The following is a 57,671-nucleotide window of genomic DNA, read 5'->3' as shown; positions in this document are numbered from 1 at the left end:
TGAACCTCAACCTCGTGGCGGAGAGCGCGTTCACCGTGGCCCGGCTCGGCGCGCTCTCCCCGGACGGCCGGTGCTACACCTTCGACTCCCGCGCCAACGGGTACGTACGGGGCGAAGGCGGCGCCATGGCCGTCCTCAAGCCTCTCTCCCGCGCCCTCGCGGACGGCGACCGCGTCTACTGCGTCATCCGTGGCAGCGCCATGAACAACGACGGCCCGAGCACCACCCTGACCACCCCCAGCGCCGAGGCCCAGAGCGCCGTGCTGCGGAGCGCGTACCGGCGCGCCGGGGTGGACCCCCGTGCGGTGCAGTACGTCGAACTGCACGGCACCGGGACCAAGGTCGGGGACCCCGTCGAGGCGTCCGCCGTCGCCGCCGTGCTCGGCGTGGCGCGGACGGAGAGCGACACACCGGTGCTGCTGGGATCCGCGAAGACCAACGTCGGTCACCTGGAGGGCGCCGCGGGCATCGTCGGATTCCTCAAGACGGCCCTGGCGCTCAGCGAGGGCGAGATACCGCCCACGCTCAACTTCGCCGAGCCCTCCCCGCGGATCCCCCTCGCGGAGTGGAAGCTGCGCATGGCCCAGGAGCTCACGCCCTGGCCGGCCGGGGCGGAGGACGGCCAACGGCTCGCGGGCGTCTCGTCGTTCGGCGTCGGCGGCACCAACTGCCATCTCGTACTCGCCTCGGCGCCGACGCCCCAGGAGCGGGAACGTCGGCCGGAGGAGCCCGACGCCGAGTGGGGCGTGCTCCCGTGGGTGGTGTCGGCGCGGTCCGCGGCCGGGGTGGCCGCGCAGGCCGCCCGCCTGGCGGAGTTCGTGAAGGACCCCGCAGCGTCCGGCGCCGGGCCTGATACGGCGTCACGGATCGCGGACATCGGCCTCTCCCTCGCCACCACACGCTCCGCGTTCGAGCACCGCGCGGTGGTCCTCGGGGAGAACCGGCACGACCTGCTGAGCGCGCTGGACGCCCTCGCCCGCGGCGAGACCGAGGGACCGGCGGCCGGCCAGGTGGTGACCGGGCGGGCCGGCGGCGGACGCACGGTGTTCGTCTTCCCCGGCCAGGGCAGCCAGTGGCCCGGGATGGCCGACGAACTGGGGCGCTCCTCAGCCGCGTTCCGCGCCCGGCTGGAAGCCTGCTCGGAGGCGCTCGCCCCGTACACCGGCTGGTCGGTGCTGGACGTACTGCGCGGCGCCGAGGGCTCGCCGCCGCACGACCGGGTCGACGTGGTGCAGCCTGTGCTCTTCGCCATGATGGTGTCTCTGGCCGCGGCCTGGAGCGCGCTGGGCGTGGAGCCGGACGCGGTGGTCGGCCACTCGCAGGGCGAGATCGCCGCCGCGTACGTGTGCGGCGCGCTCTCGCTGGACGACGCCGCGCGCGTCGTGGCACACCGCGCCGGCGCGGTCGGCGCGCTGAGCGGTTCGGGACGGATGGCGACGGTCCCGCTCTCCGCCGAGGAGGTACGCGCCGACCTGGCCGGGTACGGCGACCGCCTCCGCATCGCCGGGATCAACAGCCCGGCCCGGACGACCGTGTCCGGGGAACCGGCGGCGGTCGAGGAGCTGGTGGCGGCCTACCAGACCCGGCAGGTGCGGGCGCGCGTCATCGAGTCCGTCGACTACGCCTCGCACACCCCACGGGTCGAGCCCGTCCGCGAGGAGCTGCTGACACGGCTCGCGCCGATCGCGCCCCGTACCTCGGACATCCCCTTCTACTCGACGCTGACCGGCGGACTCCTCGACACCGCGGGGCTCGACGCCGACTACTGGTACGCCAACCTGTCCCACGCCGTACGGTTCGAGGACGCCACCCGGGCGCTCTCCGCCGACGGATACACGGTGTTCGTCGAGAGCAGCCCCCACCCGCTGCTGACGTTCAGTGTGGAGGAGACCCTGGGCGACGCGGCGCTCGCGGTCGGCTCGCTCCACCGGGAGCAGTCCGGCCCGACCCGGATGCTGATGTCCCTGGCGCGGGCGTACGCGCACGGCACACCGGTGGACTGGACGTCGTACTGGGCCGGTCGCGGCGCGCGCCGCGTCGCCCTGCCCACCTACGCCTTCCAGCGCGAACGCCACTGGCTGGACACCTCCACCACGGCGGTGGACACCCCGGGCGCCCCGGCCCCGGACACACCGGCGGCCACGGAGGCGCCGCGGCCCGCCGTCGACCGTACGCCCACCGCCCTGCCCGGCCTGGTGCAGGGCGCGATCGCCGCCGTCCTGGGCCATCTGCGGCCCGGATCGGTCGAGTTGGACCGTACGTTCAAGGACCTGGGACTCGACTCCGTGAGCGGGGCCGAACTCGGCCGGCGGCTGTCCACCACCACCGGGCTGAACCTGCCCGCCGGTCTCATCTTCGACTGCCCCACCCCGGAACACGTCATCGCCCACCTGCGCGCCGCACTCGACCCGGCCGCGGACCACCAGGACACCCCCACGCCCGCCGGTGACACCGCCGTACCGGACACCGCCGTACCCGACACCGCTGTACCCGGCACCGCCGTACCGGGCACCGACGAGCCCATCGCCATCGTCGCCATGGGCTGCCGCTACCCGGGGGACGTCCGCACCCCGGAACAGCTCTGGGAGCTGATCGCCGCGGGCGGCGAGGGACTGTCGGACTTCCCCGTCGACCGGGAGTGGGATCTCGACGGGCTCTACCACCCGGACCCCGGCCACGCGGGCACCTCGTACACCCGCAGGGGCGGCTTCCTGCACGACGCCACCCGGTTCGACGCCGGTTTCTTCGGTATCTCGCCGCGCGAGGCGGCCTCCCTCGACCCGCAGCAGCGCCTGCTGCTGGAGGTGGCGTGGGAGACCGTCGAACGCGGCGGAATGGACCCCCGTACCCTGCGCGGCGGCCAGGTCGGTGTGTTCGTCGGCGCGATGGCCCAGGACTACGGGCCACGGATGCACGAGACGTCCGAGGGCACGGAGGGTGGCTTCATCCTGACCGGCACCACGTCCAGTGTGCTGTCCGGTCGGATCGCGTACGTCCTCGGCCTCGAAGGCCCGGCCGTGACGGTGGACACCGCGTGCTCGTCCTCACTGGTGGCGCTGCATCTCGCGAGCCGCGCCCTGCGCTCGGGGGAGTGTGCGATGGCGCTGGCCGGCGGTGTCACGGTGATGTCGACGCCCGGGATCTTCGTCGAGTTCAGCCGCCAGCGCGGGCTCTCGGAGGACGGCCGGTGCAAGGCGTTCGCGGAGGGCGCGGACGGCACCGGATGGGCCGAGGGCGTGGGGCTGGTGCTGCTGGAACGGCTGTCGGACGCGCGGCGCCTGGGCCACCGGGTGCTGGGCGTGGTACGCGGCTCCGCCGTCAACCAGGACGGCGCGTCCAACGGGCTGACGGCGCCCAACGGCCCGTCGCAGCGCCGGGTGATCCGGCAGGCGCTGGCCGACGCCCGTGTACCGGCCTCCGGGGTGGACGTCGTCGAGGCGCACGGCACGGGAACCCGGCTGGGGGACCCGATCGAGGCGCAGGCGCTGCTGGCCACGTACGGGCAGGACCGGCCGGTGGACCGGCCGCTGCTGCTCGGCTCGGTGAAGTCGAACATCGGCCACGCGCAGGCGGCGGCCGGGGTGGCGGGCGTGATCAAAATGGTGCTGGCGATGCGCCACGGCGTCGTCCCGCCCACCCTCCATGTGGACGCCCCGTCCTCCCGGGTCGACTGGGCGGCGGGCGCGGTGGCACTGGCGACGGAGGGCACGGCCTGGCCCACGACGGGCCGCCCGCGCCGCGCCGCCGTCTCCTCCTTCGGCATCAGCGGCACCAACGCGCATCTCGTACTGGAGCAGGCGCCGGACGCGGACCCGCCGACGGCGGATCCCGTGGCGTCGGGCGCCGGGTCCCGTTCCGCCGCCGGTTCCGGTTCCGCCGTCGGCGTCTGGTCCGGGGAGGCGGGACCGGCGACGGCCTGGGTGGTCTCCGGGCGCGACCCGGAGGCGCTGGCCGCGCGGAGCGGCCAACTGGTCTCCTGGGTACGGTCCCGTCCGGACCTGGGCCCGGACAGGAGCCCGGACGCGGATACCGGTACGGATACGGGTACCGGTACAGGCACGGATTCAGGTACCGGTACAGGTACGGGTACGGCTTGCGGCGAGGTGGCGCTCGCCCTGGCGACCGGCCGCTCCCATTTCGAGCACCGGGCGGTGGTCCTCGGCCAGGGCACCGCGAGCCTGACGGACGGGCTGGACGCGCTCGCCACCGGGCGGGGCGCCCCCGGGGTGATCACCGGCGTCGCCGCGGGCACCGGCACCGCCAGGACGGTGTTCGTCTTTCCCGGCCAGGGCCCCCAGTGGACCGGCATGGCGGCCGGACTGCTGCGCGACTCACCGCTCTTCGCCGAGCGGATGGACGCCTGCGCGCGGGCCCTGGAGCCCTACACCGACTGGCAGTTGCTCGACGTGCTCCACCAACGGCCCGGCGCGCCAGGGCTGGACCGTGTCGATGTCGTCCAGCCCGCCCTGTTCGCGGTCATGGTCGGCCTGGCCGCCCTCTGGCGCGCCCACGGCGTCGAACCCGACGCGGTGATCGGGCACTCCCAGGGCGAGATAGCCGCCGCGTACGTCTGCGGCGCCCTCACCCTCGACGACGCCGCCCGCATCGTGGCCCTGCGCTCCAAGTCCCTGGTCCGGGTGGCCGGTACGGGCGGGATGGCCTCCCTGCCGGTCTCCGCCGACCGGGCGCGCGACCTGATCGCCGACCGGGCCGGCCTGCACCTGGCGGCGGTCAACGGCCCGGCCACCACCGTCGTCGCCGGTGACACCGACGCCCTGGCCGGCCTCCTCGCCCACTGCGCGGCCGAGGACATCGACGCGAAGGCGATCCCCGTCGACTACGCCTCCCACACCCCCCATATGGCGGTGCTGCGGGACGAGTTGAGCTCCGCACTGGCCGAGGTGCGTCCCACCGCCGCCGAGGTGCCCTTCTACTCCACCGTCACCGGCGGCCTGCTCGACACCACCGCGCTGACCGGCGCGTACTGGTACGAGAACCTCACCAGCCCGGTGCTCTTCCACTCCACCCTGCGTCAACTGGTCGACGACGGGCACGGCTTGTACGTCGAGACCAGCCCGCACCCCGTGCTGATCCCCAGCATCCAGCACATCCTGCACGCCGCCGGCGCCGACGGCGAAGGCGGCCAAGGCGGCGAAGGCGGCACCGAGGGGCCCGCGGCGGTCGCCGTCGCGAGCCTGCGCCGGGACGCGGGCCGGTGGCCGCAGTTCCTGACCGCCCTGGCCACGGCGTACGCGCACGGCGCACCGGTGGCGTGGCGCGGTGCGCTCACCCGGCCGGGCGACGGCCCCGCGTACCCCTCCGTGACCCCGGACCTGCCCACGTACCCCTTCCAGCGGCAGCGCCACTGGCTCACCTCCGCGCCCGTCCTCACCGACGCGTCCGGGCTCGGGCTCCAGAGCACCGGCCATCCGCTGCTGGCCAGCACCAGCCATCTGCCCGACGGAACCTGGCACGCCACCGGCGTCCTGAGCACCGGCGCCAAGCCCTGGCTGGCCGACCACGCGGTCACCCGCACCCCGCTGCTGCCCGCCACCGCCCATCTCGACCTCGCGCTCCACGCGGGCACCGCCACCGGCTGCCCCGCACTGGAGGAACTCACCCTGCACGTCCCGCTGATGCTCGACGGCGACCGGCCCGTCCATCTGCACATCACCGTGGCACCGCCGGATCAGGACACCGGTACCGAGGGTGGCGTACGGCGGCGCGTCGAGATCCACTCCCGGCCGCAGACCACCGACCCCGGACGGCCCTGGACCCATCACGCCACCGGCACGCTCACCGCCACACCCGCCGCGGCGCCCGTCCAGCACGGGACGGAAGCGGCATCCGGGGCGTGGCCGCCCGCCGGGGCCGAGCCCGTAGCGGTCGACGGCCTCTACCCGCGGCTCGCGGAACGCGGCTACGACTACGGCCCCGCCTTCCGCAACCTGCGGACCGCGTGGCGGCAGGACACCACCCTGTACGCCGACATACGCCTCGGGTCCGACCTGCCCACCGGCGGTTTCGGGATCCATCCCGCGCTGCTGGACTCCGCCCTCCACGCGCTCTTCCTCACCCCCGGGCACGCCGGGGACGCAGGGGACGCAGGGGACGCCCCGAGCGGGATCGAGCTGCCGTTCTCCTGGAGCGGCGTCCACCTGCACGCCACCGACGCCGACACCCTCCGCGTCCACCTCACCCCGACCGGCGACCACACCGTCCGGCTCACGGCGACCGACCCGGCCGGCCGGCCCGTCATCACCGTCGACACCCTCACCCTCCGGCCCCTGGACGCGGGCGGGCTGACCCCCGAACACGACACCCGGCGCTCCCTGTTCCAGCTCGACTGGCATCCGCTGCCCCTGGACGGGCCGCCCCCGACCACAGGGGTACGGCGCCTCGCGCTGCTCGGCGCTCCCGGCCCCGGCGCCGACCCCGGCCCGTACGCGTCCCTCCCCGGGACCGCCGGTGTCACCCTCACCCGCCACGAGGACCTGGCCGGTCTCACGGCCGCGCTCGACGCGGGAGACGCGGGCGACGGGGGGAACCCGGGCGACGCCGGAGACCCGGGCGACCCGGGGGCGCCTGTCCCCGACGTCGTGATCGCCGTCCTGCCCGCGCCCGCGCCCGCCCCGGAGGCGGACGAGGACGGGAACCGGGCGGACCAGGAGCTGCCCGCCCGTACCGCGGCCCGGACCGCCACCGTCCTGCGGCTGCTCCAGGACTGGCTCGCCACACCCCACTACGTGACCAGCACCCTGGTCCTCGTCACCACCCACGCCGTCACCCCCTCGGTCGCCGGGGCCCCGCCCGCCAGCCTGGCCGACGCCGCCGTCTGGGGCCTGGTCCGGTGCGCACAGGCGGAGAACTCCGGCCAGTTCCTCCTGCTCGACACCGACCACCACGCCCTCTCCGCCGAGGCGCTGCCCACCGCGATCGCCGCCGCCCTCGCCGCCGGGGAGACCCAACTAGCCCTGCGCGAAGGACAGATCACCGTGGCCCGGCTCACCCCCGCCACCGCGGGCGGCGCCCTCGTCCCGCCCGCCGGCACCGACCACTGGCACCTGGAGGCATCAGGAAGCGGCGGCACACTCGACCAGGTGGTGCTGGCCGCCTCCGAGGAGCGCGAAGGGCCGCTGGGGCCCGAGGAGATACGGATCGCCGTACGCGCCGCCGGTCTCAACTTCCGTGACGTCATGGTGTCGTTGGGCCTCGTCCCGATCAAGGTGCCGATCGGCGGGGAAGAGGCGGGGATCGTCACCGAGGTCGGCGACCGGGTCACCGGACTGGCCCCGGGGGACCGGGTGATGGGCATGTCCACCGTCGGTGGCATCGGCCCGGTCCGCGTCACCGACCACCGCCTGGTCACCCGTATCCCCGACGACTGGACCTTCACGGAGGCCGCCACCGTCCCCGCGGCCTTCCTCACCGCCTACCACGCCCTGGTCGACCTCGCCCGGATCCGGCCCGGCGACAAGATCCTGATCCACACCGCCACCGGCGGCGTCGGCATGGCCGCCGTCCAGCTCGCCCGGCACTTCGGCGCCGAGATCTACGCCACCGCCGGCCCCACGAAGTGGGACACCCTGCGCGCCCTGGGTCTGGACGACGACCACATCGCCTCCTCGCGCACCCTCGACTTCGAGCAGGACTTCCTCGCCCACGCCCCCGAAGGGCTGGACATCGTCCTCAACTCCCTGGCCCACGAGGCCGTCGACGCGTCGCTGCGGCTGCTCGCCCCCCACGGCCGGTTCATCGAGATGGGCAAGACCGACATCCGCGACGCGGAAGAGGTCACCGCCGCCCACCCCGGCCTCTTCTACCGCGCCTTCGACCTGCTGGACCTCGGCCCCGACCGGATCGGCGCGCTCTTCGCCGACCTCTCCCGCCTCTTCGCCGACCGCACACTCCGGCCCCTGCCCGTCACCACCTGGCCGCTCTCCCAAGCACGCCACGCCCTGCGCCACTTCAGCCTGGCCCGGCACATCGGGAAGATCACCCTCACCCTGCCGCCCGCGCTCGACCCGGCCGGCACCGTACTGATCACCGGAGGCACCGGCACCCTCGGCGGACTCGTGGCCCGCCACCTCGTCACCCACCACGGCGTCCGCCACCTCCTGCTGACCAGCCGCAGCGGCCCGGACGCCGCCGGCGCGGCCGGACTCCGTACCGAACTGACCGGCCTCGGCGCCCATGTCACCGTCGCCGCCTGCGACGCCGCCGACGCGGACGCCCTCGCGGCCCTGCTCGACGGGGTCCCCGCGGACCATCCCCTCACCGCCGTCGTCCACGCGGCGGGCACCCTGGACGACAGCACCCTGGAGAACCTCACACCCCGCCAGGTCGGGACCGTCTTCCGGCCCAAGGTCGACGCCGCCTGGAACCTCCACCGCGCCACCGCCGGGCTCGACCTGGCCGCGTTCGTCCTGTTCTCCTCGGCCGCCGCCACCCTGGGCAGCTCAGGACAGGCCAACTACGCCGCCGCCAACGCCTTTCTCGACGCCCTCGCCACCCACCGGCGCGCCGCCGGGCTGCCCGCCACCTCGCTCGGCTGGGGACTGTGGGAGGAGGCCAGCGGCATGACCGGCCATCTCGACACCGGTCAGCGCCGACGGGTCATCAGCCACGCCGGGATCACCCCGCTGACCACCGCACACGCCCTCGCGCTCCTCGACACCGCACTCCGGCTCGACCAGCCCTTCCTGCTGCCGTCGCCCCTCACCCCGCCCGCCGACCCCGCCGCCCTTCCCGCCCTGCTGCGCGCCCTGCCCGGCGCCCCCACCCGGCGTACGGCGGCGACCACCGGCAACGTCACCTCCGCCAACGGGGACAACAACGGCAACGGCAACGGCAACGGACTGACCGACGAACTGGTCAGGCTCTCGTCCGAGGAGCAACACCACTACCTGCTCGGCCTGGTACGCAGCCACGCCGCCACCGTCCTCGGCCATCCGACCCCCGACACCATCACCCCGGCACACGCCTTCAAGGAGATCGGCTTCGACTCCCTCACCGCCGTCGAACTGCGCAACCGGCTCACCGCCGCGACCCGGCTGCGGCTCTCTCCCACCCTGGTCTTCGACCACCCCACACCCACCGCGCTCGCCACCCATCTGCACACCCGGCTCAGCCCGCGCGCCGCCGACGTCGCACAGAACGTACTCCGGGACATCGACCGCCTCGAAAACGCGCTGTCCGCTCTTTCCACGGACACCGCCAGGAGCGGAGCGATCGGAAAACGCCTCGAAGGTCTGCTGTGGAAATGGCGCGAAACAACGGAGAGCGTCTCGCCGGACGGATCCGACGACGATCTCAGCTCCGCGACGGACGACGAGATATTCGACGTCATCGAGAACGAGTTCGGAATCTCCTGACCTTCAACGTGAGGATGGTCGCTTCTGATGTCGGACGAAGAGAAGCTCCGGGATTATCTGCGCCGTGTGACCGCCGACCTGCGCCGGGCCCGTCAGCGGCTGCGCGAGGTCGAGTCCGACCGGTTCGAACCGGTCGCGATCGTCGGCATGGGCTGCCGCTACCCCGGGGGCGTGGAGTCGCCGGACGACCTGTGGCGGCTGGTCAGCGAGGAACAGGACGTGATCTCCGGCTACCCCACCGACCGCGGCTGGGACCTGGAGACGCTGTACGACCCCGACCCGGACGCCCAGGGAAAGAGCTACGGACGCCAGGGCGGATTCCTCTACGACGCCGGTGATTTCGACGCCGCCTTCTTCAACATCAGTCCGCGCGAGGCCATCGCCACCGACCCGCAGCAACGCCTCGTACTGGAAACCGCCTGGGAAACCCTGGAACGGGCCGGAATCGATCCGACCAGCCTGCGCGCCACATCGACCGGCGTCTTCACGGGAAGCTACGAACACGATTACAGCACCCTGCTCACGGCGCATTCCTCCGCCGAGGTCGAGGGCTACATCCCGACCGGGGGATTCTCCTCGGTGATCTCGGGCCGGGTGGCCTATGCGCTGGGCCTGGAGGGGCCCGCGGTGACCGTGGACACGGCGTGCTCGTCCTCCCTGGTGGCGATGCACCTCGCGTGCCAGGCCCTGCGCGCGGGGGACTGCACCCTCGCCCTGGCGGGCGGCGTCACGATCATGGCGACCCCGACCCCCTTCGTCGCCTTCAGCCGGCAGCGCGGTCTGGCGCGCGACGGCCGGTGCAAGGCATTCGCGGCGGCGGCCGACGGGACGAACTTCTCGGAGGGTGTGGGGCTGGTTCTGCTGGAGCGGCTGTCCGACGCGGAGCGCAACGGGCATGAGGTGCTGGCGGTGATCCGGGGCAGTGCGGTGAATCAGGACGGTGCGTCGAACGGGCTGACCGCACCCAACGGCCCTTCCCAGCAACGGGTGATCGAAAGCGCCCTGGCCCATGCCCGGCTCACCCCCGACCAGGTCGACGCCGTCGAGGCGCACGGTACGGGCACCACGCTGGGCGACCCGATCGAGGCACAGGCGCTGCTCGCCACGTACGGCCAGGACCGCCCGGCGGACCGGCCGCTGTGGCTCGGCTCGCTCAAGTCGAACATGGGCCATACGCAGGCGGCGGCCGGGGTGGCGGGCGTCATCAAGATGGTGCTCGCGATGCGCCACGGTGTCCTGCCGAAAACACTGCATGTCGATGAGCCGAGCCCCCATGTCGACTGGTCGGCGGGCGCGGTCTCCCTGCTGACGGAGGAGCGGGAGTGGCCGGTGGTGGACCGGCCGCGGCGTGCGGCGGTGTCGTCGTTCGGAGTGAGCGGCACGAACGCGCATGTGGTGGTCGAGCAGGCACCGGTGACATCCGCGCCGGAGGCCGCCGCCGGGGATACGGGGCCGGTGCCCTGGGTGGTGTCGGGGGCCACGGCCGCTGGCTTGCGGGCGCAGGCGGAGCGGCTGGAGCGGTACGTACGGGAGCGGCCGACCCTGGGGACAGGCGAGGTGGGGTTGTCGTTGGCGGTGGGGCGTGCGCGGCTTGATCACCGTGCGGTGGTGGTGGGCGCCGGCCGCGAGGAGCTGCTGACGGGCCTGGCCGCCGTGGGACGGGGCGAGCCCGCCCCCGGTGTGGTGACCGCCGAGGGATCTCCGGTGGTCGACGGCGGGCGGGTGGTGTTCGTCTTCCCCGGCCAGGGCTCCCAATGGGAGGGCATGGCACTGGAGTTGGTCGAGTCCTCCGAGGTCTTCCGGAACCGGCTGCTGGAGTGCGAGGAAGCGCTCAGGCCCCTGGTGGGCTGGTCGGTGCTCGACGTGTTACGTGGTGTGCCGGGCGCCCCGGACCTCACACGGGACGACGTGGTGCAGCCGGTGCTCTTCGCCGTGATGGTGTCCCTGGCGGCGCTGTGGCGCTCGGCGGGGGTGGAGCCCGAGGCGGTGATCGGGCACTCCCAGGGCGAGATCGCCGCCGCCTGTGTCGCGGGCGTGCTGTCGCTGGAGGACGCGGCGCGGGTCGTCGCCCTGCGGAGCCGGCTGCTGATGCGGCTGGCGGGCCGCGGCGGACTGGTGTCGGTCGCGCTGCCCGTGGCCGAGGCGGAGGAGAACCTCGCGCGCTGGGGCGGCCGGCTGACCGTGGCGGCCGTCAACGGCCCCTCCGCCGTGGTGATCGCGGGTGACGCGGACGCCCTGCCCGAACTGCTCGCCTGGTGCGCGGAGACCTCCGTACGGGCGCGGCAGATCCCCGTCTCCTTCGCCTCCCACTCCGCACACGTCGAGGAGATCGAGAAGGACCTGCTGGACGTTCTCGCGTCGGTGTCACCGCGTTCGGGTGGGGTGCCGTTCTTTTCGACGGTGACGGGTGGGCTGGTCGACGGTGCTGAGCTGGACGCGGGCTACTGGTATCGGAATCTGCGGGAGCCGGTGCGGTTCGAGCCGGTGGTGCGGTCGTTGATGGAGCGGGGTTTCGACGCGTTCGTCGAGGTCAGCCCGCATCCGGTGATCACCGCCGCCGTGGAGGACATCGCCACAGGCGCGGGGAAGCCGGCCGTGACCGGGGGCACACTGCGCCGGGGCGAGGGCGGCCTGGACCGTTTCCTGCTGTCGGCGGGGCATCTGTCGGTGTGCGGGGTGCGGGTCGAGTGGGGTTCGGTGTTCGCGGGGCGTGGTCTGCGGCCGGTCGAGTTGCCGACGTACGCCTTCCAGCGCGAACGGTACTGGCTGGCCGGCGGTGGCGGCACGGGCGATGTGGCGGCGTACGGACTGACCGCGATGGGCGCCCATCCGCTGCTGGGCGCCGTGGTGGAGCTGCCCGAGTCGGGCGGGGTGGTGGTGAGCGGCCGGCTGTCGGTGCGGGATCATCCCTGGCTGGCCGAACACCGGGTGCTGGGCGAGGTGGTGGTGCCGGGGGCGGCGCTGGTGGAGATGGCCATCCGGGCCGGTGACGAGGCGGGGTGCCCGGACCTGGCGGAGCTCGTCATTCAGGTACCGCTCGTCCTGCCGGAGTCCGGCGCGGTGTTCGTACGGATCACCGTGGGCGACGTCGAGGACGGCGGCAGCAGGCCCCTGACCCTGTACGCGCGGGCCCAGCAGGGCGACGGTCCCTGGACCGCCCATGCCACCGGAGTGCTGACCCGGCCCGACATCGCGCAGGACGAGGCGCTGAAGGAGCTGGACGTGTGGCCTCCGGCGGGCGCGGAGGCGGTCCCGGTGGGCGGTGTGTACGAGGACTTCGCGGCCCGCGGTCTGGAGTACGGCACGGTGTTCCGCGGGCTGGAGGCGGTGTGGCGTCGGGGCGACGAGACCTTCGCCGAGGTGGCCCTGCCCGAGGAGGGGCAGTCCGAAGTCGCCGCGTTCGGTGTGCACCCGGCGCTGCTGGACGCCGTACTGCACACGGTGGTGCTGAGCGAGGCGCTGCCCGGTGTCGAAGCGGGTGTGCCCTGGCTGCCGTTCGTGTGGTCGGGGGTACGGCTGCACGCGGTGGGCGCGGCCCGCGTACGGGTCAGGATCACCGCCGCCGAGGCGGGGGTCCTCCGGGTGGAGGTCGCCGACCCGGCCGGCGGACCGGTGCTCACGGTGGCCGGCCTGACGCTACGTCCCCTGCCCTCCGGCGAGTTGACCGCGCGGGCCCGCCCCCGGGACGACCTGTTCCGACTGGACTGGGTGCCGGTGCCGGTGGCGCCTGCCGCCGGTGCGCCCGGATCCGGCCCGACGGCCCCGGACGGAGGCTGGGTCCTGGTGGGGGAGGACCGCCGCGGTCTGGGACTCACGGCCTTCGCGTCACCGGACGAACTGACGGGCCAGGAACCCGAGGTGGTGGTGTGGTGCGCCCAGGGCGGCGCCGACCCGGAGGGGGCGCGGGCGAGCGCGTGTGCGGCACTGGACACGGTGCAGCGCTGGCTCGCCGAGAAGGCGTGCGCCGACTCCCGGCTCGTGGTGGTGACCTCGGGAGGCGTCGGTGTGGACCCCGGCGAGCCGGTGGACGCGGGCGCCGCAGCGGTCTGGGGCCTGGTGCGCTCCGCGCACTCCGAGAACCCCGGCCGGATCACCCTGCTGGACATCGCCCCGGGCGCCGAACCGACCGTACCCCTGCTGGCCGGGGCGCTGGCGACCGGAGAACCCCAACTCGCCCTGCGCGACGACGGCTTACGGGCACCACGCCTCGCCCGGATGGCGGACGCGCCCACGGAGACCGTCACCCTCGACCCGGCGGGGACCGTACTGGTCACCGGCGGAACGGGCGACCTGGGCGCCCTGGTGGCCCGACATCTCGTGGAGCGGTACGGCGTACGGCACCTGGTGCTGGCGAGCCGGCGCGGCGCGAGCGCCGAGGGAGCCGAGGAGCTACGGGCCGCACTGCACGCCCTCGGCGCGGAGACGGACGTACGGGCCTGTGATGTGACCGACCGGCGGGCGGTGGCGGAGCTGCTGGCGGCCATCCCCGCCGACCGCCCGCTCACCGGTGTGGTGCACTGCGCGGGCGCCCTGGACGACGGGGTCATCCCGGCGCTCGACCCCGAGCGGGTACGGCGGGTGTTCGCCCCGAAGACGGACGCCCTGAGCCATCTCGACGCCCTCACCCGCCACGCCGACCTGGGGATGTTCGCGGTGTTCTCCTCGGCGGCCGGAGTCCTCGGCACCCCGGGGCAGGCCAACTACGCGGCGGCCAACGCCGCGGTCGACGCCCTGGTCACCTCGCGCAGGGCGGCCGGGCTGCCGGGGGTGTCGCTGGCCTGGGGCTGGTGGGGCAAGGGCAGCGGACTGACCGGCGATCTGACCGAGACGGACCGCGAACGGTTCGCGCGCGGTGGCGTCGCCGCCATGACGGCCGACGAGGGGCTGTCGCTGTTCGACGCGGCCCTGGCGCACAACCTGCCGGTGATGGTGCCGGTGAAACTGGACCTCGCCAGGCTGACGGAGACGGCCGGCGCCGGCCCCGGCACGGGCGCCCCGGCGTCGGGCGGGCTGCCCCCGCTGCTCAGCGGCCTGGTCACCGGAGGAACGGCGGCCCGCAGGACCGCGCACACCGGCGCGGCGCAGAGCGGCGCCGACGCCCTGCGCCGCCGCCTCGACGCGCTGCCCGAAGGCGAACAGACGCGGGAACTGGTCGAGTTGGTGACCGGACAGGTCGCCACCGTGCTCGGCCACGCGCGCGCGGCCGGCCTGGAGGTGGGCAAGCCGTTCAGCGCACTCGGCTTCGACTCGCTCACCGCGGTGGAGCTGCGCAACCGGCTCGCGCAGGTCACGGGGTTGCGCCTGCCCGCCACCCTGACCTTCGACCATCCCACCCCGCTCGCCCTCGCCCACCATCTGCGCGGCGAGCTCGTACAGACCGAAGCGGAAACGCTCGACAGGGTGCTGGGGGACCTCGACAAGGTGGCGGACATCCTGTCGCGGCTCGATCCGGACGACGCGGCACGCGCGCGGGTCACGGAGCGGATCAGGGCCCTCCTCGCCCCCTCCGGAGAAGCCCCGGCGGAGACACGCGGGGACGAAGTGACGGAGCAACTCCAACTGTCCTCCACCGAAGAGCTGTTCCAGTTCGTCGACAAGCAATTGGGAGCCTGATCCGATGGATGAGAACGCCAAACTCCGCGACTATCTCGCACGGGTGAGTGGGGAGCTCCAGAACGCCCGGCTCCAACTGCGCGACCAGGACGAGAAGAACGCGGAGCCGATCGCGATCGTCGGAATGGCGTGCCGTTTCCCGGACGGCGTGGACTCTCCGGAGGATCTGTGGCGGCTGGTGGCCGAGGGGCGGGACGCCATCGCGCCGTTCCCCGAGAACCGCGGCTGGGACGTCGAGGGGCTGTACGACCCCGACCCCGACGCGGCGGGCAAGACCTACTCGCTCAACGGCGGATTCCTCTACGACGCGGACGAGTTCGACGCCGGACTGTTCGGAATCAACCCCCGCGAGGCCCAGTCGATGGATCCCCAGCAGCGACTGCTGCTCGAATCCGCCTGGGAGACCTTCGAACGGGCCGGAATAGCACCGGAGTCGATCCGCGGAAGCCGCACCGGCGTGTTCGCCGGAGTCATCCAGCACGACTACAGCTCCTGGTCCAACGCGGCGCTGGAAGCCATGGACGGCTACCAGGGCACGGGAAGCGCCGGTGGCGTCGCCTCGGGGCGTATCTCCTATGTCTTCGGCCTTGAGGGCCCCGCCGTGACGATCGACACGGCGTGCTCCTCCTCCCTGGTGGCGATGCACCTCGCGTGCCAGTCGCTGCGCGCGGGGGAGTGCTCGATGGCGCTCGCCGGGGGCGCCTCCGTCATGGCCACCCCGAGCATGTTCGTGGACTTCAGCCGGCAGCGCGGTCTGGCGCGCGACGGCCGGTGCAAGTCGTTCGCCGACGCCGCCGACGGAACGAATTTCTCCGAGGGTGTGGGGCTGGTTCTGCTGGAGCGGCTGTCCGACGCGGAGCGCAACGGGCATGAGGTGCTGGCGCTGGTCCGGGGCAGTGCGGTGAATCAGGACGGTGCGTCGAACGGGCTGACCGCGCCCAACGGCCCGTCCCAGCAACGGGTGATCCGTCAGGCGCTGGCGAACGCGCGGCTGGCGGCGGCCGACATCGATGTGGTGGAGGCACACGGTACGGGCACCACACTGGGCGACCCGATCGAGGCACAGGCGCTGCTCGCGACCTACGGCCTGGACCGGCCCGAGGACCGGCCGCTGTGGCTCGGCTCGGTGAAGTCGAACATCGGTCATACGCAGGCGGCCGCGGGGGTGGCGGGCGTCATCAAGATGGTGCTGGCGCTGCGCCACGGCATCGTCCCGCGCACCCTCCACATCGACTCGCCGTCGACCCATGTGGACTGGTCGGCGGGTGCGGTGGCGCTCGCGACGGAGGAGCGGGAGTGGCCGGTGGTGGACCGGCCGCGGCGTGCGGCGGTGTCGTCGTTCGGTGTGAGCGGCACGAACGCGCATGTGGTGGTCGAGCAGGCACCGGCGGTCCCCGTACCGGAGGCCGCTGCCGGGGACGTGGGCCCGGTGCCGTGGGTGGTGTCGGGCGGGTCGGCGGCGGGGCTGCGGGCGCAGGCGGGGCGGCTGGAGCGGTACGTACGGGAGCGGCCGACTCTGGGGACAGGCGAGGTGGGTCTGTCCTTGGCGGTGGGGCGTGCGCGGCTTGACCACCGTGCGGTGGTGGTGGGCGCCGATCGTGAGGAACTGCTGACGGGCCTGGCCGCCGTGGGACAGGGCGAGCCGGCCGCCGGTGTGGTGACCGCCGAGGGGTCCCCGGTGGTGGCCGACGGCGGCCGGGTGGTGTTCGTCTTCCCCGGTCAGGGCTCCCAGTGGGAGGGCATGGCCCAGGAGCTGATGGAGTCCTCCGAGGTCTTCAGGGACCGGCTGCTGGAGTGCGAAGAGGTCCTGCGCCCCCTGGTGGGCTGGTCCGTACGGGACGCGCTGCGCGGCGGGGAGAACGCCCCCGACCTGGCCGAACTCGATGTCGTACAACCCGTGTTGTTCTCGGTGATGGTCTCGCTGGCGGCCCTGTGGCGCTCGACGGGGGTGGAGCCCGAGGCGGTGGTGGGCCACTCCCAGGGCGAGATCGTCGCGGCCTGCGTCGCCGGGGCGCTCTCCCTGGAGGACGCGGCGACGGTCGTCGCCCTGCGGAGCCGGCTGCTCCTGCGGCTCGTGGGCCGCGGCGCACTGGTGTCGCTCGCGCTGCCTGCCGCGGAGGCCGAGAAACGGCTCGCGCGCTGGGGCGACCGGCTGACCGTGGCGGCCGTCAACGGCCCCTCCGCCGTGGTGATCGCGGGCGACACGGACGCCCTCGACGAACTGCTGGGCCTCTGCGAGGAGGAGTCGGTACGGGCCCGCAGGATCGCGTCGTCCGTGCCCTCCCACTCCGCCCATGTGGAGTTCCTGGAGGACGAGGTACGGGACGTTCTCGCCTCCGTCACACCGCGTTCGGGTGGGGTGCCGTTCTACTCGACGGTGACGGGTGGGCTGGTCGACGGTGGTGAGCTGGACGCGGGGTACTGGTATCGGAATCTGCGGGAGCCGGTGCGGTTCGAGCCGGTGGTGCGGTCGTTGATGGAGCGGGGCTTCGACGCGTTCGTCGAGGTCAGCCCGCATCCAGTGATCACGGCGAGCGTGGAGGACATCGCGACGTCGGTCGGCTCCGGTGCGGTGGCCGGTGGCACACTGCGCCGGGGTGAGGGCGGTCTGGACCGTTTCCTGCTGTCGGCGGGGCATCTGTCGGTGTGCGGTGTACGGGTCGAGTGGGGATCGGTGTTCGCGGGGCGTGGTCTGCGGCCGGTCGAGTTGCCGACGTACGCCTTCCAGCGCGAGCGGTACTGGATGACCGGTGCGGACACCGCCGGTGATGTCGGGACGTACGGGCTGACCTCGATGGGCGGCCACTGCCTGCTGGGCGCCGTGGTGGAACTGCCCGACTCCGGTGGGGTGGTGGTGAGCGGCCGGATGTCGGTGCGGGATCAGCCCTGGCTGACCGGGCACCGGGTGCTGGGCGAGGTGGTGGTGCCAGGGGCGGCGCTGGTGGAGATGGCGATCCGCGCCGGTGACGAGGCCGGGTGCCCGGACCTGGAGGAGTTGGTCATCCAGGTGCCGTTCGTACTGACCGGGACCGGCGCGGCCGTGGTGCGGATCGTGGTCGACGAGGCCGACGGCTCCGGCCGCCGTGCCGTCACGGTCCACGCGCGGGCCGAGGACGGCGACGGCGCCTGGATCTGCCATGCCACCGGGCTGCTGGCGAACGCCGGGGACGGCCCCGGGCCCGCCCCGCAGGAGACCACGGCATGGCCGCCGGCGGGCGCGGAACCCGTACCGGTGGGCGAGGTGTACGAGGGTTTCGCGGCCCGTGGTCTGGAGTACGGCACGGTGTTCCGCGGCCTGGAGGCGGTGTGGCGGCGGGGCGACGAGACCTTCTCGGAGGTCGGGCTCCCCGAGGAGGGCCAGGCGGACGTCGGTGGGTTTGGTGTGCACCCGGCGCTGCTCGATGCCGTACTGCACGCCGTGGTGCTCAGCGGCGCCGTGCCGGGCATCGAGTCCGGGGTGCCGTGGATGCCGTTCGTGTGGTCGGGGGTACGGCTGCACGCGGTGGGCGCTTCCCGGGTACGGGTCAGGATCACCGCCGCCGAGCCGGGCGCGATGCGGCTGGACGTCACCGACGCGGCCGGCGGCCCGGTCCTCACGGTGGACTCGCTGACCCTGCGACCGCTGCCGGAGGGCGGACTGACGCCCCCGGTCCGCACGGACGACCTGTTCCGGCTGGACTGGGCCCCGCTGACCGCCGAACCGGCCGCCCTCGCCCCGGACGAGAACTGGACGGTGGCGGGCGAGGACATCTACGGCCTGGCCCTGCCGCCCTGCCGGTCCCTGACCGGACCTGGCGCACCCACCGGATCCGGTGACACGGCCCCGCCGACCGTCGTGGTGTGGTCGGCCCCCCGCGCGACCCGGGACGATGCCGACGCCGTACCTGACGTCGACGCCGTACCCGATGTCGACTCCGTACCTGACGTCGACTCCGTACGGGCGGTGACCTGCCGGGCCCTGGACACCCTTCAGCGGTGGCTGGCCGACGAGGCGTGCGCCGACTCCCGGCTCGTGGTGGTGACCTCGGGAGCCGTCGGTGGGGCGCCCGGCGGGCCCGTCGACGCCGGGGCCGCCGCGGTGTGGGGTCTGGTGCGCTCCGCGCAGGCGGAGAACCCGGGCCGGATCGTCCTGCTGGACGTGGCGCCGGGCGCCGGGCCGACCGTACCCCTGCTGGCCGGTGCCCTGGCCACCGGTGAACCCCAGCTCTCCCTGACCGCAGACGGGTTACGGGCTCCCCGTCTCGTCCGGATGGCGAGCGGCGGGGCCGGGGTTCCGCTGCCTCTCGCGCCCCAGCGGCTCGCCGTACCGGAACCGGCGGCCGGACACACCGGCACCCCGGACGCGGTACGGATCGGTATGCGGGCCGCAGGCTCGGCCGAGAACATGGAATGGCTCCCCGCCGACGACGCCGTACGGGAACTGGCGCCCGGCCAGATCCGGGTCGCGGTCCGCGCCGCCGGGCTCAACTTCCGTGACGTGGTCGCCGGACTGGGCATGATCGGCGGCGATGTGGGCCTGCTGGGCACCGAGGCCGCCGGTGTGGTGCTCGACGTCGGCGCGGAGGTCACGGACCTGTCGCCCGGCGACCGGGTCACGGGGCTCGCCCTCGGCTCCTTCGCCTCGGTGGTGGTGAGCGACCGGCGCGGCTGGGTGCGGATACCCGACGCCTGGTCCTTCGCGCAGGCCGCGACGGTCCCCGTGGTGTTCCTGACCGCCTACTACGGGCTGAACCGGCTGGCGCGGCTGCGGGCGGGGGAGACCCTGCTGGTGCACGCCGCGTCCGGTGGCGTGGGCATGGCCGCGATCCAGCTCGCCCGCCACATGGGCGCGGAGGTGTTCGCCACCGCGAGCCCGCCCAAGTGGGCCGTCGTGGAAGGGCTGGGGATCTCCCCGGACCGTATGGCCAACTCCCGCACCCTGGAGTTCGAGGAGACCTTCCGTACCGCGACCGGCGGCCGGGGCGTGGACGTGGTGCTCAACTCCCTCGCCGCGGAGTACGTGGACGCCTCACTGCGGCTGCTCGCCCCGGGCGGACGGTTCCTGGAGATGGGCAAGACCGACATCCGCGACCCCGAGCAGGTCGCGGCGGTACGCACCGATGTCGGCTACCAGGCGTACGACGGTCTGGACGCCGGGCTCGACCGGGTCGCCGAGATGCTCGCCGAGGTGATGGAGCTGTTCGAACGCGGGGTGCTGTCCCCGCTGCCGACCACGCTCTTCGACGTACGGCAGGCGCCCGAGGCGTTCCGGCTCATGGCGCAGGCCCGGCACACCGGGAAGATCGTCCTCACCGTGGACCGCGCCCCCGACCCGGCCGGTTCGGTCGTGGTGACCGGCGGCACCGGCGATCTGGGCGGGCTCGTGGCCCGCCACCTCGTGTCGCGCTACGGCGTACGGCGCGTGGTACTCGTCAGCCGGAGCGGCGAACAGGCCGACGGGGCAGCCGAGTTGCGGTCCGGTCTGGAGGAGATCGGCGCCGAGGTCGACGTGGTCGCCTGCGATGTGACGGATCGTCAGGCGGTGGCGGAGCTGCTGGCGGGGATCCCGGCCGACCGTCCGCTGACCGGCGTCGTGCACTGCGCCGCCACCCTGGACGACGGGGTGATCCCGGCGCTCGACCCCGAGCGGATACGGCGGGCCTTCGCCCCGAAGGTGGACGCCGTCCGGCACTTCGACGAGCTGACCCGCGGCGCGGACCTGAGCCTCTTCGTGGTGTTCTCCTCGGCGGCCGGCGTGCTCGGCAGCCCGGGGCAGGGCAACTACGCGGCGGCCAACGCGGCCGTCGACGCCCTGGTGGCCGCGCGCAGGGCCGCCGGACTGCCCGGCGCCTCGCTGGCCTGGGGCTGGTGGGGCCAGGGCAAGGGGCAGACGAGCGGGCTCGGCCAGGCCGACCGGGAACGGTTCGCGCGCGGCGGTGTGGCGCCGATGAGCCAGGACGAGGGGCTGGCGCTGTTCGACGCGGCGCTGGCGCACAGCCTGCCGCTGAGCGTGCCGGTGAAACTCGACCTGACCCGCCTCGCCCGCTCCGGCCCGCTGCCCCCGCTGCTCAGCGCCCTGGCGCCCGCCACGGCCACCGGCCGGCGTACCGCCCTCGGCGGCGCCGAGCGGGACGGCGACGACGGTGCCGACAGCCTGCGCCGCAGCCTCGCCGCCCTGTCCGCCGCCGAACAGGACCGCCATCTGGTGGACCTGGTGGCGCGCCAGGTCTCCACGGTGCTCGGGCACGCGCCCTCCGCCGTGCTGGACGTGAGCAAGGAGTTCACGGCGCTGGGCTTCGACTCCCTGACCGCCGTCGAGCTGCGTAACCGGCTCTCCCGGTCCACCGGACTCCGGCTGCCCGCCACCCTCACCTTCGACCACCCCACCCCGCTCGCCCTCGCCCACCACCTGCAGAACGAACTCGTCGACGGCCTCGCCGAGTTGACGATTCCCGCGGAGCCGGCCGCACACGGGGCGACCGGATCGGCCGGTGTCGTGGCACTGCCCGCCGGGGGCCGGGCGGCGCCCGCCGTCCCGGCCGCGTCCGACGCGCCGATCGCCATCGTCGGCATGGGGTGCCGCTTCCCCGGCGGGGCCGCCGACCCGGAGCTGTTCTGGCAGAACCTGCTCGACGGCGTGGACGCCGCCTCCGAAGTGCCCCCGGACCGCTGGGACATGGACGCCTACTACCACCCCCGCAAGGGCGTACCGGGCAAGGCGTACACCAGGAAGGCGTCCTTCGTCCCCGATCTCGCCGACTGGGACGCCGAGTTCTTCGGCTGCACCCCGCAGGAGGCGTACCGGCTCGACCCCCAGCACCGGCTGCTCCTGGAGATGGTGTGGACCGCCATGGAGGACGCTGGGATACCGGCGGAGCGGCTGCGCGGCAGCAGGACCGGGGTCTTCCTCGGGCTCAGCGACTCCAGCCAGTACTCGCGGCGGCAGGTCGAGACGGAGGGCCTGGCCTGCTTCGACGACCCGAGCTTCTTCCTCGGTCTGTCCTCCAGCGCCGCCGCCGGCCGGATCGCGTACCACCTGGACCTGCGCGGTCCGAGCATGACCGTGGACACCGCGTGCTCCTCGGCGCTCACCGCCACACATCTCGCCGTCCAGAGCCTGCGGCGCGGCGAGTGCGACCTGGCGGTCATCGCCGCGGCCTCCGCGCTCATCGACCCGAGCGCGCTCGTCCAGGCGTGCAAGATGAGCATGCTCGCCGCGGACGGCCGCTGCAAAACCTTCGACGAGGCCGCCGACGGCTTCGTGGCGGGTGAGGGCAGCGCCGCCATCGTTCTGCAACGCGCCGAGGACGCCGAGGCGGAGCGCCGCCCCGCGCACGCCGTGATCCGGGGATCCGCCATGACCCAGGACGGGCGGAGCAACGGACTGACGGCGCCCAGCAGGCCCGCACAGGCGGCCGTGGTGCGCGCGGCGCTCTCCGACGCGGGCCTGCGCCCCGACGACATCGGCTTTGTCGAGGCGCACGGCTCCGGTACGAGCCTGGGCGACGCCATCGAGTTCAGCGCCCTCCAGGAGGTCTTCGGCGACCGCAAGGTGGACCACCCGCTGCTGATCGGCGCGGTCAAGACCCATGTCGGGCATCTGCTGACGACCGCGGGAATGGCGGGCCTGATCAAGTCGGTGCTCGCGCTGCGCGGCGGCGAACTCCCCGCCAACCTGCACCTGGAGCGGCCCAACGCGGACGTGTCCCTCGACGGCCCCGTACGCCCGGCGCAGTTCCGGCAGCCGTTCCCCGCAGCGCCCGGCGCCCCGCGCCGCGCCGGGGTCAGCTCCTTCGGCTGGTCCGGCACCAACATCCACCTGGTGGTCGAGGAGGCACCACCGGCGCCGCGCGAGGAACCGGCCCGGCCACCCGCCGGGACATCCGGGACGGACGAGCGGCACCTCGTCACCCTCTCCGCGACCAACGCCGCGAGTCTGCGCGAGGCCGCCACCGCCCTCGCCGCCCATCTGGAGCGGGAACCCGAACTGGCCCTGGCCGACGTGGCGTTCACCGCCCAGACCGGACGCACGGCCTTCCCGGTCCGCAGGGCGCTGCTCTGCCGGGACCTCCCGGACGCGATCGAGCGGCTGCGCGACCCCGGCGGCGCCGACGGAACCGTATCCCCGGACCGCAAGCACCGCATCGGCCTGCTGCTGCCGGGCGACGAGGCGCCGTCCGGCGCCACCGGCGGGCTCTACGGTACGGAGCCGGCGTTCCGGGCGGCGGTCGACGCGTGCGCCGAGCTGGCCGCCGAGCGGTTCGGCACCGACCTGGCCGGCCTTCGCGACCCACACCGCCGGCCGGTACGGGACGGGGAGGCGACGGCCGTCTCCACCCTGTCCGCGTTCACCGTGCAGTACGCGCTCGTGCGGCTGCTGGAGGCGTACGGAGTGCGGCCCGCCGTCATCCTGGGCCACGGCGTCGGCGCGTACGTGGCGGCCTGCGCGGCCGGGGTGTTCGAGCTGCCGGACGCGATGAGCCTCGCCCTGGACCCGGCGCGCGCCGCGTCGGTGACCGTCCACGAGCCGCGCGTCAGCCTGTTCTCCGCCGAGACCGGCCGGCCGCTCACACCGCGGGAGTGCGCCGACCCCGCCTACTGGGCCACCCGGCCAGGACGCCCGGTCGCGGACGCCGACGGCGCGCACGGCCTCGCGCAGTACGCCAGCGTGCTGGTGGAGGCGGGCTGGGCCGGCACCCTGGACGCGACAGCGTTCCCGGCGGAGCCCGCGCCCGCCGACGGCGCCGCCGAGGCCCCCGCGCCCCCGGCGACCGTACGGCTGCTGCCCGCGCCCGGCGGCGACGCCGACCGTGCGACGTGGCTGGCGGGGATCGGCCGGCTGTGGGAGCTGGGCGTCACCGTCGACTGGGCCGCCGGCCACCCCGTACCGCGCGAACTCCTGCGGCTGCCGGGGTACCGGTTCCAGCGGGCCCGCTACTGGCCGATGCCCGCCGCGCGGCCCGCCGCCACGGCCGGAACCGTACCGGCGAACGGCGGGGCGCCCGCGGCCGACGTCCGGGGCACCCGCTTCCTCGCCTCGGCCTGGCGCCGGCAGGACGCCCTGCCGCCCACGCCCGCGCCGACGGCGCCCGCGACCGTACTGGTCCTCGCCGACCGGGCCGGGCTCGGCCGCCAGGTGGCCGAACAGGCCGCCGCCGACGGGGACGAGGTCGTGTTCGTCGAGGCCGGTGACGGCTCACCGCGGACCGGGGAGGGCACCACGATCGACCCCGGGAGCCCCGAGGAGTACGAGCGGCTGCTGACGGAGCTGAACACCGGCGGATCCACCGCCCCGGCTGGCCCGCTGCGCATCGTGCACGCCTTCGGCCACCATCCCCACGACTCCCACGACTCCCACGACTCCGAGGGGACCGAGGGGCTCGAACGCGCCCTGGACCGCGGCTTCTACAGCGTGCTCTGGCTGATCCAGGCGATCGGCCGGGTCCTGCCGGGCCGGGACGTCGAACTCGTCGTCGCGCTCTCCGGAACCTTCGACGTCCTCGGCGGCGAGCGGGTCCACCCGCTGTCCGCCCCGGTCGTCGGCCTCGCCCGCTCCATCGGCGTGGAGTACCCACGGATCCGCACCCGCTGCGTCGACCTGGACCCGGAGGCGTCCTTGGACCAGGCCGCCGAACAACTACTCCGTGAATTCTCCCTGTTGACCGGAGCCGGAGCCGGAAACGGAAACGGAAACGCAGCCGGATTCGGTACCACCTCCGACACCTCCCCGAGCGCCTGGCGGCGTGGACGGCGCTGGCTCCCGGGCCTCGAAGAGGTGGGGCTGCCCGCCGTCTCCGACGACCAGGTCTGGCGGCCCGACGGTGTGTACGCGATCACCGGCGGCGTCGGCGGCCTCGGCATGGCGCTGGCCCGCAGGCTCGCCCCGATGGGCGCCAGGCTCGCCCTGATCGGCAGGACCGAACTGCCCGAACCCGCCCTGTGGGACTGGTGGATCAGCAGCCACCGCGCCGACGACCGGATCAGCGCCGTACTCCTGGCGATCCGGCAGCTCCGCGCGGCCGGCGCCGAGGTGCTGCCCGTCTCGGCGGACATCAGCGAACCCGATGAGGCCGCCGAGGCGTTCCGTACCGTACGCGAGCACTTCGGCGAGGTGTACGGGGTGATCCACACCGCGGGCGTACCGGGCGAGGGACTGCTCCAGTACAAGACCAGGGAGCAGGCCGCCGCCGTACTGGCCCCTAAGATCGCCGGGACGCTCGCCGTCGCCGAGGCGTTGCGGGAGGCGCCGCCCGAGCTGCTCGTGCTGTACTCCTCCACCGTCACGGCGGTCGGCGGGCACGGCGAGGGCGACTACGGCGCGGCCAACGCCTTCCTCGACGCCTTCGCCGCGGCCGAGGACGGGGCGGGGACGGTGGCGAACCGTGTCGTCTCCGTCGGCTGGGGCGCCTGGCAGCACGACAGTTGGCAGACCAAGGCGTACGCGGCGGCCCCCGCCCTGCGGGACCGCGCGCGCCGGATCCGGGAGGAGTACGGCTTCACCGACGAGGAGGGGACCGCGGCGCTCGGCCGGATCATCGCGGCGGGGCCCTCCCATCTCTACGCGCTCAACCAGCCGCTGGACGACCTGGTCGACGCCATGCGGATGCTCTCCGACCCGGACGCGCTGTCGGGGAACGGCAAGGGATCCGCCACGGGTACGGGCACGGGTTCGGGGGCGACCGCGCCCGAACGCCGCTATCCCCGGCCCGATCTGCGGGTCTCGTACATCGCCCCGCGCACCGGGACGGAACGCGCCGTCGCCGATACCTGGGGCGAACTGCTCGGCATGGAGCGGGTCGGCGTGCACGACCCCTTCTTCGAGCTGGGCGGCACCTCGCTCGTCGGGCTGGCCCTGGTGAACCGGCTGGCCGCCGAGTCCGGGGTCGAGCTGGCCGCGGCGAGCCTGTTCGAACACCCCACCGTCGCCCAGCTCGCGGAGCTGCTCGACAGCCTCGGCGCAAGCAGCTCCGGTACGGCCGGCTCCGGTACGGCCGGCTCCGCAACGGCCGGCCCCGGAGCGGGCAGCGCGGGCAGCGGGGGCGGCTCAGGCGGTGACCCCGACGGCGCCGGGCCCGCATCCCCCGCACCGGGCCGGGAGGACGGCAGTGCGGCACGTGGACAGCGGCGCAGGGCTCAGGCCGGTGCCTCGACCATCAAGCGCAGGAGGACAGGCAAGTGAGCGAGAGCTGGCAGACGAGCGAGGACGACCCGCAGAGCGGCGCCGAGGGCACGGACATCGCCCTGGTCGGCATGGCGGGACGGTTCCCCGGCGCCGACGGCGTCCGGCAACTGTGGCACAACATCCGGGCGGGCAAGGACACCATCACCCGCTTCACCGAGGAGGAGCTGCGGGCCGAGGGCGTGTCCGAGGAACTGCTCGCCGACCCCGCGTACGTACGGGCGGGATCGGTGCTCGACGGCATCGACCTGTTCGACGCGGGCTTCTTCGGCCACACCCCCAAGGAGGCCCAGCTCCTCGACCCCCAGCAGCGGCTGTTCCTGGAGACCGCCTGGCACACCCTGGAGGACGCGGGCACCGACCCCGCGCGCTTCGCCGGATCCATCGGCGTGGTCGCAGGTACCGGCATCAGCTGGTACATGATGAACAACCTGTCCACCCGGCCCGACCTCGCGGAGTCGGTCGGCGAGGTGCAGATCGGCCTCGGCAACGACAAGGACTCCCTGGCCACCAGGGCGGCGTACGCCTTCGACCTCACCGGGCCCTGCTACAGCGTCCAGAGCTACTGCTCCACCTCCCTGGTCGCCGTGTCGCTGGCCTGCTCCGCGCTGGTCAGCGGCGAGGCCGACATGATGCTGGCCGGCGGGGTCTCCGTCCTCGTGCCCCACCGGGTGGGCTACCTCTACCAGGAAGCCGGGATGTCCTCCCCGGACGGCCGGTGCCGGGCCTTCGACGCCGCCGCCCAGGGCACCCCGGTCGGCAGCGGCGTCGGGGTCGTCGCCCTGCGCAGGCTGGAGGACGCGCTCGCCGACGGGGACCGCGTCTACGCGGTCATCCGGGGCTGGGCGGTCACCAACGACGGCGCCAACCGGGCCGGGTTCACCGCCCCCGGCGTACGGGGCCAGTCCGGCGTGATGGCGGAGGCCCTGGCCAGCGCCGGGCTGACCGCGCCCGACATCGACTACGTGGAGGCCCACGGCACCGGCACCGGCCTCGGCGACGCCATCGAGATCGCCGCCCTCCAGCGCGTCTACGACGTCGACGGCGTCACCCGCTGCGCGATCGGCTCGGTGAAGACCAACCTCGGCCACCTCGACCGGGCCGCCGGGGTCACCGGTCTGATGAAGACCGCCCTGGCCCTGCACCACGAGGAGATCCCGCCCACCCTCCATTTCGACCGCCCCAACCCCCAGCTCGAACGCTCCGCGGGCCGCCTGGAGGTCGTGACCGACCTGCGGCCCTGGCCCCGGGGCGAACGGCCCCGCCGCGCCGGGGTCAGCGCCTTCGGGATGGGCGGCACCAACGCCCATGTCGTCCTGGAGGAGACCGCCGCACCCGCGCGGGACCCCCGCCCCGCCCCGCGCGACCACCAGGTACTGGTGTGGTCCGCGCGTACGGCGGACGCGGCCGACGAGACGACGGGACACCTGCGCGACCTCCTCGCCGAGCAGGGCGAGGGCCGCGCCTGGGAGCCGGACGCCACCGGGGAACGGGGCGTCGCCGATGTCGCCTACACCCTCCAGACCGGCCGGGCCGTCTTCGACCACCGCCGCGCGCTGGTCACCTCCGCGACCTCCTCCTCTTCCTCTTCCACCTCTTCGTCCTCGGCGGGCGGTTCCGTCGCCGACGCGCTGCGCGCCCTCGGGGAGGACGCCGACCACCGCGTCCTCGCCCGCCACGACGCGCTCACCCGCAGGCCGGTCGGCTTCCTGCTCGCCGGGGTCGGCGAGCACTACCAGGGCATGGTCGGCGGCCTCTACCGCTCGGAACCCGTCTTCCGTAAGGCGATCGACGCCTGCGCCGACCTCTTCCGCGAGCGGCTCGGCGTCAACCCGGTGGAGACCTTCCTCGCGGAGCGCCGCTCCGGCGCCCCCGACCTGGCGGGGCTCCTCGGCCGTACGGGAACACCGGCGGCCGATTCCGCCGAACCCGTCGCCACCGAGATCATCCAGCCCGCCATGTTCGCCGCCGACTACGCGCTCGGCACGCTCCTGATGTCCTGGGGCATCCGGCCCCGGCTGCTGCTCGGCTACAGCGTCGGGGAGTTCGCCGCCGCCTGCCTGGCCGGCGCCCTGACCCTGCCCGAGGCGACCGCGCTGACGGCCCACCGCGCCCAGCTCATCGCCGAGCTGCCCGCCGGGGCCATGACGGCCGTGCCGCTCTCCGTCGCCGAACTCGCCGACAAGATAGGCCCGTTGGCGGGGACCGGGGTGGATGTCGCGGCCGTCAACGGGCCCGGCTTCACCGTGCTCTCCGGGCCCGCAGACGCCGTGGCCGAGCTGTCCGAACGGCTCGCCGCCGCCGACGTACCCAGCCGTGGCCTCCGTACGACGCACGCGTTCCACTCCGCGATGCTCCGGCCCGCCGCGCCCGCCCTCACCGCGTGGGCCCGCGCCGAACTGAAGCCGCGGGCCCCGCGGATCCCGTACCTCTCCAACGTGACCGGCGCGCCCGTCACCGAGCAGCAGCTCCGCGACCCCGGCTACTGGGCCGAGCACATGTGCCGCACCGTGCGGTTCTCGGACATGCTCACGCACACCTTCGCCCAGGGCGAGGACATCCTGCTGGAGCTGGGCCCGGGGCAGTCCCTCGGCGCGATGGCCCGCAACCACCCCGGCTGCACCCCCGACCGCTGGCCGCTGCTGCTGCCCACGCTGCCCGCCCAGGCCGACCCGTCGAGCGACGAGGAGGTGCTGGCCGGGTCGCTCGCGCGGATGTGGCTGACGGGCGTCGAGGTCGACTGGCAGGCGTACCACGACGGCAGGAGTCCCCGTAAGGTCTCCGTTCCCGACTACCCCTTCCAGCACGAGCGTTACTGGATCGACGCGGCCGCACCCGCCCCCGTGGCCGTCACCGCGGCCCCCGTGGCGGCGGCCCCCGTGACCGCGCCGCCGGACGCGTCGGACCCGCTCACCGCGCAGGGGCTGTTCGTCCCGCGCTGGACCGCGCGTCCGCTGCCCGCCTCCCCGGCGGGCCCCGCCCCGTCCGGCGCCCCCGTCTGGATCTTCGCCGACGGCCGCGGGGTCGCCGACGCGCTCGCCGCCCGGCTCATGGCCGACGGCCGGGAGACCGTGCTCGTACACCCGGACGGCGGACCGGCCCCGGCCGGGGGCCGTACGGTGCGCCCGGCCGAACAGGACGACTACCAGGCCCTGTTGGAGAGCGCCGGGGCGCCGGGCGCGGTCGTCCACCTCTGGGGGCTCGACAGCGGCCCCGCCGAGGACACCACCGGCCCGCGCGCCCGTGAACGGGGCTTCGACAGCCTGCGCGCGCTCACCGCCACGCTCGGCGACGCCGGTCCCGAAGGACCGCTCCCGCTGCTCGTCGCGACCGAGTCCGCGCGCGCCGTCCGCGACGACGACCCGCCGGTGGCCCCCGAACGCGCCACCGTGTTCGGCCCGTGCCTGGTCGCGCCGCAGGAGTACCCCTCGATCGACGTCCGCACCCTGGACGTGACGCTCTCCGCCGAGGCCGACGCCGAAGCCGAAGCGACGGACGAGGCCGACGCGGCCGACTCCCCGGCGGCCGTGGCGGCCGCCCTGTACGGCGAGTTGGCGGGCGCGGGCGAGGGCCGGGTGGCCGCCCTGCGCGCCGGCACCCGGCTGGCGCTCGACTACGTACCCGCCCCGGAGACCGCGCCCGTACCGGCCGGGGACGGAGCCGCCGAGCCCCGTGACACCTCGGTCCTGCCCGGACCCGGCGACGTCTGCCTGATCACCGGCGGACTCGGACCCGTGGGCCTGCTCCTCGCCGAACACCTGGGACGTACGTACGGCGCGAAGCTCGTGCTCACCGGGCGGCGCGGCCTGCCGCCGCGCGCCGAGTGGGACCGTATCGCCGCCGACGACACCGCGGAACCGGCCCTGCGTACCCGCGTCACCGCACTGCTGCGCCTCGCGGACCAGGGGATCTCCGTGGAGGCGGTCGCCGCCGACGCCACCGACGAGGGCGCCCTGCGCGAGGTTGTCTCCTCCGTCGTGGCGCGCCACGGCGCGCTGCACGGCGTGATCCATCTCGCCGCCGTCACCGACGCCGAGAGCCTGAGCCCGATCTCCGGGCTCGCCCCTGAGCAGCGCGACGCGCACTTCCACGCGAAGACCGACGGCGCGCTGGCGCTGGAGCGGGTGCTCCAGGACGTGCCCGCCGCCTTCTGCCTGCTGTTCTCCTCGATGTCCGCCGTGCTCGGCGGGATCGGCTTCGCCAGCTACACGGCGGCCAACTCCTTCCTGGACGCCGTCGTCGACCGCCACCGCGCGGACTCCACCCGCTGGCTCGCCGTCAACTGGGACACCTGGCCGTCCACCGCGGCCGACCTCGGCGGACAGTCGTTCGGCGCCTCCCTCGTGCAGTACTCGCTGACCGAGCGCCAGGCGCTGGACGCCGTCGACCGGGTGCTGGCCGCGCCCCGGCCGCGCACCCTCGTCTGCGCCGGGGACCTGCCCGCGCGCCTCGTGCAGTGGGTGGAGCGGCCCGCCGCCCCCGCTACGCCGGCCCCGGCCAGGTCCTCCGGCGAGCGCTTCCCCCGGCCCGAACTCGCCCAGCAGTACGTGCCCCCGAGCGGCGAGCGCCAGCGCAGGCTGGCCGAACTCTGGGCCGACCTGCTGGGGATCGACCGGGTCGGGGCCCGCGACAACTTCTCCGACCTCGGCGGCACCTCGCTGATGGCGCTCCAGCTCGTCAAGCGCATCCGGCAGGCGTTCGGCGTCGCGGTCTCCCCGATCACCCTGTTCGAGGCGCCCACCGTGCACGCCCTCATCCAGAAGATCGACAGCCTGGGCGGCGACGGGAGCCCCGCCGCCGTACCGGACACGGCACCGAAGCCACGGGCCGCGGTGGTACGGGAGCCCGCGCGCGGCGACGCACCGGAGACGCCGGCCGGCACCGTGCCCATCGCGGTCATCGGGCTGACCGGCCGCTTCCCCGGGGCGTCCGACATCGCGGCCTTCTGGCACAACCTCAGCCACGGCCTGGAGTCCGTCACCCGGTTCTCCGAGGAGGAACTGCTCGCCGCCGGGCTCTCCCTGGACCAGATCCGTGACCCCGACTACGTCCCCGCGCGCCCGGTGCTCGACGACATCCGCACCTTCGACGCCGGATTCTTCGGCTACAGCCCGCGCGACGCCGCCCTCGCCGACCCGCAGCACCGGCTCTTCCTCGAATGCTGCTGGGAGGCGCTGGAGCACGGCGGTTACGGGGCGGCCCGCGGCCGGGGCCGGGTCGGTGTGTTCGCCGGGTCCAACCTCAGTACGTATCTGATGCTCCAGGCCGCGGGCCTGGCCACGGCGGGCGAGGCGGACCTCTACTCCACGGTCATCGGCAACGACAAGGACTCCCTCGCCACCGGGGTCTCCTACAAACTGGGGCTCACCGGCCCCAGCCTCTCCGTGCAGACCTTCTGCTCCACCGCCCTGGTCGCCACCCACCTCGCCTGCCAGAGCCTGCGCGCCGGGGAGTGCGAGATGGCCATGTCGGGCGGCGTCGGCATCCATGTGCCCGACCGGGTCGGCCATCTCTACACCCCCGGCGGCATGGAGTCGCCCGACGGCCGCGTCCGCACCTTCGACGCCCGCGCCAAGGGCACCCTCTTCGGCGACGGCGTCGGGGTGCTGCTGCTCAAGCGGCTCGACGCCGCACTGGCCGACGGCGACACGGTGCACGCGGTCATCAGGGGCTCGGCCATCAACAACGACGGTTCCCTGAAGGTCGGTTACACCGCCCCCAGCGTCGTCGGACAGGCCACCGTGGTCTCCGACGCGATGGCGTCCGCCGGGGTCGGCCCCGAGGACGTCAGCTACGTGGAGGCGCACGGCACCGCCACCGAACTCGGCGACCCGATCGAAGTCACCGCGCTCACCCGGGCGTTCGGCGCCACCGACCGCAAGCAGTACTGCGCGATCGGCTCGGTGAAGACCAACATCGGACACCTCGGCGCGGCGGCCGGGGCCAGCGGACTGATCAAGACGGTCCTCTCGCTGAAGAACCGTCAGATCCCGCCGAGCCTCAACTTCGAGGAGCCCAACCCCGAGATCGACTTCCCGGACAGCCCCTTCTTCGTCAACACCGCGCTCACCCCCTGGCAGGTCGAGGACGGCCGCCGCCGGATCGCCGGCGTCAACTCCCTCGGCATGGGCGGCACCAACGTCCATGTCGTCGTGGAGGAGCCTCCCGAGCAGCCCGACGCACGGCAGACCGCCGCTGGGGAAGGCCCCGACCGGCGGTACGAGATCCTGCCCGTCTCCGCGCGGAGCGAGAAGGCCGCCGACGAGGCCGTCGCCCGGCTCCGCGCCCGGCTGCGCGAGGAGCCCGCCACACCTCCGCTGGACGTGGCGTACACCCTCCAGGCGGGGCGCGAACGGTTCGAGCACCGCAGGATCCTCGTCGCGGACTCGCTGGACGCCCTGCGCGCCGCCCCGGACGACGCGGAGACCCCCGCAGCCGTGGCGGGGATGATGCGGCGCACCGACGCCGTACTCGACCGGCCGGTGGACTTCCTGCTCGCCGGAGTGGGCGAGCAGTACCCCGGGATGATCGGCGAACTCTACCGGCGCGAACCGGAGTTCCGTACCGCCGTCGACGAGTGCGCCGCACTGCTGGGCGACACGCTCGGCGACGGCGTCGACCTCGTCCACCTGCTCACCACCGGCCGCGACCGGCCGGCCGGGGACGGCGACACCCTGTCGGCCATGCTCGGCCGGGGCCCCGCCCCCGACGCGGACGCCGAGGCCGCGGCGGCGGAGCTGGCCCGCACCGAGATCGCCCAGCCCGCCGCGTTCGTCACCGACTACGCCCTCGCCCGGCTGCTGATGAGCTGGGGCGTACGCCCCACGAGGATGCTCGGCTACAGCCTGGGGGAGTACGTCGCCGCCTGCCTGGCCGGAGTCCTCACCCTGGCCGACGCGCTGCGCCTGGTCACCTTCCGGGCCCGGCTCATCGCCCGGCTGCCCGCCGGGGCGATGCTGGCCCTGCCGCTCTCGCCGGAACAGCTCGGCGCCCGGTTCGGCGACCTCGCGGACCAGGGCATCGACATCGCCGTCGTCAACGGCCCCGAACTGACCGTCGTCGGCGGGCCCTGCGACGTCATCGACGCCTTCGCGGCCCGGCTCGCCGCGGCCGGCGTCCCCGGGCGGAAGCTCGCGACCACCCACGCCTTCCACACCCGGATGCTCGAACCGGTACGCGACGAACTCACCGCCTGGGCCGCCGCCCACCTGCGGCCCCGGGCCCCCGAACTGCCCTACCTGTCCAACGTCACCGGCGCACCCGTCACGGCCGACCTGGTCGCCGACCCCGGCTACTGGGCCCGCCACATGTGCTCGACCGTACGGTTCTCCGACGGCCTGGCCCTGCTCCTCGCCGACCCCGACCCGGTCCTCCTGGAGCTCGGCCCCGGCCAGTCCCTGGGCGCCATGGCCCGGGTCCACCCCGACTGCTCGCGCGACCGGTGGCCGCTGATCGTGCCGACCCTGCCGGCCGCCGCCGACCCCCGCCCCGACGACCTGGTGGCCGCCGAGACCGTGGCCCGCCTCTGGCTCGCCGGCGCCGACATCGACTGGACCGCCTACCAGGGGGGCCGGGCGCCGCGCCGGGTCCCGCTGCCCACCTACCCCTTCCAGCGCGCCGAGTACTGGCTGGCCCCGGCCGCGCCCAGGACGGCCGGCGGGCCCGCGCCCGTCCTCGAAGTGACCGACCTGGACGACGTACGGCGCTCCCCGCTGCCGCTGCTCCCCGAGGAGGAGTGGCTGCACGCCCTGGTCTGGCGGCAGACCGCGCCGCGCGGCGGACGGCTGCCGCTGGGCCGCTGGCTGATCCTCACCGACACCGGCGCCGCCGACGAGGTGAGCGGGCCGCTGGTCCGCCGCCTCACCGACGCGGGCGGCAGCGTCGTCCTCGTACGCCCCGCCACCGGAGCCGAGGGCTTCGAAGGACCCGACGAGGACGGCGCGTACCGGGTACGGCCCGGTGACGGCCCGCGGATCCGCGAGCTGATGCGCCGGCTCAGGGACGACGGCGGACTGCCCGAACGGATCGTCCACCTGTGGACGCTCTCCCTGCCCGCCCCCGAAGGCACCACACCGTCCGCCGAGGAGGTCGAGACGGCGATGGTGCGCGGCACCGACACCCTTGTCGCACTCGCCACCGGGGCCGGGGACGTCGGCGCCGAGAAGTGGTCGCTGGACGTGGTCACCTGCGGTACCCGCTCGGTGACCGGCGCCGAACGGATCCGCCCCGAACTGACCACGGTCACCGGGCCCGTACGCGGCATCCCGCTGGAGTACCCGGAGGTCTCCTGCCGGCTCATCGACATCGACCCCGTGCACCCCGCCACCGCGGAGCGGCTGGCCGGGCAGATCGCCGCCGAACTCGGCGACGGCGACGGCGACCCCGTCGTGGCGCTGCGCAACGGCAGGCGCTGGCTGCCCGACTACGAGACCCTGCCCGACCACACCCCGCAGCCCGGCGACGCCGGGGCGGCCCGGCCCGTGCCGGGGCCCCTGCGCGAGGGCGGCGTCTACCTCGTCACCGGCGGGCTCGGCGGCATCGGCCTCGCCATGGCGGAGCGCCTGGCCCGCGACTGCCGCGCCAAACTGGTGCTGTTCGGCCGGACCGGGCTGCCGCCCCGCGACACCTGGGAGGCCGCGCTCGCCGACCCGGCGGTCAGCGACGAGGTACGCCGCCGGCTCACCGGCGTCCGTCAACTGGAGGAGTACGGCGCCGAGGTGGCCGTCGTCACCGGCGACGTCGCCGACCCCGCCGACACCGGACGGGCCGTCACCACCGCCCTGGAACGGTTCGGCGCCCTGCACGGCGTCCTGCACGCCGCCGGACTGCCCGGCATCGGACTCATGCAGTTCAAGACCACCGCCGAGATGCGCAAGGTGATGGCGCCCAAGATCGGCGGCACCCTCGCCCTGGAGCACGCGCTCGACGGCGTACCGCTGGACTTCCTCGTGCTGTTCTCCTCCATCACCTCCGCGACCGGCGGCGGCCCGGGACAGGTCGACTACAGCGCCGCCAACGCCTTCCTCGACGCGTACGGGGAGGCCGCCCACACGGGCGACGGCGGCGACGGCCGCAGGACGCTGACCATCGGCTGGGGCGAGTGGCAGTGGAACGCCTGGGAGGCCGGACTCGCCGGGTACGACGTGGAGATCCAGGAGTTCTTCCGCACCAACCGGCAGAAGTTCGGCATCGGCTTCGACGCCGGCTGGCGCGCCCTGCTCAGGGCGGTCTCCCAGGACCAGCCCTATGTCGTGGTGAACAGCCAGGAGTTCTCCCAGATGGAGCGGATGAGCCGGCACTTCACCATCGAACTGGTCGGCGGCGGCAAGAGCGCCCAACGGCAGGAGGGCACCCGCCATCCGCGCCCCGACCTGGTCACCGAGTTCGTGCCGCCCTCCGGGGAGGTCGAGAGCGCCATCGCCGACGTCTGGTGCGACCTGCTCGGACTCAACGAGATCGGCGCCGACGACAGCTTCTTCGACCTCGGCGGCTCCTCCCTGATCGGCATGGAGGTCATGGCGCGCATCCGGCGCCGCCTCGCCGTCGACGAACTCGCCCCGCACATCCTCTACGAGGCGCCGACCGTCGCCCGGCTGGCGCGGCTGCTCGCCGCGCGCACCGCCGAGACGCCCGGCGACGGCGCCACCGACACCACGGCCGAGGACCAGGCCCGCAGCGACCGGCGCAGGCGCAGCCTGCGCCGTACCAAGAACCGGGAGGCGGAAGGCGCATGAGCGAGGAAAACGAGTCCGCGCTGGCCATCGTCGGGATGGCCGGACGCTTCCCCGGCGCGGCCAGCGCGGACGCGCTGTGGGCCAACCTCACCCGGGGCGCCGGCGGCATCCGCGAGATCACCCAGGAGGAGCTGACCGCCGCCCGGGTGCCGCCCGCCGCACAGGCCGACCCCCGGTACGTACGGCGCGGCGCGCCCGTCGCGGACACCGAACTGTTCGACGCCGCGTTCTTCGGCTACAGCCCGCGCGAGGCGGAGGTCGCCGATCCGCAGCACCGGATGTTCCTGGAGTGCGCCTGGGAGGCGCTGGAGAGCGCCGGGTACCGGCCCAACGCCGTACCGGGCCAGGTCGGTGTCTTCGGCGGCGTCGCCCCGAGCCAGTACGGGATGCGCCATGTGCTGATCCGCCCCGAGGTGATGGCCACCATCACCCTGGAGCAGTACGGCATGGGCACCACCGCCGACTCCCTCTGTGCCCTGGTCGCCTACAAACTCGGCCTGACCGGGCCGGTCGTGGGCGTGCAGACCAACTGCTCCACCTCGCTGGTGGCGGTGCACCTGGCGGCGCAGTCCCTGCTCACGTACGACTGCGACGTCGCCCTGGCCGGCGGCGCCGCGATCCCCGACCCGCTGCCCACCGGCTACCAGTTCGAGGAGGGCTCGATCACCTCGCCCGACGGGGTGGTCCGCAGCCTCGACGCCGACGCGGGCGGCACCGTCATGGGCAACGGTGTCGGCGTCGTGGCGCTGAAACGGCTCGCGGACGCACGCAGGGACGGCGACCACGTCTGGGCCGTCCTGCTGGGCAGCGCCATCAACAACGACGGTGCGGCGCGGGCCGGTTACTCCGCGCCCGGGGTCGACGGCCAGAGCGCCGTGATCAGTTACGGACTGGCCGTTGCGGACATCGACCCCGGGACCATCGGCTACGTCGAGTGCCACGCCACGGGCACCCGGCTCGGCGACTCCATCGAACTCGCCGCCATGGACCGGGCGTTCCCCGACGTGCCCGCGGCGCCCCGGGTCCTGTCGACCCTCAAGCCGGACATCGGGCACCTGGACCGGGCCTCCGGGGTCGCCGGGCTGATGAAGGCGGCGCTGGCGCTGCACCACCGCGTCCTGCCGGCCACCCGGGGGTTCCGTACCCCCAACGCGGCCCTCGCCACGGCGGGGGACCGGTTCACCGTCCTGACCGAGGACCGGCCCTGGCCGCGTACGGCACACCCGCGCCGGGCCGGCGTGAACTCCTTCGGAGCGGGAGGCACCAATGTCCACGTCGTCCTCGAAGAAGCCCCCGAGCGACCCGGGCGACCGGCCGAACAGGCCGCGCCTGGCCCGCAGTTGCTGGTGCTGTCCGCCCGTACCCCGGCCGCTCTGGACGCGGCCGTACGGCGCCTGCGCGACCATCTGCGCGACACCCTGGGGGAGGGGCGCCCCGGGGACGGCGACCGGGCCCTGGACACCGGGGCCCTGGACGGCGGGGTCCTGGAGCACGACCGGGTCCTGGAGCACGACCGGCTCCTGGCAGACGTGGCGTACACCCTCCAGGCCAGCCGCACCGGGTTCGCCCACCGGACGGCCGTCGTCTGCGACGGCGCCGAGGACGCCGTACGGGCCCTCGGCGACCCGGCACGGAGGGTCACCGCGGGACCCGTGACCGCCGCCGGGGTCACCCACCGGACCGCCGACCCGCACGAGGCCGCCGAACGGTGGCTGACCGGCGCCGACATCGACTGGGCGGCGCTGCACCACGGGCCGCGGCGGCGCGTGCCGCTGCCTACCTACCCCTTCGAGCGGCAGCGTTACTTCCTCGACCCGGCGGACCTCCCGGCCGGTTTCCCCGGCCTGGCCGCCGCTCCCGGCGGTACGGCCCCGGCGGCCGAGAGCGCCCCCGCACTGGCCGGGGGCCGGCTGGCCGACATGGCCGACTGGTTCTCCCACCCCGTATGGCGCTCCGTACCCCTGCTGAGCGGCGCGGACGCCGGACGGCTGCGGGAGAAGGGCCCGTGGTGGGTCGTGGCCGGGGACGGACCCGGACTCGCCGCCGCCCACCGGCTCACCGACCTCGGGGCCGAGGTCGTCGTGCTGTGCCCGGCGGACCGGCCCGGCGGCCGGCCGACCGACATCGCGGGGCTGCGGGTACGCGACATCGACCCCGCCTCGCGGGAGGACTTCGCCGCCGCGCTCACCGCACTCGGCCGCCCGCGCGGGGTGCTGCACACCCTCAGCCTGGAGACCGCGGGAACCGGGACCGGAGCCGCGGCAGGGGACGGGGACGGCGGCGACGCCGCGTTCGCCGAGGCCCAGCGGCTCGGCTTCTACTCCGTACTCGCCCTCGTCGGCGCCCTCTCCCAGGACGCCCAGCCCGGCGAGGTCGACCTGCTGCTCTGCACCGACGGCGCCGTCGAGGCCACCGGCGGCGATCTGCGCCGGCCGCAACAGGCCACCCTGGCCGGACTGCAACCCGTGATCAACCAGGAGTTCGGTGACCTCACCTGCCGGCTCGTCGACCTCGACACCGACGGCTGCGCCCGCGCGCGCGGCTCCGTCCACGCGCTCGCCGGTGAACTCCTCGCCGAGGCGGCCGCCGACACCACCACGGACCCGGTGGCGCTGCGCTCCACCGACCGCTGGGTCAGGTCCTTCGCCCCCGTACGGGTCGGCCCGGTCCCCGCGGACCGCCCGGTGATCCCGCGCGGCGCCACCGTCCTGATCACCGGCGGACTGGGCACGGTCGGCTCCGCGCTCGCCGCGCACCTCGCCGCCGCGTACGGCTGCCGCCTGGTCCTCACCGCGCGGACCCCGCTGCCGCCCGAGGGCCGGTGGGACGCCTGGCTCGCGGAGCACCCCGGCGCGGACCGGACCGCGGAGCGGATCCGTACCGTACGGGAGCTGCGGGAGCGCGGCGCGTCCGTGCTGGTGGCCGGCGCCGACGTGGCCGACCGCGACCGGATGGCCGAGGTACTGGACCTGGCCAGGGACCACTTCGGCCCGATCGACGTCGTCGTCCACGCCTCCGGCGCCCAGGGCCGGGAGTACTTCGGCTTCGCCCCCGGGCTGAGCCGGGCGGTCTGCGAGACGCACTTCCGCTCCAAGGTGACCGGGCTGCGCGTACTGGACGCCCTGCTCGGCCGGGACGAGGCGCCGCTCAGGATGACGATGTCCTCACTGGCCGCGGTGCTCGGCGGCGTCGCGTACGGACCGTACGCCGCGGCCAACGCCGCGATGGACGCGTACGCCCGGACGCTCGGCAGCGGACCGGAAGGCCGGTGGCTCCCCGTCAACTGGGACACCTGGAACCTGGGGGAGGACCCGCACGGCGACTTCGGCGTCACGATGAAGGACTACTTCCTCGACGCCGCCGAAGGGTGCGAGGTCTTCGAACGGGCCCTCTCCGTCACCGGCCGGGTCCGCCAGCTCACCCTCTCCACGGGCCCCCTGGAGCGCCGCTTCGACCAGTGGACGCGGCTGGACCGTACGGCGCCGGAGCCGCCCCGCAGCCGCTACCCCCGACCGGACCTCCCGGTCCCCTTCGAACCCCCGGCGTCCCACGAGGAGGCCGCGCTCGCCGAGATCTGGAGCGAGATCCTCGGCGTGGACGGCGTCGGGGCCAACGACAGCTTCTTCGAGCTGGGCGGCCACTCGCTGGCCGCTGTCCGGATGATGGCGCAGGTCCGCGCCCAGTTCGGCGGATTCCCCGGCGACGTGCTGATCGAGAACCCGACGGTGCGCAGCTTCTGCAAGGTCCTCACCGCGCGGAACTGACCTGGATCGCACACACGAGACCGACCCGGACCGCACACACGAAATCGACGCAACGAAGCGACAACGAGAGAAGGAGCACCCTGTGACACACGTGGGAGTCGTCGGCGCCGGAGTCATGGGCGCCGGGGTGGCGCAGAACCTGGCCCACTCCGGCCACACCGTCGCGCTGGTGGACACCAGCCCCGACGCCGTCAAGCAGGCGCTGAGCACCGTCGAGACCAACTGCCGGATGAGCCGGCTGCTGGGCGGACCCGAGATCGACGCGGACGAGGTCCTGAAGCGGATCGAGGCCGGCACCGAACTCTCGCTGCTCACCGACGCCGAGATCGTGATCGAGAACATCACCGAGAACTGGGAGCTGAAGCGCTCCCTCTACCAGGAGATGGACCCGCTGGTCCGGCCCGACGCCGTGTTCGTCGCCAACACCTCGGCCATCCCGATCACCCGGCTGGCCTCGCTGACCGGGCGCCCCCGGCAGTTCGTCGGCGTGCACTTCATGAACCCCGTACCGATGAAGCCGGCCGTGGAGCTGATCCCCGGCCACCACACCTCCCCGGAGGCGCTGGAGGCCGTACGCGAACTCCTCACGTCCATGGGCAAGAAGGCGATCCCGGTCAACGACGCCTGCGGTTTCGTCTCCAACCGGGTGCTCATGCTCACCGTCAACGAGGCCGCCTGCCTGGTGTACGAGAACGTGGCCACCGCCGAGACCGTCGACGAGGTGTTCCGGAGCTGCTTCGGGCACCCGATGGGACCGCTGGAGACCGCCGACCTCATCGGGGTCGACACGATCCTCTACAGCATCGAAGTGCTGTACGAGCACTTCGCGGACAGCAAGTACCGGCCCTGCCCGCTGCTCAAGAAGATGACCGACGCGGGGCTGCACGGCCGGAAGTCCGGCGAGGGCTTCTACACGTACGGCCCGACCGGCGCCACTGCGCCCGCCCGTCCATGACCGCCGTTTCCGCTGCCAACGCCAACGCCAACGCCAACGCCAACGCCACTGCCATCACCACTGCCATCACCCATCACAGCACCGCAGACACGCCCGTTCCCACGGCCGACCGAGGAGTCCAGTGACCATGTCCGACGACGCGCGCACCCCGATCCGCGAGTTCATCTCCGCCAAGTTCCCGCAGATCTCCCTCAAGGACGACGAGGACATCTTCGCCCTCGGCTTCGTCAACTCGCTCTTCGCCATGGAGCTGGTCATGTTCGTGGAGAAGACCTTCGGCGTCCGGGTGCCCAACCAGGAGCTGCGGATCGACAACTTCCGCACCCTCGACTCCATGGCCGAACTGGTGGGACGGGTCTCCGGTGACACCCGGATCTCGGCCGGCTGAACGGGGGAGACCATGACTGTCCCCCTCACCGCCGCCGGAGCGACCCTGGCGAGCCCCGCGGAGGTCCGCGCCTTCGTCGACACCGAGATCGTCCCGTACGCCGACACCTGGGACCAGGACGAGCGCCTGCCCGCCCCGCTGCCGGCCCGGATGGGCGAACTGGGCCTGTGGGCCCCGTTCCTGCCGCCCGACGCGGGCGGCAGCGGGGCGCGGTGGAGCGCCCTGGGCCTGCTCCACGAGGAGATCGGCCGGGGCTGCTCGTCCGTCCGCTCCTTCCTGACCGTGCACACCATGGTCACCTGGACGGTCCACCGCTGGGGCAGCGACGCCCAGCGCGACCGCTGGCTGCCCCGGCTGGCCACCGGGGAACTCCTCGGCGCCTTCTGCCTCACCGAGCCGGACAGCGGCAGCGACGCCGCCGCGCCCGGCACGGTGGCCACCCCCGCGGGATCCGGCTGGGTCATCAACGGCGAGAAGAAATGGATGACCGCGGGCCAGGCCGCTGGGCTGCTGCTGGTGTTCGCACAGACGGAGACCGGGATGAGCGCCTTCCTGGTGGACGCCGGGGCCCCCGGTGTGGAGATCACCCCCATCCGGGGGGTGATGGGCACGCGCGCCAGCATGCTCGCGACCATCGTGCTGCGGGACGTGCGCGTCGGTCCCGACGCGCTGATCGGCCCGCCCGGCTGGGCGGCCGGCACCGTGATGACCGGCGCCCTCGACCTCGGCCGCTACAGCGTGGCCTGCGGCTCCGTGGGCGTCGTCCAGGCATGCCTGGACGCCTGCGTCGCCTACACCTCGGAACGCCGGGTCAGGGACGGGCTGCTCTCCGAACTCCAGCTCATCCGGCGGAAGATCAGCGACATGGTGGTCAACGTCCGGGCGGCGCGGCTGCTCTGCGCCGAGGCGGGCCGCCTCAAGGACGCCGACGACCCCGCCACGATCATGGCGACCTGGGTGGCCAAGTACCACGCCTCCACCGCGGCGACCGCCGCCGCGAGCGACGCCGTACAGATCCACGGGGCCAACGGCTTCACCGCCGACTACCCGGCCGCCCGGCTCTTCCGCGACTCCAAGGTCGCCGAAATCATCGAAGGATCAACCGAGTTGCAGCAGATCACCATAGCGGGCGAAGCCTACCGGGAGGTGGCACGGTGAACGCCGACCGGACCGTACGGAGCGATCCCGGCACCGAGCCGGGGCGCGGCAGGATCAAGTGCGTGGTGTGGGACCTGGACAACACCCTGTGGGACGGCGTCCTCCTGGAGGATGCCGGGGTCACCGTCAAACCCGAGGTCGTCGCGGAGATCCGCCGCCTCGACGAACTCGGCGTCCTGCACTCCATCGCCAGCCGCAACGACCACGACGCCGCGATGCGGCGCCTGGAGGAGGAGAACCTGGCCGAGTACTTCCTCTACCCCCAGATCAACTGGAACCCCAAGTCCGGCTCCGTCGAACAGATCGCCAAGTCCATCAACATCGGTCTGGACGCCGTCGCGTTCGTCGACGACCAGCCCTTCGAACGCGCCGAGGTGGAGCACAACCTGCCCGCCGTCCTCACCGTGGACGTCGAAGGACTCGCCGAGACCCTGAAGGCCCCGGAGTTCCGGCCGAAGTTCGTCACCGACGAGTCGCGCAAGCGCCGCGAGATGTACCGCAGCGCCGTCGACCGCGACCGCGTGGAGGAGGAGTACACCGGCACGAGCGAGGAGTTCCTGGCCACGCTCGGTATGCGGTTCACCATCTCCGAGGCCCAGCGCGAGGACCTTCAGCGCGCGGAGGAGCTGACCGTACGCACCAACCAGCTCAACTCCACCGGCCGCACCTACTCGTACGACGAACTCGACCACCTGCGCCAGGACCCGGACCATCTCCTCCTGGTCGCCGAACTCACCGACCGCTACGGCAGCTACGGCAAGATCGGGCTCGCCCTCGTGGAGCGCGCGAGCCCCGCCTGGCACCTCCACATGATGCTGATGTCCTGCCGGGTGATGGCCCGCGGCGTCGGGACGGTCCTGCTCAACCATGTGATGGCGCTGGCCAAGGAGGACGGCGCCGTCCTGCGGGCGGACTTCGTCGAGACCGGCCGCAACCGGGTCATGTACGTCACCTACGCGTTCGCCGGCTTCCACGAGGCCGGGCGGGACGGCAACCGGGTGCTCCTCCAGTCCGATCTGGAGCGCATCCAGCCGCCGCCGGAGTATCTGACCGTCACCGTCCGGTGAGCGCCCTGACAGCGAGGAGCCGGAACCGGCCATGAACCACACCACCACCACGCAGCGGCCCGCCCGGGCCTGGCTGCCCTTCGGAGAGGCGCCGCCCTCCGGCCCCCGGCTCTTCTGCTTCCCCAACGCCGGGGCGGGAGCGGCGAGTTTCGCCACCTGGCGCGGGCTCGCCCCGGCCGGGATGACCGTCTGCCCGGTGCAGCCACCCGGCCGGGCGGAGCGGTTCAGGGAGACACCGTACGACCGGCTCGACACGCTCCTCGACGGCCTGACCGAGGCGCTGCGCACCCAGTTCACCGGGGTGTACGCCCTGTACGGCCACAGCGTCGGCGCCCTGGTCGCCTTCGAGCTGGCCCGGCGGCTGCGCCGGGCCGGTGCGCGACCGCCGGTGCACCTGTTCGTCTCGGGCCGGGCCGCGCCCCAACTCCCGGACGGCCGGAAACAGTTGCGGGACCTGCCGACCGGCGAACTGCTCGACGAGGTCGCCGCCATGGGAGGCACACCGCCGGAGGTCCTGCGCGAGGAGTCACTGATGGCGGCGCTGCTGCCCCTGCTGCGCGCCGACTTCGCGGTCAACGAGACCTACGCGTACCGCGAGGAACCGCCGCTCGACCTCCCGCTGACCGTCTTCGGGGGACGGGACGACCCGCGGGCGCGGGAGGCGGAGCTCCTCGCCTGGGAAAGCCTCACCACCGCCGACTTCGACATTCGGCTATTTCCGGGGGGCCACTTCTTCATCAACGACGCCGCGAATGTATTGCTCCAAAGAATGGCGAAATCACTACTCGCCTGACCAGGTGTCGTACGATGTGCCCCCGGCCGCCTGTCGGGGGCATGCCCATGTGGCCAGAAATGTACTCCAAGTCCGTACATCTCCGATGGCTTAGCCCAATAAAAGCGCCTATCGTGACCGGGGGTTATCCCCACCAACAATTCGGGGGCGGGCCGGATCGGTGAATCAGTCGACCCTCCGTAATTTGAGAAGTCCGGAACGGCACTTCTCGAAATGCGGAGGACCCCCCATGGCCGCTTCCCAGCAAACATGCGTGGCAGAGGACGGTGAAGCCGTCTGGCGCTCGGGACGGCGCGGCCGCGTGGGCTGGTATTGCTATGACGGCGCGAATTCGGTGTTCGCCACCACCGTGATCTCGATCTTCTTCGGCCCGTTCATCACCGATGTCTGCGAGCGCGCGGCCGATGCCCAGGGCTATCTCCACCCCCTGGGGATTCCGGTGCTGGCCAGCTCCTTCTTCCCCTTTCTGGTGGGCTTGTCCGTACTCCTCCAGATCTTCGTGCTGCCGACGGCCGCCGCCCTGACCGAGCGATTCGACAAGGGCGTCCTGCTCGGCGCCCTGGGCTTCTGCGGCGCGGGCGCCGGAATGGGCATGTACACCATCGGCGAGACGGACTATCTGCTCGGCGGAACGCTTTTCGCGGTGGCCACCATGGCGCTGGGCGCCGCGAACACGGTCGCCAACACCTATCTGCCGGCCCTCGCGCCGCCGGAACGCCGCGACCGTACCTCCACCCAGGCGTCCGCCACCGGATTCCTCTGCGGCGGCGTCGTCCTGATGGCCGCCCTGCTGGTGTACGCCCGCCACGAGAGCTGGGGGATGACGGAGAGCGAGGCCGTACGCCTCATCATGCTCGGCGCCGGCGCCTGGTGGCTCGTCTTCGGCGCCGTCTCCGTACGGCTGCTGCGCGGCTACGGCGCGCCCCCGGCGGCGACGCCGGACACCATGGGACCGTCGGGCCGGGCGGGCACCTACCGCGCCCTGTTCGCGGCGGTACGGCAGATGCGCTCCTACCCCGGGGCGATCTGGTTCCTGGTGGCGTTCCTGCTCTACAACAACGGCATGCAGAGCGTCACCTCACTGGTGGGCACCTTCGCCGTGGAGGAGCTGGGGCTGAAGCAGGACGACGTGGTCACCGCCGTGCTCGCGGTCCAGTTCGTGGCCTTCGTGGGCGCGATCGTGGGCGGCCGGCTGGCGGAGCGGTACGGCGGCCGGAACGTGCTGCTGGGGTTCGTGGTGGTCTGGTTCGTGGCGGTGGTGGCGGGCGCCACCATCCCCGAACGGTCGGCCGCGGCGTTCACCACGCTCTGCGTCGGCGCGGGGTTCGTGGTCGGCGGGACCTACGCGCTGTCGCGTTCGGTCTTCGTCAGCCTGGTGCCCAGGGAACGCGCGGCGGAGTACTTCGGGATCTTCGAGACGGTCAACCGGTGCCTGGCCTTCCTGGGCCCGGCCGCCTTCGGCTTCGTGCTCCAGTGGACGGGCAGCTACCGCGTCGCCTGGCTGTCCATCCTGGTGTTCTTCCTGGCGGGCGCGCTGGCCCTGGTGCTCGGTTCCGTGGCCGGCAAGGGACGGGAACGGCGACAGAAGGAGATGACTCATGGCTGACACCGGGGCGGACACCCGCCGCTACCGCGTTCTGCTCACCGAGGTGTCCAGCGCCTCGGCCCGGGAGGTGCTCACCGTACTGGGCCGCCAGGGCCACGAGGTGGGCGTCATGGACAGCGGCGGATTCTCCTTCACCGCGCTCTCGCGGTGGGTGAAGCGCCGTCACAGGAGCCCGCGGTTCGCGGACGACCCGCTGGTGTACCTCGACGCCCTGCGCGAGGTCCTGGCGCACCACGCGTACGACATCCTGTTACCCACCCACGAGCAGCTCGTGGCGCTCTCGCGGCACCGCGAGGAGATCGGCCGGCTCGTCACCGGGCTCGCGGTGCCGGACTTCGCCGCCGTACGCAGGGTCCAGGACAAGGCCGCCTGCATCCGGCTCTTCGACGAGCTGGGACTCCCGCAGCCCGACACCGCGCTGGTCGGCGACGAGAGCGCGCTGCTCGCGCGGAGCGACACCCTGCCCGCCTACGTCAAGCTGCCGGTGGCGACGTCGAGCCGGGGGGTGTGGCAGGCCGAGGACGCCGCCGCGCTCGCCAGGATCGCCGCCGAACCCGCCGTACGGGACACCTTCGCCACCGGCGGCGAGGTGCTGGTGCAGCGCTCCCTGCCGGGCCCCGTCGTCATGGTCCAGGCCATGTTCGACCAGGGCACCCTGGTCGGGGTGCACACCGTCCTGCGCAGGCGCGAGGGCGTGCAGGGCAGCTCCTCGGCGAAGGAGTCGATCGTCCTGCCCGACGTCACCCTGCACCTCACCAAGCTCGGCGCGACGCTGGGCTGGCACGGCCCGATGTCCCTGGACGCGGTGCTGGACGAGGACTTCGGACTGGTCCACTACATCGACGTCAACCCGCGCCTGGTCGAACCGGTCAACGCCGAACTGGCCGGCGCCGACCTGGTCCGGCGCTGGCTGGCGGTCTCCCTCGGCGAGCGGACCGGACCGCTGCCGCCACCCCGTGCGGGCGTACGCAGCCACATGCTCCTGATGGCCCTCGTACGCCATGTGGAGGTGGGCCGGGGCCGCCGGGCCGTCCTGCGGGAGCTGGCCGGCGCGGTGACCCGCAGAGGCTGGTACGCGGGCAGCAAGGAGGAGTTGCTGCCGGTCCGCTCCGATCCGGCCGTCGCCCTGCCGCTCGGCGTCGTCAGCGCCCTCCTGCTGGTCGCACCACGCCTCTGGGAACGGGTCGCGGGCACCGGGGCCCCCGCGCACGCCCTGAGCGCGGAGGGATGGCGCCAACTGCTCAAGGAATAGGCTGAAGGAACAGCGCGGGCAGGCGTGCCGACGCCGGTCACGGACGGCGTACGAGCCCGGTCGGGGATGACCCCGACCGGGCTCACGCGCGTTCCTCAGCTCGTACAACGGCCGTTTCGCGCACGGTCGTTGCCGGTTTGACGCTCGTCGCTGCCCGAACGCACCGGGGGAGGCGGACCGTACGGCGGGACCGGGGGGTAGCCCCCCAAAATCTAGGGGGCGGACCGGATCGAAGGCCCATCGATTCCTCCGTAGCGTCATAAGTCCACCCGGTCGGTACGACCCCAGACTTCGGAGGCACCCCGTGGCCACGCTCAACCGCATCTCCCGCACCTCGATCCTGGCCGGCGGCGCGTTACTCGCCCTGGTGGCCGTCACCGGATGCAGTGAGTCGACGGGAGACGAGAACACCCCCGAGAAGCGCTCCTTCGGGCCGGTCGGGGACCAGCTCACCATCTCCCGGAGCAACGGCGACCTCACGGTCAAGCCCGCCGACGTCGACGAGGTCGAGGTCACCCGCTGGTTCTCCGGCTGGTCCGCCGTCGGCGACAAGCCGAAGGCGTCGTGGAAGCTCAGCGGCGACAAGCTCAGCCTGACCACCGACTGCGGATCCGTCATCGGCAGTTGCACGGCGCGGTACGAGGTGCTCGTGCCGCGGAAGACCGCGCTCACCGTCGAGGGCGACAACGGAAAGACGACCGCGTCGGGGTTCACCACCGACCTGGACATCACCTCGGACAACGGGGCGGTCACCGTCAACGACGCCTCCGGCGCCCTCACCGTACGCAGCGGCAGCGGCTCGGTGTCGGCCACCGGCCTCAAGTCGCCCCGCGTCGAGGCCGGTTCGGACAACGGGAAGGTGCACCTCGCCTTCGCCGGCGTCCCCGACCAGGTGGGCGTGAAGACGAACAACGGCGGTGTGACGGTCGAGGTCCCGGACAGCACGTACAAGGTCACCACCAAGACCGACAACGGCAAGGTGGACGTCGACCTGCCGAGCGACGCGGGCAGCGCGCACGCCATCACGGCCACCACCGAGAACGGCGGAATCACCCTGCGCACCGCCGGCTGAGCCCCTCCGTACCGGATCCACGGACCGCGCCTCCTCACACCCGGCCGCACCCCGTCACACCCAGGGAAAACCACCATGCGCTCGTCGTCCGGCGGAGGCTCACCGCGGCACGGTACTCCGGGTATCGAATACCCCGGGTATCCCGGCACACCCGAGCACTCCGCCCCCTCCCACCCCGCCCCCTCCTACCCCGCCGAGCACGAGGGCCCGGTCCCGCGCGTCCCGCGCGACGAGGTCCGCCGCCGGCTGCTGACGGCGGCGGCGCGCTCCTTCGCCGAACTCGGTTACGCCGACAGCCGGCTGGAGGACATCGCCAACGCCGCCGGCTTCACCAAAGGCGCCGTCTACTCGAACTTCGCCGGCAAACGGGAGCTCTTCGGCGCCATCCTCGGCGACGGCGCCGACAGCGAGTTCGCCGCCGTCATGAAGGAGCTGGGCGACACCGACCAGCCGGCCGAGGCGGTCGGCCTGGCCGCCCGTACGGTCGCCCGCCGCATCGTGGGCGACGCCGAACGCGGGCAGCTCGGACTGGAGTTCGCGGCCCGCGCCGCCCGGGACGAGCGGACCAGGGCCATCCTGACCCCGCTGCGCCGGGCGCAGCGGGCCACCGCGGCCCGCTCGATCGCGTCCGTCGCCGAACGCACCGGCGTCCGGCCGGCCGTCCGGCCCGAACTGGCCGCGCTGATCCTGCACTGCCTGTGCAACGGCCTGTCGAACGAATGCATCGCCGACCCGGAGGCGATCGGCGCCGACACCGTCGAAGAGGCGCTCGCCGCGGTCCTGACCGCACTGATCGACCCGCAGACCCCGCACAGCCCGCACGACCCACAGACCCCGCACGACCCGCACACTCCGCACAGCCCGCGCGCCCCGCACAGCGCGCCTGCTTCTCCTACCGACGATTCCGAACATTCCAACGGCTGAAGGAACAATTCGATGGCCACCCTGCTCTACTCGCTCGGCCGGACCGCGTTCCGTCACCGAGGCGGCTTCCTCATCGGCTGGCTGCTCCTGATCGCGCTGACGATCGGCGGCTTAGCCACCTTCGGCTCGCATCTCGACAGCGAGGCCACCATCCCCGGCTCCCAGTCGCAGAAGGGCATCGACGTACTGGAGAAGTCGCAGCCCGCCGCCACCGGTGTCACCGCGCAACTCGTCTTCGTCGCCCCCGAGGGCGCGACCGTCAACGACCCGGCCTTCCGCGCCGTCATCCAGAAGACCGTACGGGAGGCCGCGAAGGCACCCCAGGTCGAGACCGCCGTCGACCCCTTCGAGACGAAGTCCGTCTCCGCCGACCAGCGCACGGCGCTGGCCCAGGTCCTCTACCCGATCAAGCGCGACGCCCTGGAGGACTCCAGCGTCACCGCACTGGAGGAGATCGCCGGTTCGGCGCGCTCCAGTGGCCTCCAGGCCGAGGTCGGCGGCACGATCTACAGCACCGCCGGGCTCACCGTGGGCATCGGCGAGGTGATCGGCCTCGGTGTGGCGATCATCGTCCTCATCCTCACCTTCGGCTCCCTGCTGGCCGCCGGACTTCCGCTGCTCACCGCCCTGATCGGGCTGGCCATCGGGCTCGTCGGACTGCTGCTGGTGTCCAACATCGCCACCGTCTCCTCCACCGCGCCGAGCCTGGCGCTGATGGTCGGGCTCGCGGTGGGCATCGACTACGCCCTGCTCATCCTCTCCCGGCACCGTACCCAGTTGGCGAACGGCATGGACGCGGAGGAGTCGGCGGCGCGGGCCACCGGCACCGCGGGCAGCGCCGTGGTCTTCGCCGGACTCACCGTGATCATCGCGCTCTCCGGGCTCTCCGTCGTCGGAATCCCGTTCCTGAGCGTCATGGGGCTGGCCGCCGCCGGCACCGTACTGATGGCCGTGGCGGTCGCGATCACCCTGCTGCCCGCCCTGCTCGGCTTCGCCGGGACCCGGCTGCGGCCGAAGCCCGGTTCGCGGGCCGAGCGCCGCGAGCGCGCCACCGGCGGCAGCAGGCGGCCGTCCGGCGGCGAGCGCTGGGCCCGGCTGGTCACCCGCAGGCCGCTCGCCACCGTGCTCGCCGTCGTCATCGGGCTCGGCGCCGTAGCGGTCCCGGCCTCCCAGCTCGCCCTGGCCATGCCCGACAACGGCACCGCCGCGCCCGAGTCGACCCAGCGCAAGGCGTACGACCTGATCTCCGACGCCTTCGGCCCCGGGCGCAACGGCCGGCTGCTCGTCCTCGTCCAGAGCGCGGACGGCGACCCCGCGCCCGCCGCCGCCGAGGTGGCGGCCGGTCTGGGGCGGCTCGACCTGCCCGAGGTCGTCTCCATCAGCGCGCCCCAGGTCAGCGAGGACGGCACCACGGCGGTCCTGACCGTGGTCCCGAAGGCCGGGCCGCGTGACGAGCGTACGGAGGGACTCGTCCGCGACATCCGCGCCGAGACCCCCGAGCTGGCCGCGAAGGCGGACGCCGAGATCCTGGTCACCGGCTCGACCGCCGCGGCGATCGACGTCTCCGACAAGCTCAGCGCCTCCCTGGTGCCGTTCGCCTCGATCGTGGTCGGACTGGCGCTCGTCCTCCTGCTGCTGGTCTTCCGCTCGATCGTCGTCCCGCTCAAGGCGGCCTTCGGATTCCTGCTCTCGGTGGGCGCGGCGTTCGGCGCGGTCGTCGCCGTCTTCCAGTGGGGTTGGCTCGCCGATCTGATCGGGGTGCCGACCGCCGGACCGGTGTTCAGCTTCATGCCGATCATCCTGATCGCGGTGCTGTTCGGACTGGCGATGGACTACGAGGTCTTCCTCGTCTCCCGGATGCGGGAGGACTTCGTCCACACCGGCAGGCACTACGAGTCGGTGATCGCCGGGTCCCGGCACGCCTCGCGGGTCGTCACCGCCGCGGCGCTGATCATGTTCGCGGTGTTCGCGAGCTTCGTGACCGCCGAGGACCTCACGCTCAAGCCGATCGCCTTCGGTCTCGCCGTCGGCATCATGGTCGACGCGTTCCTCGTCCGGATGACTCTGGTGCCTGCCATCCTCGCGCTGGTCGGCAAGGGCGCCTGGTGGCTGCCCCGCTGGCTCGACCGGCTGCTGCCCGACCTGGACATCGAGGGCGCCAAGCTGGACCGGCCCGAACCGGAGGAGGACCGGAGCCTGCTGACCGCGGTCCGCTGACCCCACCCGTCCGACCTGCGCAGTTCCCGCCCGTCCCGCCCCTGCCGGCCCGGCCGCGACCCCCGTCGCGGCCGGGCCTTTCGCTGTCCGTAGCGGAAGGCACAGGCCCCAAGTACCTTAGGGCATTTCGGTTGTGAAGGTTTCGTTTGTGGAGATTTCCTGGCAACCCTTGTGGGTATCACAGGCAACCCTGTAAATCTGCCTAAGTCTGAATGAGGCTTGATATAGACCCTGAATGGGAGAGACCGTGTCATTAGAACCGCGCTCGGGCATTTACGAGATCCTGGACGAGAGGTTCCGTATCCCCGCCAACGGGGACCGGCGCCTGGAACTGCTCTTCGACGGCTCGCGCTGGTGCGAGGGCCCCGTGTACGTCCCCGCCTGGCGCCAGGTGATCTTCAGCGACATCCCCAACGACCGCATGCTGCGCTGGGACGAAGCGACCGGCGCCGTCGGGGAGTTCAGGACCGGCGCGGGCAACAGCAACGGCAACGCCCTCGACCGCGAGGGCCGGTTGATCACCTGCGAGCAGGGCAACCGCCGTATCACCCGTACCGAGTACGACGGTTCGATCACCGTGATCGCCGACCGCTACCGGGGCAAGAGGTTCAACAGCCCCAACGACGTGGTCGTGCACTCCGACGGCTCGATCTGGTTCACCGACCCGATCTTCGGCATCATCAGCGACTACGAGGGACACCGCGGCGAGAGCGAGATCGGCGCCAGCAACGTCTACCGGGTGGACCCGGAGACCGGCCGCGTTCGCGTCATGGCCGACGGCTTCGGCGCCCCGAACGGCCTGAGCTTCTCCCCGGACGAGCGGCAGTTGCTCATCGCCGACACCCTCGCGGGCCAGGTGCGCGCCTACGACGTGTACGACGGCCAGAAGCTCTCCGACGGCACCGTCTTCGCCGAGGCGCCGCTCACCGACAGCCAGTTCGACAGCATCAGCTTTGACGACGAGGGCCGCGTCTGGGTGGCCGCCGGCGCCGGAGGCATGCACTGCTACGCCCCCGACGCCACCCTGATCGGCCGGATCGTCTTCCCGGTGGGCATCTCCAACATGTGCTTCGGCGGCCCCAGGAACAACCGGCTCTTCGTCACGGCGTCGTCGACGCTCTACTCCCTCGTCGTCGCGGTGACCGGAGCCCCGGCCATCGGCAACCCCGGCGCCTGCCTCCGCGTCCGGTCCGAGCACGAGGTGGCGGCTGCCGCGACCAGATGGCGGATGAACGCGGGGACGGCGTCCTAGGACGTGTCGCCGCACCTGAGGGCGGTGGCGGGCGGACGGGTGCATCCCGGTCGCCGCCACCGCCCTCTCCCGTTCCGTGTCCGCGCCACCGCTCCTGGGCAGGGAGCCACCGGGCGGATAAGGTCAGGACCGGCGCGACTGCCTGTTCGAACGTAAGGGATGCATAGTGACGGACGGAGCGGTGTCCACGACCGCGCGGGTACTGATCGCGGCGGACAAGTTCAAAGGATCGCTCACGGCGGCGCAGGTCGCCGAGCGGGTGACGGCCGGGCTCCGGCAGGTCGCCCCCGATGTGCCGGTGGAGACCCTGCCGGTCGCGGACGGCGGCGACGGTACGGTCGCGGCGGCCGTGGCGGCCGGTTTCGAGCGCCACGAGACCCGTGTGACGGGCCCCCTGGGCGACCCGGTCACCGCCGCCTACGCCCTGCGGGACGGTACGGCCGTCCTGGAGATGGCCGAGGCATCGGGCCTCCAGCACCTCCCCGAGGGCGTCTTCGCCCCCCTCACCGCCACGACGTACGGCTCCGGCGAGCTGCTGCGCGCCGCGCTCGACGCGGGCGCGCGGACCATCGTCTTCGGCGTCGGCGGCAGCGCCACCACCGACGGCGGCGCCGGGATGCTCGCCGCGCTCGGCGCGCGCTTCCTGGACGCGGACGGCAAGCCCGTCGGCCCGGGCGGCGGCGGACTGCGGGACCTCGCCACCGCCGATCTCTCCGGCCTCGACACCCGGCTCGCCGGTACGGAGATCGTCCTCGCCAGCGATGTCGACAACCCGCTGACCGGACCCCAGGGCGCCCCCGCCGTCTACGGGGCGCAGAAGGGCGCGAGCCCCGAGGACATCGCCGTCCTCGACGCGGCCCTCGCCCATTACGCGACGGTCCTGGAGACGGCCGTGGGCCCCCGGGCCGCCGCCCTCGCGCTCTCGCCCGGCGCCGGCGCGGCGGGCGGCATCGGCTACGGCGCGCTCGTCGGGCTCGGCGCCGCCTTCCGCCCCGGCATCGAGGTGATGCTCGACGTACTGGGCTTCGCCCCCGCCCTGGCCCGGGCCACCCTGGTGATCACGGGGGAGGGCTCGCTCGACGAGCAGACGCTGCACGGCAAGGCGCCCGCGGGCGTCGCGGCGGCGGCCCGTGCGCGGGGCATCGAGGTGATCGCGGTCTGCGGCCGGCTGGTCCTGCCGCCGGAGGCGCTGGGCAGGGCCGGTATCCGCCGCGCCTACGCCCTCACGCACCTCGAACCGGACCCGGCCCGCTGCATGGCCCAGGCGGGCCCCCTGCTGGAACGTGTGGCGGCGGACATCGCCCGCGACTTCCTGAGCTGAGCCCGAGCCCGAGCCCGAGCTGAGCTGAGCCTGAGCTGAGCCCGAGCCGGGCTTGAGCCGAGCCGCCGGACACACGGAAACGGAAGGGGCCCGGGCTGTCCGCCCGGGCCCCTTCCGTATGCCGTCCGCGCGCTTACGGGAGCTGCGCGGCCCGTGCCTCGCGGCGGTTGCCGCGGAAGGTGTTCACCCGTCGTGCCGTGGCGAAGAGCGGGATCACCGCACCCGTCACCACCTGGAGCGCACAGCCGGTCTGGAGCAGGAGCTGACCGCCGGGCGCGTCGAACGCCCACGCAGCCAGCAGCCCCATCGCGGCCACGATCCAGCCCAGCATGGCCACCGCGAGGACACCCCGCGGCTTCGGGTACTCGACGCGGCTCACCATCAGCCACGCCACCCCGACGATCGCGAGCGTCGTCGGTACGAAGGGCAGCTCCAGCAGGACGATCGAGACGACCGTCAGCGCGCCGAAGGGGGATGGCATCCCCTGGAACATGCCGTCCTTCAGCGTCACGCAGGAGAATCTCGCGAGCCGTAGCACGACGGCCAGCAGCACCACGACCGCGGCCAGCGCCGAGACCCGTTGATGCGCGTCGTCCGCGACCATTCCGTACACCAGTACGAAATAGGCCGGGGCGAGACCGAAGCTGATCAGGTCGGAGAGGTTGTCCAGCTCCGCGCCCATCGGCGAGCTGCGCAGCTTGCGCGCCACGAGCCCGTCGCACAGGTCGAAGATCGCCGCCGCGAGCATCAGGATCACGGCGGTCGCGGCGGAGTGCCGCGCCATGCCGCTCTCGTCACTGCCCGTGAGGTGCGGGATCAGGATGCCGGTCGTGGTGAAGTAGACGGCCATGAAGCCGCAGGTGGCGTTGCCGAGCGTGAGGGTGTCCGCTATCGACAGCCGCAGTGAGAGCGGCATGTCCTCCGCGTCGGCTTCCGCCTCCGCCTCGGCCTCGGCGGCCCACCCGGCTTGCGTGTCGGGATCAATCACGGTCAATTCGAGTCACCCCTGCGGTCGTGGTCTGGCCGACCTCGACGGCGACCTCGACACCTTCCGGAAGGTAGATGTCGACGCGTGAGCCGAAGCGGATCAGGCCGATGCGCTCGCCCTGCTCCACCTTGGTCCCCTGGGGCAGGTACGGGACGATGCGCCGGGCCACCGCGCCGGCGATCTGCACCATCTCGATGTCACCCAGCTCGGTGTCGAAGTGCCAGACGACGCGCTCGTTGTTCTCGCTCTCCTTGTTGAACGCCGGGACGAACCCTCCGGGGATGTGCTCCACGGACGTCACGGTTCCCGCGAGGGGAGCGCGGTTGACATGGACGTTCAGCGGGCTCATGAAGATGGCGACCCGCGTACGGCCGTCCTTCCACGGCATGATGCTCTGCACCACACCGTCGGCCGGGGAGATGACCCGGCCCTGCGTGATCTCGCGCTCCGGGTCTCTGAAGAACCACAGCATGCCCGCCGCGAGCGCGGTGGCGGGCACAGCGAGGACTGCCGCACGCTTGGAGCTGCGCGCGCGGGCCAGTCCGATCGCCGCGGTGGCGACGGTCGGGAGAAGCCACGGCGATGCTCCGCGAGCGATGCGGACCCGGCCGCGTGGTGCAGAGGTTTGGCTGTGGGGCATGGATGACCTTCGTAGCGGATGATGCCGCGCTGGCAACGGGGGACGGCGGCTTTCCAGCGATGGTACTGGTTACGAGCCGCAACTGAGCAAGCCAGCACCCGAGTCGGGCGGCTTGAAGCGTGCGGCAGAGCACGACAGGGTGTGATTTTCTTCGCCGACAAAGCGGTTCAAAGCCGATAATTAACCCTGGAATCGGTACTCCTCCAGCAGGCGGCGGCCGATGATCATTTTCTGGATCTCGGCGGTACCCTCGCCGATCAGCAGCATCGGCGCCTCGCGGTAGAGGCGCTCGATCTCGTACTCCTTGGAGAAGCCGTAACCGCCGTGGATCCGGAAGGCGTCCTCGACGACCTCCTTGCAGTATTCGGAGGCGAGGTACTTCGCCATCCCTGCCTCCAGGTCGTTTCGTTCCCCGGAGTCCTTTTTGCGTGCCGCGTTGACCATCATGGCATGGGCGGCCTCGACTTTGGTAGCCATCTCGGCCAGCTTGAACTGGATCGCCTGGTGCTGGGCGATCGGCTTGCCGAAAGTATGACGCTGCTGGGCATACGAGACGCCCAGCTCGAAGGCGCGCTGAGCGACGCCGCAACCACGCGCCGCGACATTCACCCGGCCCACTTCCACCCCGTCCATCATTTGGTAAAACCCTCGGCCGGTGGCCCCGCCGAGGACCCGATTGGCCGGAATGCGCACTCCGTCCATGATCAGCTCGGTGGTGTCGACGCCCTTGTACCCCATCTTGTCGATCTTCCCGGGGATGGTGAGCCCCGGAAGCACCTCACCGAAGCCGGGCTCCTTCTCCACCAGGAACGTGGTCATCGACCGGTGCGGGGCCGTGCCCTCCGGGTGGCCCTCGTCCGTCCGGCACAACACCGCGACCAGGTTCGACGTGCCGCCGTTGGTCAGCCACATCTTCTGGCCGTTCAGTACGTACGCGTCCCCGTCCCTGACCCCCTTCGAGGTGATCGCGGAGACATCGGAGCCGAGCCCGGGCTCCGACATCGAGAACGCGCCACGCACCTCGCCCTCGGCCATCCGCGGCAGGAACGTGTCCTTCTGTTCCTGCGTGCCGTGCTGCTTGAGCAGGTACGCCACGATGAAGTGGGTGTTGATGATGCCCGACACGGACATCCAGCCCCGGGCGATCTCCTCCACGCAGAGCGCGTAGGTGAGCAGCGACTCGCCGAGACCGCCGTACTCCTCGGGGATCATCAGCCCGAAGAGCCCGAGTTCCCGCAGGCCCTCGACGATCCGGGTGGGGTATTCGTCGCGGTGCTCCAGTTCGGTGGCGACCGGCAGGATCTCCTTGTCGACGAAGTCCCTCACGGTGGCCAGGATCTCCTGCTGGACCTCGGTCAGGTCGGCGGTCCGGGCGAGTCGGCTCATGGCGTCACTTCTCCTGCGGCTGAGGGCGGCCCGGCTGCTCGCCGCCGCGTTCCTTCACATAGGTCGCGGTCGGCACCATCACCTTGCGCCGGAAGACGCAGACGACCGTGCCGTCCTGCTTGTAGCCCTTGGTCTCCACGTACACGACGCCCCGGTCGCTCCGGGACCTCGACGGGGTCTTGTCCAGCACGAGCGTCTCGCCGTACAGCGTGTCGCCGTGGAAGGTGGGTGCCACGTGCTTGAGCGACTCCACCTCCAGATTGGCGATGGCCTTGCCCGACACGTCCGGCACCGACATGCCCAGCAGCAGCGAGTAGACGTAGTTCCCGACGACGACGTTCTTCCCGAAGTCCGTCGAGCTCTCGGCGTAGTTGCTGTCCAGGTGCAGCGGATGGTGGTTCATCGTGAGCAGGCAGAACAGATGGTCGTCGTACTCCGTGACCGTCTTGCCCGGCCAGTGCTTGTAGACCGCGCCGATCTCGAACTCCTCGAAGGTGCGTCCGAACTGCATCGCTCAGCCCTCCGGCGCTTCGAAGCCGGCGGTACGCCGCATCCCCGCGGCCCGGCCCTTGCCCGAGATCACCAGCGCCATCTTCCGGCTGGCCTCGTCGATCATCTCGTCGCCGAGCATCGCCGAGCCCTTCGCCCCGCCCGCCGCCGAGGTGTGCCACTCGTACGCGTCCAGGATCAGCTCGGCGTGGTCGTAGTCCTCCTGCGACGGCGAGAAGATCTCGTTGGACGCCTCGATCTGACCCGGGTGCAGCACCCACTTGCCGTCGTAACCGAGCGCCGCCGCCCGCCGCGCCACCTCGCGGTACCCGTCCACATCACGGATCTGAAGGTACGGGCCGTCGATGGCCTGGAGATCGTGGGTACGGGCCGCCATCAGAATCCGCATCAGAATGTAGTGATAGGCATCCGCGCCATAGCCGGGCGGCTGCTCCCCGACCACCAGCGTCTTCATGTTGATCGAGGCCATGAAGTCGGCGGGACCGAAGACGATCGTCTC

The 57,671-nt window shown here is 73.0% G+C and carries 22 protein-coding genes (2 of these 22 cut by a window edge); 17 read left to right on the top strand and 5 right to left on the bottom strand.

All coding sequences use genetic code 11. The annotated features are described in order from the left end of the window. The 17 genes from ACIO3P_RS07555 to ACIO3P_RS07475 form a co-directional block, all read left to right on the top strand. Positions 1-9,374 carry the 3' portion of a type I polyketide synthase gene (locus ACIO3P_RS07555; RefSeq protein WP_401848592.1) on the top strand. The gene continues 718 nt to the left of window position 1, outside the view, so only the last 9,374 of its 10,092 coding nucleotides appear in the window; its start codon lies beyond the left edge, outside the window; its stop codon occupies positions 9,372-9,374. A 27-nt stretch (positions 9,375-9,401) separates the two neighbouring features. Further along, entirely contained in the window at positions 9,402-14,987 is a 5,586-nt protein-coding gene (locus ACIO3P_RS07550) for an SDR family NAD(P)-dependent oxidoreductase (protein WP_401848593.1), read from the top strand. A gap of 4 nt (positions 14,988-14,991) precedes the next feature. Further along, entirely contained in the window at positions 14,992-26,145 is an 11,154-nt protein-coding gene (locus ACIO3P_RS07545; protein ID WP_401848595.1) for an SDR family NAD(P)-dependent oxidoreductase, read from the top strand. After that, complete coding sequence (locus ACIO3P_RS07540) at positions 26,142-35,879, top strand: beta-ketoacyl synthase N-terminal-like domain-containing protein (RefSeq protein WP_401848596.1); 9,738 nt, start codon at positions 26,142-26,144, stop codon at positions 35,877-35,879. Before ACIO3P_RS07545 ends, ACIO3P_RS07540 begins: the two co-directional genes overlap by 4 nt. Next, on the top strand, positions 35,876-39,643 hold the full coding sequence (locus ACIO3P_RS07535; protein WP_401848598.1) for an SDR family NAD(P)-dependent oxidoreductase: 3,768 nt from the start codon (positions 35,876-35,878) through the stop codon (positions 39,641-39,643). The genes ACIO3P_RS07540 and ACIO3P_RS07535 overlap by 4 nt, the downstream gene beginning before the upstream one ends. A gap of 82 nt (positions 39,644-39,725) precedes the next feature. Next, a complete protein-coding gene (locus tag ACIO3P_RS07530) occupies positions 39,726-40,598 on the top strand; it encodes a 3-hydroxyacyl-CoA dehydrogenase family protein (RefSeq protein ID WP_401848600.1) in 873 nt (290 codons plus the stop codon). A 127-nt stretch (positions 40,599-40,725) separates the two neighbouring features. Beyond that, positions 40,726-40,986 carry an acyl carrier protein gene (locus tag ACIO3P_RS07525; RefSeq protein WP_329827897.1) on the top strand — a complete coding sequence of 87 codons (261 nt, stop codon included), beginning with the start codon at positions 40,726-40,728 and terminating at the stop codon, positions 40,984-40,986. Positions 40,987-40,998: 12 nt separating this feature from the next. Next, positions 40,999-42,144, top strand: coding sequence for an acyl-CoA dehydrogenase family protein (locus tag ACIO3P_RS07520; RefSeq protein WP_329827896.1), 1,146 nt, complete (start codon positions 40,999-41,001; stop codon positions 42,142-42,144). Beyond that, positions 42,141-43,211 carry an HAD-IIIC family phosphatase gene (locus ACIO3P_RS07515; RefSeq protein ID WP_329827895.1) on the top strand — a complete coding sequence of 357 codons (1,071 nt, stop codon included), beginning with the start codon at positions 42,141-42,143 and terminating at the stop codon, positions 43,209-43,211. Before ACIO3P_RS07520 ends, ACIO3P_RS07515 begins: the two co-directional genes overlap by 4 nt. A gap of 31 nt (positions 43,212-43,242) precedes the next feature. After that, positions 43,243-44,004: an alpha/beta fold hydrolase gene (locus ACIO3P_RS07510; protein ID WP_329827894.1), complete on the top strand. Its 762-nt coding sequence runs from the start codon at positions 43,243-43,245 to the stop codon at positions 44,002-44,004. A 229-nt stretch (positions 44,005-44,233) separates the two neighbouring features. Beyond that, entirely contained in the window at positions 44,234-45,610 is a 1,377-nt protein-coding gene (locus ACIO3P_RS07505) for an MFS transporter (protein ID WP_329827893.1), read from the top strand. Further along, entirely contained in the window at positions 45,603-46,862 is a 1,260-nt protein-coding gene (locus tag ACIO3P_RS07500; protein ID WP_401848602.1) for a hypothetical protein, read from the top strand. The genes ACIO3P_RS07505 and ACIO3P_RS07500 overlap by 8 nt, the downstream gene beginning before the upstream one ends. A gap of 304 nt (positions 46,863-47,166) precedes the next feature. Further along, positions 47,167-47,934: a DUF4097 family beta strand repeat-containing protein gene (locus ACIO3P_RS07495; protein ID WP_329827890.1), complete on the top strand. Its 768-nt coding sequence runs from the start codon at positions 47,167-47,169 to the stop codon at positions 47,932-47,934. 75 nt (positions 47,935-48,009) lie between these two features. Continuing rightward, positions 48,010-48,858 carry a TetR/AcrR family transcriptional regulator gene (locus ACIO3P_RS07490; protein WP_401848604.1) on the top strand — a complete coding sequence of 283 codons (849 nt, stop codon included), beginning with the start codon at positions 48,010-48,012 and terminating at the stop codon, positions 48,856-48,858. A 12-nt stretch (positions 48,859-48,870) separates the two neighbouring features. Continuing rightward, positions 48,871-51,075, top strand: coding sequence for an MMPL family transporter (locus tag ACIO3P_RS07485; RefSeq protein ID WP_401848606.1), 2,205 nt, complete (start codon positions 48,871-48,873; stop codon positions 51,073-51,075). A 235-nt stretch (positions 51,076-51,310) separates the two neighbouring features. Then, positions 51,311-52,327: an SMP-30/gluconolactonase/LRE family protein gene (locus ACIO3P_RS07480; protein ID WP_329827886.1), complete on the top strand. Its 1,017-nt coding sequence runs from the start codon at positions 51,311-51,313 to the stop codon at positions 52,325-52,327. A 166-nt stretch (positions 52,328-52,493) separates the two neighbouring features. Beyond that, positions 52,494-53,648, top strand: a complete 1,155-nt coding sequence (locus ACIO3P_RS07475; RefSeq protein WP_329827885.1) for a glycerate kinase — start codon at positions 52,494-52,496, stop codon at positions 53,646-53,648. 133 nt (positions 53,649-53,781) lie between these two features. On the opposite strand, the gene pssA is transcribed toward ACIO3P_RS07475, so the two are convergent. The 5 genes from pssA to ACIO3P_RS07450 form a co-directional block, all read right to left on the bottom strand. Beyond that, positions 53,782-54,636: a CDP-diacylglycerol--serine O-phosphatidyltransferase gene (pssA, locus tag ACIO3P_RS07470; RefSeq protein WP_329828136.1), complete on the bottom strand. Its 855-nt coding sequence runs from the start codon at positions 54,634-54,636 to the stop codon at positions 53,782-53,784. Beyond that, positions 54,629-55,276, bottom strand: coding sequence for a phosphatidylserine decarboxylase (locus ACIO3P_RS07465; RefSeq protein ID WP_329827884.1), 648 nt, complete (start codon positions 55,274-55,276; stop codon positions 54,629-54,631). The genes pssA and ACIO3P_RS07465 overlap by 8 nt, the downstream gene beginning before the upstream one ends. Before the next feature lie 180 nt (positions 55,277-55,456). After that, entirely contained in the window at positions 55,457-56,662 is a 1,206-nt protein-coding gene (locus tag ACIO3P_RS07460) for an acyl-CoA dehydrogenase family protein (RefSeq protein WP_329827883.1), read from the bottom strand. A 4-nt stretch (positions 56,663-56,666) separates the two neighbouring features. Next, complete coding sequence (locus tag ACIO3P_RS07455) at positions 56,667-57,173, bottom strand: MaoC family dehydratase (protein WP_401848609.1); 507 nt, start codon at positions 57,171-57,173, stop codon at positions 56,667-56,669. A gap of 3 nt (positions 57,174-57,176) precedes the next feature. Continuing rightward, positions 57,177-57,671: the 3' portion of an HpcH/HpaI aldolase/citrate lyase family protein gene (locus ACIO3P_RS07450; RefSeq protein ID WP_401848611.1), read on the bottom strand. It continues 492 nt past the right edge of the window; only the last 495 of its 987 coding nucleotides appear in the window; its start codon lies beyond the right edge, outside the window; the stop codon is at positions 57,177-57,179.

It is taken from the genome of Streptomyces sp. NPDC087310 (assembly GCF_044744405.1).
Taxonomy (GTDB): domain Bacteria; phylum Actinomycetota; class Actinomycetes; order Streptomycetales; family Streptomycetaceae; genus Streptomyces.
Note: the sequence above shows the minus strand (reverse complement) of the source record. Positions and strands in the feature narration are given on the sequence as shown.

Coding starts and splice junctions, on each gene's coding strand:
- ACIO3P_RS07480 (WP_329827886.1), top strand. CDS start 51,311: ATGGGAGAGACCGTGTCATTAGAACCGCGCTCGGGCATTTACGAGATC.
- ACIO3P_RS07535 (WP_401848598.1), top strand. CDS start 35,876: ATGAGCGAGGAAAACGAGTCCGCGCTGGCCATCGTCGGGATGGCCGGA.
- ACIO3P_RS07545 (WP_401848595.1), top strand. CDS start 14,992: ATGGATGAGAACGCCAAACTCCGCGACTATCTCGCACGGGTGAGTGGG.
- ACIO3P_RS07510 (WP_329827894.1), top strand. CDS start 43,243: ATGAACCACACCACCACCACGCAGCGGCCCGCCCGGGCCTGGCTGCCC.
- ACIO3P_RS07500 (WP_401848602.1), top strand. CDS start 45,603: ATGGCTGACACCGGGGCGGACACCCGCCGCTACCGCGTTCTGCTCACC.
- ACIO3P_RS07460 (WP_329827883.1), bottom strand. CDS start 56,662: ATGAGCCGACTCGCCCGGACCGCCGACCTGACCGAGGTCCAGCAGGAG.
- ACIO3P_RS07520 (WP_329827896.1), top strand. CDS start 40,999: ATGACTGTCCCCCTCACCGCCGCCGGAGCGACCCTGGCGAGCCCCGCG.
- ACIO3P_RS07490 (WP_401848604.1), top strand. CDS start 48,010: ATGCGCTCGTCGTCCGGCGGAGGCTCACCGCGGCACGGTACTCCGGGT.
- ACIO3P_RS07505 (WP_329827893.1), top strand. CDS start 44,234: ATGGCCGCTTCCCAGCAAACATGCGTGGCAGAGGACGGTGAAGCCGTC.
- ACIO3P_RS07485 (WP_401848606.1), top strand. CDS start 48,871: ATGGCCACCCTGCTCTACTCGCTCGGCCGGACCGCGTTCCGTCACCGA.
- ACIO3P_RS07455 (WP_401848609.1), bottom strand. CDS start 57,173: ATGCAGTTCGGACGCACCTTCGAGGAGTTCGAGATCGGCGCGGTCTAC.
- ACIO3P_RS07465 (WP_329827884.1), bottom strand. CDS start 55,276: ATGCCCCACAGCCAAACCTCTGCACCACGCGGCCGGGTCCGCATCGCT.
- ACIO3P_RS07550 (WP_401848593.1), top strand. CDS start 9,402: ATGTCGGACGAAGAGAAGCTCCGGGATTATCTGCGCCGTGTGACCGCC.
- ACIO3P_RS07525 (WP_329827897.1), top strand. CDS start 40,726: ATGTCCGACGACGCGCGCACCCCGATCCGCGAGTTCATCTCCGCCAAG.